Annotated in this window: 53 protein-coding genes (2 of these 53 cut by a window edge); 28 read left to right on the forward strand and 25 right to left on the reverse strand. The window is 46.9% G+C overall.

Features of this window, described 5'->3' with window-relative positions:
* The 3 genes in view from C8D85_RS13430 to C8D85_RS13440 are tightly spaced (at most 34 nt apart) and all read right to left on the reverse strand, a layout consistent with a single transcriptional unit that may run on beyond the window.
* Positions 1–84, reverse strand: the 5' end (the start) of a protein-coding gene (locus C8D85_RS13430) for a tripartite tricarboxylate transporter permease (protein WP_133563555.1). It extends 1866 nt beyond the left edge of the window; only the first 84 of its 1950 coding nucleotides appear in the window; its start codon is at positions 82–84; its stop codon lies off the left edge, out of view.
* Between the two features lie 33 nt (positions 85–117).
* Entirely contained in the window at positions 118–1188 is a 1071-nt protein-coding gene (locus C8D85_RS13435) for a type 2 periplasmic-binding domain-containing protein (RefSeq protein WP_133563557.1), read from the reverse strand.
* Positions 1189–1222: 34 nt separating this feature from the next.
* Positions 1223–2278: a 4-oxalomesaconate tautomerase gene (locus tag C8D85_RS13440; RefSeq protein WP_133563559.1), complete on the reverse strand. Its 1056-nt coding sequence runs from the start codon at positions 2276–2278 to the stop codon at positions 1223–1225.
* A 120-nt stretch (positions 2279–2398) separates the two neighbouring features.
* On the opposite strand from C8D85_RS13440, the gene C8D85_RS13445 reads away from it, so the two are divergent.
* The gene (locus C8D85_RS13445; RefSeq protein WP_133563561.1) at positions 2399–3310 is read left to right on the forward strand and encodes a LysR family transcriptional regulator; all 912 of its coding nucleotides are present in this window, start codon (positions 2399–2401) and stop codon (positions 3308–3310) included.
* Here the strand turns inward: C8D85_RS13445 and C8D85_RS13450 are convergent.
* The 5 genes from C8D85_RS13450 to efp all read right to left on the reverse strand — a co-directional run bounded on the left by C8D85_RS13450 (position 3285) and on the right by efp (position 9454).
* Complete coding sequence (locus C8D85_RS13450; RefSeq protein WP_133563563.1) at positions 3285–4037, reverse strand: sulfite exporter TauE/SafE family protein; 753 nt, start codon at positions 4035–4037, stop codon at positions 3285–3287. The genes C8D85_RS13445 and C8D85_RS13450 overlap by 26 nt on opposite strands.
* A gap of 97 nt (positions 4038–4134) precedes the next feature.
* Positions 4135–5493 carry a sigma-54-dependent transcriptional regulator gene (locus C8D85_RS13455; RefSeq protein ID WP_133563565.1) on the reverse strand — a complete coding sequence of 453 codons (1359 nt, stop codon included), beginning with the start codon at positions 5491–5493 and terminating at the stop codon, positions 4135–4137.
* 18 nt (positions 5494–5511) lie between these two features.
* The gene (locus tag C8D85_RS13460; RefSeq protein WP_133563567.1) at positions 5512–7785 is read right to left on the reverse strand and encodes an ATP-binding protein; all 2274 of its coding nucleotides are present in this window, start codon (positions 7783–7785) and stop codon (positions 5512–5514) included.
* Positions 7786–7817: 32 nt separating this feature from the next.
* A complete protein-coding gene (epmA, locus tag C8D85_RS13465) occupies positions 7818–8792 on the reverse strand; it encodes an EF-P lysine aminoacylase EpmA (RefSeq protein ID WP_133563569.1) in 975 nt (324 codons plus the stop codon).
* An 86-nt stretch (positions 8793–8878) separates the two neighbouring features.
* On the reverse strand, positions 8879–9454 hold the full coding sequence (gene efp, locus C8D85_RS13470) for an elongation factor P (protein ID WP_133563571.1): 576 nt from the start codon (positions 9452–9454) through the stop codon (positions 8879–8881).
* A 165-nt stretch (positions 9455–9619) separates the two neighbouring features.
* Here efp and epmB point away from each other — a divergent pair, with 165 nt between their 5' ends.
* Positions 9620–10642 (forward strand): EF-P beta-lysylation protein EpmB, encoded by a 1023-nt coding sequence (epmB, locus tag C8D85_RS13475; protein WP_244937018.1) that lies wholly within the window; start codon positions 9620–9622, stop codon positions 10640–10642.
* A 56-nt stretch (positions 10643–10698) separates the two neighbouring features.
* Here the strand turns inward: epmB and C8D85_RS13480 are convergent, their stop codons facing one another.
* Entirely contained in the window at positions 10699–10893 is a 195-nt protein-coding gene (locus tag C8D85_RS13480; RefSeq protein WP_133563575.1) for a hypothetical protein, read from the reverse strand.
* 263 nt (positions 10894–11156) lie between these two features.
* Between C8D85_RS13480 and C8D85_RS13485 the strand changes: the two genes are divergently transcribed.
* From C8D85_RS13485 to C8D85_RS13500, 4 genes are read left to right on the forward strand one after another with little or no spacing between them, the layout of a single operon-like run.
* Positions 11157–12089, forward strand: coding sequence for an ABC transporter substrate-binding protein (locus C8D85_RS13485; RefSeq protein WP_133563577.1), 933 nt, complete (start codon positions 11157–11159; stop codon positions 12087–12089).
* Between the two features lie 2 nt (positions 12090–12091).
* Positions 12092–13123 (forward strand): FecCD family ABC transporter permease, encoded by a 1032-nt coding sequence (locus C8D85_RS13490; protein WP_133563579.1) that lies wholly within the window; start codon positions 12092–12094, stop codon positions 13121–13123.
* A 10-nt stretch (positions 13124–13133) separates the two neighbouring features.
* Positions 13134–14204, forward strand: a complete 1071-nt coding sequence (locus tag C8D85_RS13495) for a FecCD family ABC transporter permease (protein WP_244937019.1) — start codon at positions 13134–13136, stop codon at positions 14202–14204.
* Positions 14201–15058 (forward strand): ABC transporter ATP-binding protein, encoded by an 858-nt coding sequence (locus C8D85_RS13500; RefSeq protein ID WP_133563581.1) that lies wholly within the window; start codon positions 14201–14203, stop codon positions 15056–15058. Before C8D85_RS13495 ends, C8D85_RS13500 begins: the two co-directional genes overlap by 4 nt.
* A gap of 34 nt (positions 15059–15092) precedes the next feature.
* On the opposite strand, the gene C8D85_RS13505 is transcribed toward C8D85_RS13500, so the two are convergent.
* On the reverse strand, positions 15093–15992 hold the full coding sequence (locus C8D85_RS13505; RefSeq protein WP_133563583.1) for a LysR family transcriptional regulator: 900 nt from the start codon (positions 15990–15992) through the stop codon (positions 15093–15095).
* Positions 15993–16138: 146 nt separating this feature from the next.
* Between C8D85_RS13505 and C8D85_RS13510 the strand changes: the two genes are divergently transcribed.
* Entirely contained in the window at positions 16139–18070 is a 1932-nt protein-coding gene (locus C8D85_RS13510) for a TonB-dependent receptor domain-containing protein (RefSeq protein WP_133563585.1), read from the forward strand.
* 83 nt (positions 18071–18153) lie between these two features.
* Here the strand turns inward: C8D85_RS13510 and glnE are convergent, their stop codons facing one another.
* The gene (gene glnE, locus C8D85_RS13515) at positions 18154–21069 is read right to left on the reverse strand and encodes a bifunctional [glutamate--ammonia ligase]-adenylyl-L-tyrosine phosphorylase/[glutamate--ammonia-ligase] adenylyltransferase (RefSeq protein ID WP_133563587.1); all 2916 of its coding nucleotides are present in this window, start codon (positions 21067–21069) and stop codon (positions 18154–18156) included.
* Positions 21070–21100: 31 nt separating this feature from the next.
* Positions 21101–22072 (reverse strand): CYTH domain-containing protein, encoded by a 972-nt coding sequence (locus tag C8D85_RS13520; protein ID WP_133563589.1) that lies wholly within the window; start codon positions 22070–22072, stop codon positions 21101–21103.
* A gap of 112 nt (positions 22073–22184) precedes the next feature.
* Between C8D85_RS13520 and argE the strand changes: the two genes are divergently transcribed.
* Positions 22185–23366, forward strand: coding sequence for an acetylornithine deacetylase (gene argE, locus C8D85_RS13525; RefSeq protein ID WP_133563591.1), 1182 nt, complete (start codon positions 22185–22187; stop codon positions 23364–23366).
* The gene (gene argA / locus C8D85_RS13530) at positions 23347–24669 is read left to right on the forward strand and encodes an amino-acid N-acetyltransferase (RefSeq protein ID WP_133563593.1); all 1323 of its coding nucleotides are present in this window, start codon (positions 23347–23349) and stop codon (positions 24667–24669) included. Before argE ends, argA begins: the two co-directional genes overlap by 20 nt.
* A gap of 40 nt (positions 24670–24709) precedes the next feature.
* Here argA and C8D85_RS13535 read toward each other — a convergent pair whose 3' ends face one another.
* The 6 genes from C8D85_RS13535 to rpoE all read right to left on the reverse strand — a co-directional run bounded on the left by C8D85_RS13535 (position 24710) and on the right by rpoE (position 29367).
* Positions 24710–25132, reverse strand: coding sequence for a chemotaxis protein CheW (locus tag C8D85_RS13535; protein WP_133563595.1), 423 nt, complete (start codon positions 25130–25132; stop codon positions 24710–24712).
* 131 nt (positions 25133–25263) lie between these two features.
* Entirely contained in the window at positions 25264–26664 is a 1401-nt protein-coding gene (locus C8D85_RS13540; protein ID WP_133563597.1) for a DegQ family serine endoprotease, read from the reverse strand.
* Positions 26665–26725: 61 nt separating this feature from the next.
* Positions 26726–27193, reverse strand: coding sequence for a SoxR reducing system RseC family protein (locus tag C8D85_RS13545; RefSeq protein ID WP_133563598.1), 468 nt, complete (start codon positions 27191–27193; stop codon positions 26726–26728).
* The gene (locus C8D85_RS13550) at positions 27186–28130 is read right to left on the reverse strand and encodes a MucB/RseB C-terminal domain-containing protein (RefSeq protein WP_133563600.1); all 945 of its coding nucleotides are present in this window, start codon (positions 28128–28130) and stop codon (positions 27186–27188) included. The genes C8D85_RS13545 and C8D85_RS13550 overlap by 8 nt, the downstream gene beginning before the upstream one ends.
* Positions 28127–28777 (reverse strand): hypothetical protein, encoded by a 651-nt coding sequence (locus tag C8D85_RS13555; RefSeq protein ID WP_133563602.1) that lies wholly within the window; start codon positions 28775–28777, stop codon positions 28127–28129. Before C8D85_RS13555 ends, C8D85_RS13550 begins: the two co-directional genes overlap by 4 nt.
* 2 nt (positions 28778–28779) lie before the next feature.
* A complete protein-coding gene (gene rpoE / locus C8D85_RS13560) occupies positions 28780–29367 on the reverse strand; it encodes an RNA polymerase sigma factor RpoE (RefSeq protein ID WP_228191681.1) in 588 nt (195 codons plus the stop codon).
* Positions 29368–29589: 222 nt separating this feature from the next.
* Between rpoE and nadB the strand changes: the two genes are divergently transcribed.
* Positions 29590–31224, forward strand: coding sequence for an L-aspartate oxidase (gene nadB, locus C8D85_RS13565; RefSeq protein WP_133563606.1), 1635 nt, complete (start codon positions 29590–29592; stop codon positions 31222–31224).
* Here nadB and C8D85_RS13570 read toward each other — a convergent pair.
* Together C8D85_RS13570 and C8D85_RS13575 are read right to left on the reverse strand one after the other, a co-directional pair.
* Positions 31157–31615: a hypothetical protein gene (locus C8D85_RS13570; protein WP_133563608.1), complete on the reverse strand. Its 459-nt coding sequence runs from the start codon at positions 31613–31615 to the stop codon at positions 31157–31159. The two genes, nadB and C8D85_RS13570, sit on opposite strands and share 68 nt — an antisense overlap.
* A complete protein-coding gene (locus C8D85_RS13575) occupies positions 31587–31871 on the reverse strand; it encodes an FAD assembly factor SdhE (protein ID WP_133563610.1) in 285 nt (94 codons plus the stop codon). Before C8D85_RS13575 ends, C8D85_RS13570 begins: the two co-directional genes overlap by 29 nt.
* Before the next feature lie 44 nt (positions 31872–31915).
* Here C8D85_RS13575 and C8D85_RS18215 point away from each other — a divergent pair, with 44 nt between their 5' ends.
* The 8 genes from C8D85_RS18215 to C8D85_RS13610 all read left to right on the forward strand — a co-directional run bounded on the left by C8D85_RS18215 (position 31916) and on the right by C8D85_RS13610 (position 39575).
* Positions 31916–32041, forward strand: a complete 126-nt coding sequence (locus C8D85_RS18215) for a hypothetical protein (protein WP_280524924.1) — start codon at positions 31916–31918, stop codon at positions 32039–32041.
* A 69-nt stretch (positions 32042–32110) separates the two neighbouring features.
* Positions 32111–32545, forward strand: a complete 435-nt coding sequence (locus tag C8D85_RS13580) for a pseudoazurin (protein ID WP_133563612.1) — start codon at positions 32111–32113, stop codon at positions 32543–32545.
* A 307-nt stretch (positions 32546–32852) separates the two neighbouring features.
* On the forward strand, positions 32853–34160 hold the full coding sequence (locus C8D85_RS13585; protein ID WP_133563614.1) for an ABC transporter substrate-binding protein: 1308 nt from the start codon (positions 32853–32855) through the stop codon (positions 34158–34160).
* A 105-nt stretch (positions 34161–34265) separates the two neighbouring features.
* Positions 34266–35126, forward strand: coding sequence for a carbohydrate ABC transporter permease (locus C8D85_RS13590; protein ID WP_133563616.1), 861 nt, complete (start codon positions 34266–34268; stop codon positions 35124–35126).
* Between the two features lie 10 nt (positions 35127–35136).
* Positions 35137–35967 (forward strand): carbohydrate ABC transporter permease, encoded by an 831-nt coding sequence (locus C8D85_RS13595; protein WP_133563618.1) that lies wholly within the window; start codon positions 35137–35139, stop codon positions 35965–35967.
* Between the two features lie 18 nt (positions 35968–35985).
* Entirely contained in the window at positions 35986–37089 is a 1104-nt protein-coding gene (locus C8D85_RS13600; protein WP_133563620.1) for an ABC transporter ATP-binding protein, read from the forward strand.
* Positions 37082–38512: a mannitol dehydrogenase family protein gene (locus tag C8D85_RS13605; protein WP_133563622.1), complete on the forward strand. Its 1431-nt coding sequence runs from the start codon at positions 37082–37084 to the stop codon at positions 38510–38512. The genes C8D85_RS13600 and C8D85_RS13605 overlap by 8 nt, the downstream gene beginning before the upstream one ends.
* 94 nt (positions 38513–38606) lie before the next feature.
* Positions 38607–39575, forward strand: coding sequence for a helix-turn-helix domain-containing protein (locus C8D85_RS13610; RefSeq protein ID WP_342353331.1), 969 nt, complete (start codon positions 38607–38609; stop codon positions 39573–39575).
* An 87-nt stretch (positions 39576–39662) separates the two neighbouring features.
* Here C8D85_RS13610 and xylB read toward each other — a convergent pair whose 3' ends face one another.
* Positions 39663–41162, reverse strand: a complete 1500-nt coding sequence (gene xylB, locus C8D85_RS13615) for a xylulokinase (protein WP_133563624.1) — start codon at positions 41160–41162, stop codon at positions 39663–39665.
* Between the two features lie 247 nt (positions 41163–41409).
* Between xylB and ygfZ the strand changes: the two genes are divergently transcribed.
* Positions 41410–42321 (forward strand): CAF17-like 4Fe-4S cluster assembly/insertion protein YgfZ, encoded by a 912-nt coding sequence (gene ygfZ, locus C8D85_RS13620; RefSeq protein WP_133563626.1) that lies wholly within the window; start codon positions 41410–41412, stop codon positions 42319–42321.
* Between the two features lie 66 nt (positions 42322–42387).
* On the opposite strand, the gene ung is transcribed toward ygfZ, so the two are convergent.
* Together ung and C8D85_RS13630 are read right to left on the reverse strand one after the other, a co-directional pair.
* On the reverse strand, positions 42388–43071 hold the full coding sequence (gene ung / locus C8D85_RS13625; RefSeq protein ID WP_133563628.1) for a uracil-DNA glycosylase: 684 nt from the start codon (positions 43069–43071) through the stop codon (positions 42388–42390).
* Positions 43072–43073: 2 nt separating this feature from the next.
* On the reverse strand, positions 43074–43955 hold the full coding sequence (locus C8D85_RS13630; protein ID WP_133563630.1) for a phosphotransferase: 882 nt from the start codon (positions 43953–43955) through the stop codon (positions 43074–43076).
* 89 nt (positions 43956–44044) lie between these two features.
* Between C8D85_RS13630 and hexR the strand changes: the two genes are divergently transcribed.
* Complete coding sequence (gene hexR, locus C8D85_RS13635) at positions 44045–44908, forward strand: transcriptional regulator HexR (protein WP_133563632.1); 864 nt, start codon at positions 44045–44047, stop codon at positions 44906–44908.
* A gap of 351 nt (positions 44909–45259) precedes the next feature.
* Positions 45260–46753, forward strand: coding sequence for a sodium/proline symporter PutP (putP, locus tag C8D85_RS13640; protein ID WP_133563634.1), 1494 nt, complete (start codon positions 45260–45262; stop codon positions 46751–46753).
* A 192-nt stretch (positions 46754–46945) separates the two neighbouring features.
* On the opposite strand, the gene edd is transcribed toward putP, so the two are convergent.
* On the reverse strand, positions 46946–48760 hold the full coding sequence (edd, locus tag C8D85_RS13645) for a phosphogluconate dehydratase (RefSeq protein WP_133563700.1): 1815 nt from the start codon (positions 48758–48760) through the stop codon (positions 46946–46948).
* 376 nt (positions 48761–49136) lie between these two features.
* Between edd and gap the strand changes: the two genes are divergently transcribed.
* The 6 genes from gap to C8D85_RS13675 all read left to right on the forward strand — a co-directional run bounded on the left by gap (position 49137) and on the right by C8D85_RS13675 (position 54560).
* The gene (gene gap, locus C8D85_RS13650; RefSeq protein ID WP_133563636.1) at positions 49137–50150 is read left to right on the forward strand and encodes a type I glyceraldehyde-3-phosphate dehydrogenase; all 1014 of its coding nucleotides are present in this window, start codon (positions 49137–49139) and stop codon (positions 50148–50150) included.
* A gap of 81 nt (positions 50151–50231) precedes the next feature.
* Positions 50232–51677: a pyruvate kinase gene (gene pyk / locus C8D85_RS13655; RefSeq protein ID WP_133563638.1), complete on the forward strand. Its 1446-nt coding sequence runs from the start codon at positions 50232–50234 to the stop codon at positions 51675–51677.
* Complete coding sequence (locus C8D85_RS13660) at positions 51677–52132, forward strand: methylglyoxal synthase (RefSeq protein ID WP_133563640.1); 456 nt, start codon at positions 51677–51679, stop codon at positions 52130–52132. The genes pyk and C8D85_RS13660 overlap by 1 nt, the downstream gene beginning before the upstream one ends.
* 204 nt (positions 52133–52336) lie before the next feature.
* Positions 52337–52828, forward strand: a complete 492-nt coding sequence (purE, locus tag C8D85_RS13665) for a 5-(carboxyamino)imidazole ribonucleotide mutase (RefSeq protein ID WP_133563642.1) — start codon at positions 52337–52339, stop codon at positions 52826–52828.
* Positions 52829–52831: 3 nt separating this feature from the next.
* On the forward strand, positions 52832–53902 hold the full coding sequence (gene purK / locus C8D85_RS13670; protein WP_133563644.1) for a 5-(carboxyamino)imidazole ribonucleotide synthase: 1071 nt from the start codon (positions 52832–52834) through the stop codon (positions 53900–53902).
* Between the two features lie 184 nt (positions 53903–54086).
* Positions 54087–54560, forward strand: a complete 474-nt coding sequence (locus C8D85_RS13675; protein ID WP_133563646.1) for an Lrp/AsnC family transcriptional regulator — start codon at positions 54087–54089, stop codon at positions 54558–54560.
* 4 nt (positions 54561–54564) lie between these two features.
* Here the strand turns inward: C8D85_RS13675 and C8D85_RS13680 are convergent, their stop codons facing one another.
* Positions 54565–55869, reverse strand: coding sequence for an MFS transporter (locus tag C8D85_RS13680; protein WP_133563648.1), 1305 nt, complete (start codon positions 55867–55869; stop codon positions 54565–54567).
* Positions 55870–56072: 203 nt separating this feature from the next.
* Between C8D85_RS13680 and C8D85_RS13685 the strand changes: the two genes are divergently transcribed.
* On the forward strand, positions 56073–57671 hold the 5' portion of the coding sequence (locus C8D85_RS13685; RefSeq protein WP_133563651.1) for a protein adenylyltransferase SelO. Its footprint extends 105 nt past the window's final position; only the first 1599 of its 1704 coding nucleotides appear in the window; the start codon lies at positions 56073–56075; the stop codon falls past the right edge of the window.

Below are 57671 nucleotides of genomic sequence, written 5' to 3' on the forward strand. Positions count from 1 at the left end.
CAAGCCAATGACAACGCCAAGCATCAGATAAGAGAGATGCATAACAGACATCACCTGATCTAGGGCACTGAGTAATACAGACATAATAACTCCAACAAATACTAACGACTGGCCAAATTACAGCTTATAGTTGAATTCCGACTTCAACCAATCTTTGATCCAAGTGTACATTTCTGGAGAAATATTCACGGCATCACTTAGGTATTGAGCGATATCTAAACCAACAGCGTTTTGGTATGGTCCAATCTGAACTGCCGCTTCTTTCTGGAAGTTTCCATCGGCAATCATTTTTCGAACAGCGTCGTTGTATGAAGCAATGACATCACTTGGCGCATCTGAAGGTACAAAAATCACCTTTTGGAAAGCAAAGCCTGCTGCTAAGAATTTACGATACACATCGTATTGCATACCACTTGGCTTTTTACCATGAACCGTTTCATACGCTTCTTCGAAAGTTGGGACATCTGGAAATGCAGGGTCTCGAACAATATTTCCAGCGCCGTTCATCACCCCGACACTGAACATGGGAATAGCTTTGCCTGCATCCACTAAGCTTTGCACCGAACTCATATAAGCCGATGAGGTTTGAAAGTCGATGGTCGCTTCGCCACGCTCAAACGCTAGGCGTCCAGCGCCACGGCTTTTCATACCAAAAACAGGTTTAACATCCGCACCAAGGAGATCCAGAGCAATGAGAATTGGCAACTCAAGTTGAGTAGGTCCCTGTGAAGCAAATTTTAGCTCTTGATCCAACAACTCTGAAACTTCTGCACTACTCTCAATTCCTAGGTCAGGCTGAACATAGACCACACCGCCGGTTGGGCTCGCTAGAATAGGCGTCCACTCATCTAGTTTAAAGCGAACACGCTTGTCCCCTAACATGTAAGGGAACAATGTGGACGCTGACGTTCCGATGATATTAGAGCCGTCATCTTTGGCACGCTTATAAAACAAGTTTGTGCCTGTGATTGAACCACCACCTGGTTGGTTTTTGATGACGATCGTTGGATTACCATCAATATGAGCAGTCAAGTTCGGTGCCATAAAACGGCCCCAAACATCGGTACCACCACCAACTCCAAATGGAATAGTAAAATCAACGGTGTCCGGTACAACATTATCCGCAACCGCTGTTGTAACAGTAAGCGCAGCAATAGCACTTAGTGCAAAGTGTTTTAGCTTTTTCATAATTGAATACCTTTTATTTTTATATTGAATTAGCCTAATTGATATACACTAGACCGGAAAATATTGGCTTCGCTGTGCGAACCAATGAAACAGATTGAACTTGCCCATCCAGCCAGTTCGCCGTTAAATCTATGTACCCTGTAGGATGCTCTAACTTAAATTCGCTGGTTCCTAATGCACAATTGACCACTTCTTGAGCTACAGTTCCCTGGATACACAAAGCATTAACGATTGCGATACTGCCCGTCACGGCTAAAGCTTTATGGCAGCGATCAGGAACAAAGTAGCGGGCACAAATAATGCCTTCTTCTTTAGGAACGGATACTAATATGGGTTTTGGGATGACCATATTAGATACATCTCCCATTCCCATTAACAAACCTGCTTTTCGACGTAGTTCCTCTAGACGCTGCATAAAAATTTCATCAGCGTCTAGTTCACTTGGTGTTTCATGGCCTGTTTTACCAAGGCTATCCCCATGAATAATCATTACGGGGGTTGCCGCATCAATACACGTTACGGAGACGCCATCGATCACATCTTTTACATTACCCGTAGGAAAGAGTTTACCGGTCTTTGCCCCAGCCACATCTAGGAAGGTTAGCTCAATTGGAGAACCAGCTGAGTTCGTGCCGCTGATGGTGACATCACCTTGGTACTGAACTCGCTTACCCGGCGTATGTACTGTTGAGTGGATAACTTTATTCGTATTTAGGTTTTTAATTCTGACTGTTGTTTTACCATCTTGGGCATAGACAAGCCCCGACTCAATGGCAAAAGGAGCTACACCTGCCAACATGTTGCCGCAATTAGGTGAGAAATCGACGCTCTTTTTAGTAGTACCAACCTGGGCAAACAGGTATTCAACATCTGCGTCTTGGCTTCGGGAAGGGCCAACCAATGCAACTTTACTTGTTAAACTGTTACCACCACCTAAACCATCAATTTGAAGCTCATGGCCAGCGCCCATAATTTTCATCAACAATTCAGCCAATTGATCACGGTCATCAGGCATATCTGTCAAACGAAGATATGGACCTTTTGAGGTGCCGCCTCGCATCAACATACAGGGGATTGTTTGTTCAGCCATCACAGAAATTCCAGCAATTATTCTTGTGACGCTAAGAATTACACGTCGCATAAGATGCATCAAATGCAAATATAGAGCATAATCAATGCAAGAAACGCATTAATAAGAGTCTACCTTCTCATGCATCAAATTGAATTTAAAGACCTAGTTATCTTCGTCAAAGTCGCTGAAACAGGGAATTTTCATGAAGCGGCAGAAGCCACCTTTTTGTCTCAACCTGCACTCAGTAGACGCATGCAAAAGCTAGAGCTCGCCTTAGGTGCAAACCTTTTTGAGAGAACTACGAGAAAGACAAAATTGACCAGTGTCGGTCGAGAATTCCTGCCTAAAGCTCGACGTATGTTAGAAGAGTTTGAATTGTCCGTTTTGGGTATCAAAGACATGGCGAGCCAACAGAAAGGCTCCATTACGATTGCCTGCATACCTACTGCCGCCTTTTACTTTTTGCCCTCGGTCATAAAAGCCTTCAACGATAAGTACCCAGGTATTCGGATTAGGATTCTAGATGAAAGCGCAAATCAGGGACTGGAATCAGTCATTCAGGGGGACGCTGATTTTGGCATAAATATGGCAATCGCACAGCACTCAGAAGTAAGCTTTACTCCCCTAATCGACGATCCTTTTGTCGTATGTATGCGTCAAGATCACCCTTTAGCTGCATTAGCAGAAATCACTTGGAAAGACTTAGAAAAGTATAAATTAATCAGCGTAAGTCGAACCAGTGGTAACCGCTTGTTACTGGATAAATCTATCGCTAGAGATCAAGTAAATCTAAATAGTTTTTACGAAGTTCAGCACTTATCGACTTCATTAGGGCTGGTTGAGACAGGACTTGGACTATCAATCGTCCCACGCCTATCCATGCCTCTGGGCACCAACAGTGCGTTAACATATCGACCTCTGGCTGGCGAGCAAATAGATCGTTCCATTGGCTTAATCCGCCGTACCTCTACTCCAGTTTCGCCTTCAGCAGACTTATTTATCCAAATTTTATTGGATCAATGGTCTACCAAGACTGAAAAGCTTGAATAATCAAACGTACAGCTAAAATCGTCAAAATAACATTAAAAATACGACTAAAGTGCTTATCCGACACTCGTTTGAGTACTTTTAAGCCAAACCATGTACCAATCGCACCACTGACCACCATGCACAGTAGCAATGGCATCCATGAACCAATAGGAAAGCCCGCTTGTTCAAACACAGTGATTTTTAATACATGCTGAAGCGACATGGCCGTCGCAAAGGTAGCAACGGTGCGGAAGCGGTCGACGAACACTTGTTTGATAAACGCGGCTACCAAGGGACCTGTAGCACCAACAAACAGCGTCAGAAAGGTAGTAATCGCACCCGCCATTAGCGTTCCGAACTTACCTAAGACCAGCTTGGGGAGCTTAGGCCCCCAGCATAAGAACAGGATAAACAACGCAATGGATAAGTACATGACAGAGGGATCTAATGCTTCTAGTACTAACTGCCCAAGCAAAGCGCCCACTATAGCACCGGGTAAAAATAAACCAATCAAGCGCCAATCAATGTGTCGCCAACTCATCGCGGCACGACCCGCATTAGAACCGAGTTGTGCCACCCCATGAAGCGGGATAATCAGTTGAGGCGGGAGCACTTGCGCCATCACTCCCAGCAACATCACGCCACCACCCGCACCAAAACTTGCGGTAAACAATGACGTAAAACCAGCCGTCAGTACCAACAACCAAAAGACAAAAGGCGATAGCCCATTTAGAAATAACTCGGTCACTCAAACATCTCCCATCACGAAGCGTGAGATGCTATCACGTCCACAGAATAACAGAGCGCCAAGAAAGCGATTTGAATGGTATTACGCAAAAAATCAATTACGACTTATAAAGATCCTTATCCAAATCGTACTTGCGCATTTTGTCGTACAGGGTTTTACGCGGCAGCCCAAGAGCATCCATGGTGTCTTTGATCGAGCCCTTTTGACGCTTTAACTCTTGCTCTAACAAGGTCTTCTCAAAGCGCTCCATTTGTTCTGGCAAGGTCATAAACCCAGGGTTGGTTTCATTGGTAATGATCTGATCGAACTCAAAGGAACCCGCCTCACCCATTAGTACATAGCGCTCTGCAAGGTTTCGTAGCTCTCGTACATTACCCGGCCAATCATAGCTCATTAAGCTGTGCATACGCTCCGCCGAAAGCTCCTCAGACTCACGTTTGTACTGGGCAGTCGCCACCAGACAAAAGTGCTGCCATAACAGAGGGATATCATCTTTACGCTCTCGTAAAGGCGGGATATCTACACGCACAACATTAAGGCGGTAATACAAATCTTCTCGGAATGTACCCGTTTCGCTGAGCTCTTTCAGATCAACTTTAGTCGCCGCTAAAATACGTAAATCAAGATCAACGCCTTTATTTGAGCCTAAGCGCTCAACCTTGCGCTCTTCCAATACTCGCAACAGTCGAATCTGCATCGACATGGGCATACTTTCTATTTCATCCAGAAACAATGTGCCACCATTGGAGTGCTCAATCTTACCGATACGTTGGGTTTTCGCATCAGTAAACGCGCCCTTTTCATGGCCAAATAGCTCGGATTCCATAATAGAATCCGGCACCGCACCACAGTTGATGGCCACAAATGGCTTGCCACGTCGCGAGCTGTGCTCATGAATAAAACGCGCCACCATTTCTTTACCAGTACCGGTTTCCCCTTGCACTAGGATATCCGCACCCGTATCCGCTACATGTAGAAGCGCTTGGCGCAATCGATGAATCCCTGGCGTGTTACCAATAATTCGCGGTCCTGGTGCATTTTGCGCAGCAAGTTCTAAACGCAGATTACGGTTTTCTAGGGTCAAACGACGCTTCTCACTGGCACGTCGCACCACTTCAATGAAATCATCGTTTGAGAAGGGTTTCTCAATAAAGTCATAAGCACCATCGCGAATGGCAGTCACAGCCATACTGATGTCCCCATGACCAGTTATGAGAATAAAGGGGATTTCAGGGTCGATTTTCTTGACCTGTTCGAATAGCTCCAAACCACTCATGCCAGGCAAATTGATATCACTCACAATCACACCAGGCCAGTCAATCGCTATTTTATCCGCAACACCTTGTGCACTCGCAAACTCCATCACATCGAAATCTTCTAGTTCAAGCGTTTGTGAAATCGCCATACGAACCGATTGCTCATCGTCGATGAGAATCACGCGATCTAACTCTGACATTGCGGTTATTCCTTAGCACTAATCGGGTTGGAAGGTGTTAAGAGTAACACAAAACTCAGCCCCTCCTTCAGGGTGATTTTGCGCTGATAAACTACCATTCATAGAGTCCATGATACGTTGGGAAATAGACAGCCCTAGGCCTAATCCTAAGCCACTCGCTTTCGATGTATAGAATGGTTCGAATAAGCGATTTAAAGACTCTTCGGATAACCCTGTACCAGAATCCCTAACATAAATGCGCACCAGATCCTGCTCACAGTTCACTTCAATGGACACCAGTTTCTCTCGCCCAGAAGCTTCTAAAATGGCATCCACCGCATTGGCCAATAAATTCACCAAGACTTGCTCTAAAAAAACCATATCCGCCAACACAGCCACTTGAACATTGCTCGGCACATGACTTTCAATACCCGCTTCTTTGAAGCGAGGCTGCATAATCTTCAAGGCACCATTGATGGCGGTCTGCACATCAATTGGCGTATGCATCACATTACCTTTGCGCGCAAACACTTTAAAACGAGCAATGATATCTCCCATATGGTGTCCCAATTGACTGATCTGCTGCAGGTTGCCTTTTGCCTGTTCGTAGCGTTCCCGTTCAAGAAACTTCAAGCCATTATCAGCAAACGAGCGAATCGCGGTTAGCGGCTGATTAAGTTCGTGATTCAGTCCGGCGCTCATCTGGCCAAGCACCGCCAGCTTGGCGGTTTGGATAAGCTCTTGCTGTGTGGCTTTGTGCTCGCCGATTTCATGTCGCAACAATTGGTTAGCTTGCTCTAACTCAGATGTCCGCTCTTTGACTCGTAACTCCAAGGCATGTCGAGCACTGGTAATTTCTTGCTCATAACGTTTACGTTCTGTCATATCGTGGAACGTCACCAGGTGACTGCGTCTCTGGGGGAGTTGTAACTCACAGATCGTCGCCTCCACCGCAATACCTGGGGACTCGCCTTTTACTGAGAGCGTACCTTGTACCGTGGTTAAGCTGTCTTTGGCATTATCAAAATCCGATTGCAAGGCTTTGGTCCAGCGTAACAGGTCGTTCCCGGCCACTTGAAATAACGCAGATAATGGTTGGCCAATCAAATCCGACAAAGGCGTCGCTACGAGCTTTTCTACCGCAGGGTTTAACGCTTCGATTCGAAACGCGCCATCCAATGTCACCAGACCCGCTTGGGTATGCTGAATGACTTCTCGGATATAAGCTTGATTGTGACGTGCCATTTCGATGGCATCGGATCGCTCTTGCAACATGCGAGATCGTAGATGAGCTAAACCGAACACCAGCATGGTGATGGTAATACCACCCGCAAATATAGCGCGCCATAAAGCAATTTGCTCTTCAATCGCTGTTAATGGCACAAATACCGCCACTTGAAAGTTAAGCAGTTTGATCGGACGGCTCATAGCCAAATAACGATGTCGCTCAACGAGTTCATTGCCCAAGTTGTCTTGGACTTCATCCAGCATTTCGATCACATCGCCACCACCCTCAAACGCCTTCTTGCTAACAACCGGCAGGGTTTCAATGGCTTGATCAAAGTAACGCTGAGACTCGGCAATACGTGTCAATTCCTCATGGGATAACTGCCCCATGACTTTGTATAGCCATTCGGATCGTGAAGAGCTGAACACTACACCATCAGGGTCTAACATCAAAAAGTCATAAGCCTGATTGCTAAAGCGCTTTTCAAACTGGGTTAAATCGACTTTAACAACGGCAACCCCAATGATGCTATCCCCTTCAAAAACAGGGTAAGAAAAGTAGTAACCACGACGATTAGAGGTTGTACCTAAAGCGTAGTAACGTCCAGGTTTGCCCTTGATGGCATCTTTAAAATACGGTCGAAACGAGAAGTTGCCCCCGACAAATGAAGTACTTAAACGATAGTTGGAAGCCGCAATGGTGCTCCCGTTGACGTCGATAATGTAACTGTCAGACGCTTCTGTAATTCGGTTGATTTGCTCCAGTTCGCGGTTTAGCTGATTGATATCGGATGGTAGGCCATCACGCAATGCCTTGCGTACTCGATCATTAGACGCCAACAATGTTGGCATATGTTGATACTTGGCAATGGCACTTTCTATGACGCTGGTGAGTTGGACCAGTTGCTCTGTTGTGTCCACCGAGAGATCTTGGATCTGTTGCTGTTTTAAGGCGTCACCACCTCGCCACAGTGTCAGCAGACAAATAACAAAGACCGCCACATACAACCAAGCAAAGCGCTTTGGGTTCTCCAAATATTGCTTTGGCCAAATCAGATCACGAAATTTTGCAGACAAACTTACCATAGCCATCTCTTAAAGATAGGGGATGAGTCCCGTTACGCGTGCGCCCCAGCAAACGGCATCACTTCATTAATATGCGCTTTGTTTTGCAATAACATTAGCAGACGATCGACACCGAGCGCCACGCCAGCACACTCTGGTAAGCCTTGCTCTAACGCACTGATCAAACGCTCATCCGCTTGTCGCCATGCCTGGCCTTGCTCAGCACGCTCTGCCATTTCAGAGCGCATTCGCTGCTGCTGCTCAACCGCATCCGTGAGCTCATAATAGCCGTTCGCCAGTTCCATACCGCGCCAATACCACTCAAAACGCGCCGCCGTAGCATTGCCCTGTGCATCAGGCTGTTGCTTAGCTAAAGCTGCTTGAGACGCTGGATAAGCATGAATAAAACACGGTACGTCTTGGCCAATCTTGGGCTCAACTAACATGGCAAAAAGAAGCTCAAGCAGCGTATCTCGATCCGTTTCATCCAAACCGTATTCCGTATGCTGATGACAGGTTTGTTGTAGCGCTTCAAGACTTGCCGTAAAAGGATTCAAGCTGACATGGCGCTCAAAAGCTTCGGCATAGCTTAAACGCTCAGAGGTGATGGTTTGTCCCATTAGAGTCGATAACAAATCATCCATCTCCGCCATGAGCTGCCAATGATCAAAGCCTAAGCGGTACCATTCCAGCATGCTGAACTCGATACCATGACGACGGCCGATTTCCTCAGCACGAAAGACTTTGCCTAATTGATAAATGCTCGGCGCACCTGCGGCTAGTAAGCGCTTCATTGCGTATTCAGGAGACGTTTGCAGGTAGTAAGTCACCTCCTGCCCCAACGTTCGGGTTTGACTGTTCAGCACTTCGATATGCGGATCGCTGATGCTGCCAAGCGATAAACACGGAGTATCCACTTCCAACACATCACGCTCATAGAAAAAGCCGCGGATTTGATGAAACACCTCAGCGCGAAATTTCAACGCTGCCAGATCTGCCGTGGGTTGCCAAACGTCTTTTGAATACATAATGATCTTCTTTAACTTTTAAGCGTAATTCTCAAACACAAAAAAGCCCCCACACCTTGCGGCTGGGGGCTTTTTTAAAAAGGTAATTATTTGCCTGTTGCGCGTGATACGTACTCACCTGTACGAGTATCAATACGTAGCACTTCACCGATGTTGATGAACAGTGGTACGCGCACTACCGCGCCAGTAGAAAGTGTTGCAGGCTTAGAACCACCGTTTGCAGTATCGCCTTTCACACCTGGATCTGTTTCAGTTACTTCAAGCTCAATGAAGTTTGGTGGTGTAACCGCTAGTGGTGCACCGTTGTAAAGCGTGATGACGTAAGATTCTTGCTCTTTCAACCATTTAACTGTGTCACCAACCGCATTCGCATCAGCACCGTGCTGCTCGAAAGAACCGTCAGTTGCCATGAAGTGGTAGAATTCGCCGTCAGTGTATAGGTACTCCATATCCGTATCCATTACATCTGCTGCGTCTAGAGATTCACCAGATTTGAAGGTACGTTCCCAAACACGACCTGATTTTAAGTTACGCAGCTTGATACGGTTGAACGCTTGACCTTTACCAGGTTTCACGTGCTCGTTGTCTAGAACGGCACAAGGATCACCATCAACCATTACTTTGTTACCGCTGCGCAAATCGCTGGTAGAATAACTCGCCATAAATCCTCACAATATCATGATGTAGATAAAAAGCTCTGAACGAACGGGATGTTCATTGGAGTCCATCGCGGAATAATTAAGCGAGACTCACAAGAGCGAAGGCCAATCGGCCAAAGATTGGCCGCCATAATAACCCAATTTAACTTAATTTTGCAGATATTTGACGTGATCCCAATTCAAAATGCCACAGAGACCCATTGGTCCACTGAGCTAGCACAAGCAATAAAATCTCCCGCAGAGCTAATGCCATTGTTGGGGCTATCCAGCACAAGCCTTCCGCAAGCAGAGCAAGCGATGGCCTCTTTTCGGATGTTGGTACCACGGCCATTTTTGGCACGAATGGAATACGGCAACCCAAATGACCCACTGTTAAAGCAAGTGTTAGCCGATGACATTGAAATGCTTCCAGTCTCTGGATACAGCAAGGATCCCCTTGACGAAGGCGAGCATAATCCCCAAAAAGCCATCGTACATAAATATGAGCGCCGAGTGCTGGTCATTACTACCGGCTCTTGCGCGGTGAATTGCCGCTACTGTTTCCGCCGGCATTTTCCTTACGGGGACAACCAACTAGCGCAGAAGGAATGGGACTCGATCATCGAATACATTCAACAGCACCCTCAGGTGAACGAAGTGATCTTAAGTGGTGGCGACCCATTGATGCTCAAAGACAGTCAACTGAGCAAGCATATTCTTCGCCTAAATGAGCTGCCACAATTAAAACGACTGCGTATTCACTCTCGCTTGCCGATCGTGATTCCAAGCCGCATTAATGAAGAGTTTTTAAGCTGGGTGAAAGCCAGTCGCTTAGACATTGTATTGGTGCTGCACAGTAATCATGCGAACGAAATCGACGCGGCCATTGCTGAAAAAGTCACCCAACTAAAAGCTCACGGAGTAACTGTCCTAAATCAAGGCGTATTGTTACGAAACGTAAATGACAGCGTCACAGCTCAAGTTGAGCTCAGCGAAAAACTGTTTGATGCAGGAATTTTACCCTATTACATGTTTACCTTTGACCCTATCGAAGGCGGTGCTCATTTCGACATTCCCATTGCTGAAGCACAAAGCTTAATGGGCCAAGTAGCCAAGTACTTACCTGGTTACCTAATGCCTCGTTTAGCAAAAGAAATCCCAGGGGAACCAGCCAAAACCGTATTAGCCCCCACGTTTGCACCAGACGCGTAAAACGCAAAAAGCCGCTGGCACGAATGTGCTAGCGGCTTTGTCACATCTAAATACCGTTATACTTTGATATTGATGTTTTGACCAAGGTTGCCTGAAGCAGGCGCGCTCGACTGGATCTGTTGAGTAGACGATGCCGCACTCTCAAGCAGTTGCAACGACTGACGTCCTTGCTCTTCCTGCTGAGTCTTTGCCATCGCAACACCCATCATTTCCATTGCATACGCCGTACTGACATTCGTAACACTGTTCATAGTCAGACCTCTTAGTTCAGTATCCCTACTTTAGTACAGTCATTCAGAAAGCGGCAACGCCGCCTTACAATCCATTACAAACCTTTTCGGCCAGATACTCGCATACTTGAATCATGGTTTCAAAATCACCAATTAGTTCGTTGCATTTTATGCAACACCTTATCACATAAAACACTGAGTAAATTCTGTGCACCAGCATATGAAAGAAAAATAAGAAACATTATCATTAGTATCAAAGATAAAGGTTAGCTTAAGGAGAGCTCATGTCACTTACTCGCAACATTTTGTTCAGCACCACTTCCGCTATGCTTGTTATGTCAAATGTCGCACTGGCTGACGTCACGCTAGACACCAAGTACGGCAAAGTAACCGTAAAAGACGATGTGAAGAATGTGGTCACCCTTCACGAAGGTGCTTTGGATGTCATGTCTGCCATCAACTTCAAAGTGGCAGGTTCGGTTGCGACTCGTGGCAGCGATACGGTATCGCGCTACCTTGCTGAACGTCAGCCTAATATCGATATTGTTGGTACGGCACGTGAGACCAACCTAGAAGCTGTAATCAACGAACGTCCTGATGTGATTCTGGCTTCACCTTCTTTGTCTCAAGAGCAATACAATATGCTTTCCAAAATCGCGCCAACCATTGTGCCGATTGGTAGCGACTACTCAACACCGTTTAATTGGAAAGCCGAAGCTCGCCTATTCGGCAAAGCGGTAAGCCGTGAAGCCGATGTGGAAAAAGCTATCACCGCTGTTGAAGAGCGTGCCGCTTCGATCAAACAGAAAGTAGAGCAAACGATCCCAGCAGATCAGCGCACAGCATACGTGGCTCGCTGGATGCCACAAGGCCCAATGGCTATGTCTAAAAACTTGTTTGCTGGCACATTATTAGCTGCAACAGGATTCACAGCTGAGGATGGCGGCTTGATCAAAGCAGGTCGCCCACACTCAAGCATTCTAAGCCTTGAAAACATCAGTGCTATTGACCACGACTGGTTGTTCCTTGCGACATTGAATGAAGACGGTAAAGCCGCTCTTGATGCTGCCAAAGATTCACCTGCCTTCTCACGACTTAATGTGGTTCAAAAAGACCACGTAGCAACTGTAGACGGTCAAGTATGGAGCAGTACTTCTGGCCCATTGGCGGCACACGTTGTGTTGGATGACATCGAACGTCTGGTGGACAATCAGTAGTCATGCACTTCGCTACATCGTTTTGGCAAAGGGCGCCCTCGCAGCGCCCTTTAGTCGTTTGTTTTTGCCTCGTTAGCGTTCTCACCATCGGCTGCGCCCTGTTATCCTTACTGATCGGAGCCGGAGCTGTTGATATAACAGAATCGTGGTCCACCCTTTGGGGACAAGGTAATGAGGAAGCGCACTTTGTCATCATGGAACTGCGTTTACCCAGAACCTTAGTTGGTTTAGTGGTTGGCATTGCCTTAGGCATTTCCGGCGCTCTGATGCAGGCGGTTGCTCGTAACCCTTTGGCAGAGCCAGGCTTGCTAGGAGTCAGTGCTGGGGCATCGTTTGCCGTGGCCGCAGCATTGATTCTCGGCGCTAGTGCAGCGACATTAGCCATGGGCGTTGCGCAATTGGGCGCTCTTGCTGGGTGCTTCTTCGTGATGATTGCAGCACGTCTTCAGGGACAATTTAAAGACCCTGTACGACTCGTCTTAGCAGGTGCCGCACTCACCTCTTTGTTGACCGCACTGACTTCCATCTTGTTAATGTACGATCAACGTGCAGCTGATGAGATACGTTTTTGGGTCACAGGTAGCGTGGCTGGCCGTCATTTAAGCAACCTAGTCACTGTATTACCTTATTTTGCCATCGCAGCCGCTATTACTTTGTATGTATCAAAGCCTCTGGCCTCCATGGCGTTAGGTGAAAAAGTCGCATTAGGTCTTGGCCATAACCCGCGTACCATTCGTTATTTAGTGATGCTTGCAGTGGCTCTGTTTGCGGGTTCAGCAACGGCGATTGCGGGTCCGATTATGTTCGTTGGCCTCGTGGTGCCCTTCGCAGCCCGAGCATTGGTTGGTCCAGACATTCGCCGTACTATGATTATGTGCTTACCCATTGGACCACTGATGATTATCGGCGCGGATATTCTTACACGCATGATCGCTCAACCTGCGGAAATGCCTTTGGGCGTGTTAACTGCCATGGTCGGTGCCCCAGTGTTAATGCTGATCGTTCGTGCGAAGCGTTTGCCGACGTTAGCTTAGGAGTTGTATTGTGTCCTTATCTCACTCTTCATCTGCTCAACTAACGCCTCCGTCAGGTTATTGGCTACTTCGTTCAAAGCACATGAGCCTTCTGCTAGACCGTCAGGCGATTCGACGAAATATACTGTTAAGCGTGGCGTTACTCTTGATCGGCATTCTCAGTTTGGGCGTTGGCACCTTAAGCTTATCGCCTAAAGAAGTGGTGCTAGCACTGATTGGGCAAGGCGATAGCATGACGCAATTCGTGGTCAATGAATTACGCCTTAATCGATTATTAGCCGGTATTTACACGGGGGCTGCGTTTAGTATTGCGGGTTGCTTGATGCAAACGGTGGCACGTAACCGATTGGCCACACCTGGGATCATCGGCATCGATAACGCGGCCATGGCGTTTGCTGTCGCATCAGTGGTTGGTGTCGGTATTGGCCTTGCTCCATCGGCTATGGCTCTGACAGGGGCGGCATCAGCTACCGCGCTGGCATTTATTATTGGTGGTGGCAGTGGCACCCGAGGCTATCGCTTTATTGTTGCAGGCTTAGCTATTGGTTCTGTGTCCGCAGCGGTGTCGCAGCTATTGCTCTCACAAGTTCATATTGATACGGCAAACGAGGCTTATCCATGGACGGTGGGGAGTTTGTCCGCACGTCCTGAAGAACAGATTCCTTGGATGGGTTGGATCACTTTAGTGGGAATGGTCGTGAGCATTTTCTTATGTCAGCGTTTCCAATTAATGGCCTTTTCCGATTCTGTGATGACTGCTCTTGGTCGCACGCCCAACCGCCTGCGTTTTTCTGCCGTCGCGATTTCCGTGGTACTAACGGGTTTTGCCGTCGCCCTAGCGGGCCCTGTTGGGCTAGTCGCTTTAGTTGGCCCCGAAATGGCAAGAACCTTTGCTAAGCATCGCGGCTTGCCGTTGGTGTCTAGCGCCCTTTGTGGGGCGATCGTCATGGTGTTGGCGGATTTCGCGGGACGGACCCTTTTGAGCCCCATCGAAATTCCTGTCGGTGTGGTCACCGCAGTGGTTGGCGGGCCTTACTTACTTTGGATATTAATTCGTAAACCTAAACGGAGCACTCTATGAGTTCATCCACTCAAGCGCCTTTAGGCACTCAATCGATCACCCTCAAACATGATGACCATGTCATCATTGATGGGCTTGATGTCACATTTCCAGCGGGAAAAGTCACCGCCATCGTCGGCCCTAATGGCTGCGGTAAATCAACGCTGCTAAACGGCTTATCACGTGTGCACCTGCCGTCCTCAGGGCACATTCTGCTAAATGGAAAGGACATTCATTCCATGCCAGCCAAGCAAGTGGCGAAGAAGTTAGCACTGTTACCGCAAGAGACGTCAGCACCGGATGGCATTACTGTACGAGAGCTGATTCGTTTTGGTCGTCACCCCCATCAGTCACTGTTCAAACAATGGGGTATGGATGATCGCACCGCCATCGAATTTGCCTTGCAAGCCGCAAACTTGGAGTCTTTAGGGGATCGTTTGCTGGACACGCTTTCTGGTGGACAGCGCCAACGTGCTTGGATCGCTATGTCCATTGCTCAAGAAACGCCTCTTTTGCTACTCGATGAACCCACTTCCGCATTAGATTTAGGGCATCAAATAGAAGTTTTCGATCTTATTAGGGAGCTTGCAGCAGCAGGCAAAACCATCATCATGGTCGTACATGATCTGGCGATGGCCGCTCGTTATGCCGATCATTTGATCGCCATGAAAGGGGGAGAAATTGTCGCCCAAGGCTCACCTAAGCAGGTCATCACGCCAGAGATTTTGGAAAGTTTGTACGGAGTTCATTGTGACCTGTTGGCAGACCCGCATACAGGCGCACCAATTCTGGTGAATGTCCGTCGAGCACATGACTCAGGAGCCAGCAAAGCTGCCGCTCCAAGTGACAAAAAACAGGCTGAGCTAGCCCTCTAATCAACCAAGCAACCACGTCACGATAAATGCGTACTCACTTTGAGTTAGAGTACGCATTTTTCAAACGTGTCAGCAAGACTTGGTTCCGCTTCGGCAAATGCCCAAAAGCGTATAGAAGATACAGAGGAAGTTTTGGAGCCTGCCACTCAGGAAGGACTCGGATCAATTCACCAGGATGGAACTCTTCTCTCCTAGCAACCATATCTTCTGGCAAAATCCCGATCCCTCTGCCATGCACAATACAATCTAAGTGAAAGCCCATTAAGTCTGTCGTCAGGCGCGAGCGAGGCATACGTATCTCTTTATAGCCATGCTCAGGGTGAAATAGAGCAGACATTTGATCATTGCCAAAGAAGTTATGTAAATTGACCCAATCATGCTCTTCAAGTGCTTCAATCGTATCAATCGGCCCATGTTGATCAAGGTAGCGCTTATGAGCATAAACACCGCAATCTAGCTCCCCTAGCAGCTCCGATTTGAAGGTTCCTCCGCGTAACTCACCCATATACAACACCACATCCGTTTGTTCGCGGATATCTTGAAAATCAGTCACCGTGTAGACATCAATTTGCGCTTCAGGAAAGTCATCTAGAAACCGAAACAACTCCCGCGTCGCCCAAGATCGACTCAAACCAGAGAACAAACCGACTGTCAGCCGCCCTGTTACTGTCTCTTTCAATTCATCTACTGTCCGATGAGCCCGTAAAACAGTATCAAGAATGGACTTGGCATAAGGTAAAAAAGCCTTCCCCGCATCGTTGGCAAACATCTTATTGGCTTGACGGCGCATGAGAGGTTGGCGCATGACTTCTTCAAGGTGAGAAATACGCCGACTGAGAGTCGACTTGGAAACCCCTAGGTGTTTGGCACTGGAACTTAAGTTGCCCGTCTCCACTACGGAAACAAAGCTTTTTAAATCATTGAGATCGTACACAAGAGTCCTCTTTATGGTGATTCAGCCGTTGTAAAATACGCAACGCTCCATCGCAGGACAATTTTACACAAATAATACAGAATACAAATGATAAAGATTACCATTAAATTTTGCATTTTTCGTACTTATTTTAAGGATTAAAGTTCATGCGTAGTTTCTCGATTTCTTTGGTGGCTCTTAGTGTGGCCATGGCTCATTCCGCCCATGCCGACACGGTTAACCTTGATGAGTTAGTCGTCAGTGCTTCTGGCTATGAGCAAAATACACAGGATGCTGCGGCCTCCATTACTGTCATCAGCGCAGAAGAGATTGAGAAAAAAGCCTACCGCGACGTAACTGATGCTCTAGCAGCGGTTCCAGGTGTATACGTTTCTGGTGGTGGCTCAACCTCTGACATCACCATGCGTGGTCTTGGTGGTAAATACACCATGATTCTAGTGGATGGTAAACGTCAAACGAGCCGTGAAACACGCCCTAACTCTGACGGCCCTGGTATTGAGCAAGGTTGGATACCACCGCTATCAGCGATTGAGCGTATTGAGGTCATTCGTGGCCCTATGTCTTCTTTGTATGGCTCAGATGCTCTAGGCGGTGTGATCAACATCATCACTAAAGATGTGCAGCCTGAGTGGCACGGACAATTGAGCCTTGGCACCGTTATTCAAGAAGACAATGCATCTGGCAATAGCATGCAAACAGATTTCTACGCATCAGGCCCTCTGGTTGGCGATACGCTTGGATTAGAAGTGTTTGGTCAAATTAATGAGCGCGAAGAAGACAGCATCACTAATGGTTATGCTGAACAAAGCATGCAAAACCTAACAAGCAAATTGTCTTGGAAGGTCAATGACGAGCAAACCTTAAAGTTCGAAGCAGGTACAGAATCACAGAACCGAGATCGCACGGCCGGTTTAAGTGCAACCTCAGATAGCGAAGCTGAGTACCAACGCGATCACTTCTCTATCAGTAGCGATTTAAACAAAGAAAACAGCCAACACAATAGCTACATCAGCTATGAAAATAACGACAACAAAGCCCGTGATATGCAATACGAGTCACTGGTTTTGAACCATCAGAGCCACTTATTCTTTGACCAACATACATTGACCGTAGGTGGACAATTTGAGAACCAAACACTAAGTGATGACAGCAACAACGCTGACAACGGCTTAAACGAGCTTGAGCGTTGGCAAGCAGCAGTCTTTGCTGAAGACGAATTCTACTTAACAGATACTTTCTCTCTAACAGCAGGCCTACGTTACAACGAAGACGAAAACTACGGCAGTGCAGTGACGCCACGTGTTTACGGTGTTTGGCAAACAACTGATAATATCACCCTAAAAGGTGGTATCAGCGCAGGCTACCGCTCACCTGATCTTCGTCAAGCAACAGACGGCTGGGCACAAACAACAGGTCGTGGTAGCGCCATTATTTTAGGCAACTCTGACTTGGAAGCAGAGAAAAGCATTAACCATGAAGTAGGTATTGCTTGGACTAACCATCAGGGTACTAAAGCGGAATTGACCGCTTTCTACACGGAATTCAAAGATAAGATCACAGAAAGCCGTGACTGTGATACCAGCGCAGGTGATGCTAGCTGTACCTATGATGGTGAAAGCTACTCGTTTATCAGCTCTCGTTACAACGTAGATAAAGTTGTTACCCAAGGTGTAGAAGCCTCTTTTGCAATGCCTCTAACCGCTACATTGGATTGGGATGTTGGTTACACTTTCACTGACTCAGAGCAGAAGTCGGGCGACTTCGCTGGACAGCCGCTGAATCGTATTCCAAAGCACCGTATTCACACCAACCTTTCATGGGATGCGACCGAGGCCCTGAATGTTTGGGGTGAAGTGAATTATGTTGGTGAGACCACTGAAGGTTTATCTCGCACCAGTATGGCGGAAGCCTACCCAGAATATACTCTGGTTGATACAGGCTTCACTTACAAAGCTACGAAAGATGTTACTTTCTACGCAGGCATTTACAACTTGCTTGATAAGGAAATTGACTACGATACCTACGGTAAAATCCTAGACGGCCGTCGCTACCAAGCGAAAGTCAAAGTCGCTTTCTAAGCCTTATTCAAGAGGCCCCTTAACCTCGCGATTTTTAGGTTTATCCATATCCCCTCTGAGCCTTTCAGAGGGGATTTTTTTTGCTAACAAGCTTGCTCGGCAAACGCTTTCCAATATTGAGCAATCACCGCTTGGTTTTCTTCCAAAGTGTCCACTGGCACCAATCGACCTTGTTTTTGTAATGTCTGACGATGAGCGGCTGCTCGATAAAAGGTATACGCTTCTTTCATCTTCGCAACGTTTTCAGTCGACAGTAAATCGTGCGCCTCGGCAGCCTCTAGTTGACGAATGTTGTCCGAGTAGGTCATTAGATCTGGGTAGCGGTGTGACCATGCTAACACCATGTATTGCACCATAAACTCAATGTCTATAATGCCGCCAGCTCCTTGTTTCAGATCGAAGCCTTTTTCTATACCACTGGTGTCCAAGTGCGCACGCATTTTTTCACGCATGTTAAGCACTTCTTGTTTCAAGCTATTCCGATCGCGCTCGCGACCGATGATGTCTGCTCGAGTCTGCTCAAACTGCGCCATCAGTTGCGCTTCCCCCGCTAAGGCTCGCGCTCTGCATAACGCCTGATGTTCCCATACCCACGCTTCCTTCTCTTGATAGTCTTTGAAGGATTCAAAGCTAGTCACCAGCAAGCCCGAGTTACCTGAAGGGCGCAAGCGCATGTCCACTTCATAGAGTCGACCTGCCGCCGTAAAGCTCGTCAGAAGGTGGATGATGCGCTGACCTAAGCGTGTATAAAACACCAAGTTATCAATGCTGCGTTCACCGTTGGTGGCACGATTAAGTTGAGCGTTATGGATAAAGACCAGATCCAAATCTGAATCATAGCCCAGCTCTATCCCGCCAGATTTGCCATAGCCTACTATGACCATCTCTGGGCGAGTGACATCACTGTCATCTCTTGTAGGGAAACCATGGCGCTGGGTGAGATAATGCCATGACTGCTGTAGCACTTGTTCTAACAGAACCTCAGCCAACCAAGTTAAGTGATCACTCACTTTCATTAGAGGCAAGATACCAGTTATATCGCAAGCCGCGACACGCATGATAATTGAGCGTTTAAAGCGACGCATGGCATCCATATGAGCCTCTTCATCGTCTTCTGGTAAACGCATCAGGGTTTGCCTTAGCTCAAGCTGCATGGCTTCTTTCGAAGGTGGCGAAAAGAGCGTATTGGCGTCTAGCAGCTCATCTAGCAATGCAGGCGAGTTAGAGATCATTTCAGAGAACCAAACGCTCGCCCGACACAAACCAATCAAGTGCACAATGGCGCTCTGGTTTTCAGACAAAAGCACTAGGTAAGACGTGCGTCGCGTCACCGCTTCCATGATGGGAATGATACGTTGCAAGACCGTATCAGGATGTGGTTCGTCTTCTAGGCAGGTCATCAAGGCTGCTAGGAACACCGCCAAACGCTCTTGTCCAATGGGTTGCATATAAGCAACCGCACGCGAGTTTAGGAATTGCCCCAGTTGTTGGGCCGACGCTGCGTGATCTTGCCACTGTATACTTTCCATAGCCTCTTCGATCAAACTGTGCTTTTGAGGCTGTTTTAAAATCACTCGCCAAGCTTCTTGCGCCTGCTGATCACAAGAGTTTTCTTCACCATCATCAATCAATGCTTGGAAGTATTGATGCACCGCCTTGCGATGTTGCCATAGGGTTTCTAGGAGCACGTCCCAACTCTCTTCGCCCACATGATACGCTAACCTCGCTCGCTCTGTTTCGTCCTCAGGCAATAACTGGGTTTGCTCATCCGCGGCTCCTTGCAAGGCATGTTCAACACGTCGCAGGTAACGGTAGGCAGCAAGCAAATCATCCACTTGCTTAGCGTCTAGATAATCGTCTTTCCCTAATGCTGGTAAGACATGAAACAAAGCAGGATTTTGTAGGCGCTGGTCACGGCCACCGTGAAGGATTTGTAAGGCTTGAACAATAAACTCAACTTCACGAATGCCTCCTTCGCCTAACTTGATATTGTGCTCAATCCCCTTTCTTCTCACTTCTTTGGCGATCATGGATTTGAGGTCGCGCAGCGCACCAATGGCACCAAAATCCAAATATTTCCGATACACAAATGGACGGCGAAGCGCTTCAAACTCCTCCACATCAATGGGGTCTCCCGCCATGACCCGAGCCTTGATCATGGCGTAACGCTCCCAGTCACGTCCTTGGTCTTGGTAGTAGTTTTCCAGAGAATCCATACTCATGACCAAAGCACCAGACTGACCAAACGGTCTTAAGCGCATATCGACACGAAATACGAAACCTTCCGCATTCACTTGATCTAAATGCTGAATCAGCTTTTGCCCGATCTTTGTGAAATACTCTTGATGAGACAGTGACTTTTTGCCCCCTTGTGTCTCGCCATGCTCACGAAACGCAAACACCAGATCAATGTCTGATGAGAGGTTTAACTCAAAACCTCCTAGCTTACCCATACCAATCACGATCAGCTTTTGAACTTGGCCTTGCTGATCGAGAGCTTGGCCATACAATGTCTGATAATTCTGCATGGACCATTGTTGGCTGGCGTTGACGGCAACATCCGCCAAGCGGCTTAGGTGGGAAGTTAGGGTTTCAAGGGAAATGGTTTGCTCGATATCCGCCGCAATTAAGCGTGTCATCCACCAATGGCGATAACGACGCAGTTGCTGCATCAGGGTAATCTCATCCCAGTCCGGTTGCGCAACCGTTTCTGAGACATGTTTACCCCAATGCTTCTCGCCAGAGTAAAACTGGGCAATGGATGGCTCCACCACTGATTCCATTGATTCAAACAACGTTTCTAGCCAATTGGGGAAACGCGTTAGTTGTTTATGAACGTACTCACTCAATAGCCAGATGCGTTCTGCACGTTCTAGTGTCGGCGCATCGATCTCTAAGCCGATTCGTCTTGCGATGGCATCACTCAGAGCCTGCTGTTTTATCTCTCGTTGTTGCGCTGTGCATAACGTCTGAAGCTGCGAAAGTGGAATCAAGGTCAAGTGGATATCCTTATTGTTATTGGCCGTTACATTAGGCTGGTCGATCGAGTTGCTGATTAAGCCATTGCCCTGTCGATAGCATCATGATGCCAGTCTCTGGTTTGCTCGCCAAGCGCTCTAGCAGCCCCTCTCTATCTACTTTGAATAGGCTGTCATAGCATTGGTCTAGAGCTTCTAATCGCTTGGACAGTTCCGTAGGAACACACTGCTTCAATTGGTATATTGCACTGCGAATCGGCTGCAGTAATGCTTCATCCCTCAGATAAAACATGGCCTCCCAATACACCAGCCAAGTTTCGTACCAGTACTCGGCAAAGCTCAATAATGAGTCCTGTGGGTTAGGTTTGGATGGAAACTCTATACGACGATGTTTAAGACGCGAGCCTTTTTGCGCTTTTGACACAACACTTACCTGTACTGGTACTTGCTGCGCAATTAGGTGTGCAAACTCGTATAACGCACCTTCATCACCGGACTTTAACTCAAGTTCTAACTCACAAATATTATCGCGGCCATAAGCAGAGGACACTTCCCCTTCATCACAAACAACCTCTAATACTGAGGATTTATAATGAATCAGCCACACATGACGCTGGAAATCCGTGCGGAAAACTTCAATGAGATCACGGGACCATTGCATATCCTGTAATGGTTTAGGTAATGGCACCTCAGATAATAACGTCAGGTCTAAACCATCGCTGTCAACGTGCCACTCCCACTCTCCTCGGGCATGCATTCCAACACGACTGCTACCACGAGTTTTCACAGTTTGTATGAATTCTCGATTTACCGCACGGATACGTAGGGCAATGCCGTTTTCTAACAAAAGAGCGTTGGCGGTATCGTAATACCCATTCATAAGATCGAGTGTCGCTTGGCGGGAACTCTTGGAGGATGTATCTTGAGCAGAACTGTTTTTTTCACAAAATGTATCGAGAAAAGCGCATGCCGACTTGAGATACTCGGGTTGAACCATTAACTTTAGTTCAAGCTCGGTAGCCATATTTTATAACCTCTAAACTTCCGGTACACCGGAGACAACTGCGTTAAAGAAGCAAGTTTACCAGAAGCGCTTAACACCGCATTATTTTTGGCGTCACGCCTAGGAGCATCCCATGTCTTCACTTCCCTCACTTTTGAGCATGATGACACAATTGATCGCCACACCCTCAATCAGTTGTAGTCAAAAAAGCTGGGATCAGTCAAATAAAGGTGTCATTTTCTTATTGGAAAGTTGGCTATCAGGCCAAGGGTTTCAGTGTGAAATCATGCCATTACCCGATCAGCCCAACAAAATGAACCTCATCGCCACCATCGGCCATGGCGCTGGCGGTCTAGTATTATCCGGGCACACTGATACTGTTCCTTATGATGATGACCGTTGGCAAAGCGACCCTTTCAAACTCGAAGAGCGCGATAATAAGCTCTACGGTTTAGGGACCTGTGATATGAAAGGGTTCTTCGCCATTGTGCTCGATACCATCCGCGATATGGACCTGAGTAAGATACAACAGCCTTTAATCATTCTTGCCACAGCAGATGAAGAAAGCTCCATGGACGGCGCCCGTGCGTTAGTCGATGCGGGTCGTCCTAAAGCGCGTTACGCACTGATCGGCGAGCCTACCTCTTTGACGCCAATTCATGCCCACAAAGGCATTATGATGGAGAAAATCCGCATCACCGGAAAAGCAGGCCACTCTTCCAACCCTAGCCTTGGCAATAATGCTCTGGATGCCATGCATGCAGTCATGTCTGAACTCATGGTTTATCGCCAAGGGCTCAAACAGAAATATCGTGATGCGAATTTTGTCATTGATTACCCTACGATGAACTTTGGCTGTATCCATGGCGGGGACAATCCGAACCGTATTTGCGGCCGCTGTGAGTTAGAGTTTGATATTCGTGCACTTCCCGGTATGAACAATGCGGCTCTCTTTCAAGAGATCAGCGCCATTTTGCCCCAAATCGAACAGCAAACCCGTACCAAAATCGAATTAAATCATTTATTTCCGGATGTCCCATCGTTTTTCACAGAAAAAGAATCCGATATCATTAAGGCATGTGAACGTCTCACCCAAAAGGAAGCGACTTCCGTTGCATTTGCCACCGAAGGACCTTTCCTAAATCAGTTGGGCATGGAAACCCTTGTATTGGGTCCAGGATCGATTGACCAAGCCCACCAGCCCAACGAGTTTATGGCGCTCGATCAAATAGCGCCCATGCAACACGTGATTAAGGGATTAGTGGAACGTTATTGTTTAACCCCGAGTACCGAAAATGAGGCAACGCGTGTCTGACGAACTCAATTATGTAGACTGGTTTCGCCACTCTTCGCCCTACATTAACGCTCACCGCGGCAAGACACTTGTTATCTTGATCCCCGGTGAAGCGTTTGAGAGCCCTAACTTCTCAAATATTATTCATGACCTTGCCCTATTGGATTCTTTAGGTATTCGTCTGGTATTAGTGCAAGGGGCTCGCCCGCAAATCAACCGGGCCCTAACTGAACGCGAATTACCCTCTCGTATTGAAGATGGTTATCGAGTCACGCCACAAGAACATTTGATTGATATTATTCAAGCTTCGGCTGCAGTACGCGTGCAGTTAGAAGCTCAGCTATCGATGGGCTTGTCCAACACACCAATGGCCAATGCTGGCCTGAAAGTTTGTAGTGGTAACTATGTGGTCGCTAAACCGCTGGGCGTGGTAGACGGCATTGATTATGGTCATTCAGGTGAAGTACGTCGTATCGACAGTGAGGCCATCTTTCGCCTGCTTGAAGACGATAACATGGTCCTGCTACCGCATCTTGGTTTCTCTCCAACAGGCGAAGTATTCAATCTCAAAGCGGAAGATGTGGCCACACAGGCTGCGATCCAGCTTAAAGCAGACAAGCTCATTATCTTCACCGAAGACGAAGGCATTTTTGACGAGAAAGACGAACTGTATTCAGAGCTGCTGGCTCATCATGCGGATACGATTCTTGCCAACGGTGGCCTAACACCAATCACTCGAGACGCTCTTGAAGCGTGTTTGATGGCGGTACGTGCGGCTGTGCCCCGTGCTCATATTATTTCGTTTAATGAAAACGGCGGACTATTAAGCGAGCTTTTCACTCGTGAAGGCTCCGGCACCATGATCGATGAAGACAGTTATGAGAAGCTGCGCTTAGCAACCATCGATGACGTGGGCGGTATGATGCACTTACTCGCACCACTTGAAGCAAAAGGTATTTTGGTACGCCGCTCGCGTGAGCTACTGGAAAATGAAATCGAGCGATTCCTTGTAATTGAACGCGATGGTGCAATCGTTGCCTGTGCGGCACTGTATCCGTTTGAGCAAGAGCGTTCTGGCGAACTTGCATGTGTGGCCGTATCACCAGAATATCGTGGTTCTAATCGGGGCGAGCGCTTACTTAAAGGGATTGAGTACGAAGCTAAGCGCCAAGGTTTGGATACGCTATTCCTGCTCACAACTCGAACTGCCCATTGGTTTATCGAACGGGGTTTCCGTGAAACAACGTTATCGACCTTACCTGCTAAAAAGCAAGCATTGTACAACTATCAACGTAACTCAAAGATCTTTGCTAAGCAGCTCTAACCACATATTAGGTGCGCCGGATATTGGCGCACCTAATTGATCAAGATAGGGTTTTACAATAGTCGCTAAAATCCACCAGAATATACAGCTCATCATCACGTTGCATAGTGCCTTGTACAAATTCACTTTCTTTGTATTCTAGGGTTTGGGTGGTTTGGCTATCAGGCAAATCCATTACCTTTTCAACACCTTCGACTCGAATACCAAAATAGCCAGAAGGTAAATCCAAGACAATAATGTGCCCTTCTTCTTTGCATTCTTCAGGGTCTAAGTCTAATAGGTAAGAGCCGTATAGCACCGTAACCATGTTCCCTCGAACTTCAATCATCCCTTCCACTCCGGCTCCCGAACCGGGCACAGGGGCTGACTCTTGATAGCTTAAAACCTCTTTTACCGTAGATAAAGGATGCAAATACTGCTCACTCCCCAAGCGAAAACAGATACCTTTCGACAATGATTCCATTATACAACCCCCATCATTTCTCACTTAAGACATCATAAAAAATAGTTACATGTCTAATCATTTATTTCAAACATTAAAAAACCCATTACTGATTCAGCAATGGGTTTTTAGTTAAAAGGGAGAGTTAAACTCTACTCAACAATCTTAAATGGAATAAACATTGGATATCCATCACGAATCACTCGCATTGGAACCGAGCGATTAGACGGCAAGGTTTGTGCAATTCGGTTAAAAGCATCAACGCCTTCTATAACTTGGCCATTTAGCATGGTAATCACATCACCTTGCTGCAACCCATTACGTGCTGCCGCACCGCCCATTATTTGCTCAACAATCACACCACCTTCAATACCAAGACGATCTGCTTGCTGTTCTGATACCGGTGCAACCGTCATACCTAAGCGGTTTTCATCCGCCTTCTGCTGCGCCACTTCGGCATCATCAGGGCGCTTCGCCAGTGCAATCGTCATGGTACGCTCTTTGCCATCGCGGAACACCTGTGCTTTAGCATCCGTACCGACTTTTAATTGACCTACAAGGTAAGGCAGCTCAGAAGAGTGTTCAATGGTTTTACCGTTAAACGCCATGATGATATCGCCAGCTTTTAGACCTGCTTTTTCCGCAGGAGAATCCGGCATAACACGGCTAACCAGTGCACCATGTGGTCGGTCAAGATCAAACGATTCCGCTAGATCACGATTAACATCTTGGATCAACACCCCAAGCCATGCACGAGACACCTTACCGTCAGCTTTCAGCTGTTCCACAACTGACATAGCTACGTTTGAAGGGATCGCAAAAGACACTCCCATGAAGCCACCAGAGCGAGTGTAAATTTGCGAGTTAATACCAACGACTTCACCATCTAGGTTAAACAATGGTCCGCCAGAGTTACCAGGGTTAATCGCGACATCTGACTGAATGAATGGTACATAGTTATCACTTGGCAAGTTACGACCAATGGCACTGACGATCCCAGCAGTCACGGTGTAGTCAAAGCCAAATGGTGAACCGATAGCCAAAACCCACTGACCAGCTTTCAAATCATCTGAATCAGCCATGGTTACAATCGGCAAATCTTCCGCTTCGATCTTCAGTAGCGCCAAATCCGTGCGCGCATCGGTACCGACCAATGTTGCTTCATACTCACGACGATCGTTCAATCGAACATGAATCACATCCGCACCATCAATCACGTGATTGTTAGTCAGCACATAGCCATCATGGGAAATAATAAAGCCTGAGCCTAGCGAACTTCTTTGGCGCTGTTGCTGGCGCGGCTGTTGTTGCTGTTGGCCAAAAGGCTGTTGCCCAAAGAAATGACGAAAGAACTCATTCAGTTCTTGCGCATCAGGGCTAAGCTGACGATTACTCGAGGTCGTCGTCTGCTCGGTACTGATGTTGACTACCGCTGGGGATGTTTCTTCCACCAGCTCGGTGAAGTCTGGCAAATTCGCGGCGTTCACCAAGGTTGAAAACAACATCAACAAAGTGATGCCAGCCCAGTTCACACGTTTTAGCAATCTGCTCATGTATTGGTCTCCTCAAACGTACCAAAGTTATATGATGCTACAGTGTCAGGTGAAGAGGATTTCAGGCGTCGTGAACCACGGGAATGGTTTGCACCTGTGTTTTATTGATTCTCAAAACTCGTGGATAAAAATCAGGATTGCTGGCTTCTTGTGCTGACTTCCGTTTAGCCACCCAAAGCCCACCTGCAAACCCACTTATCGCTCCGACAATCGAAAAAAGCGTTTGTTCCGTAAAAACTGACGGCAATGCTGCCCCCAATACCAAGCCGACTAGCGGCACGGCATACATATATAAAGAAGCCTGCAATAACGTATCTTCCGGAATGCCTACCACCACGTTTTGGCCCACTTCAAGGCCTTCTGGGGCGATGGCTTTCATTAGCATTCGATTACTGTTCGAGACTTTAGCGATCGCTCGATGGCCACACCCGTGACGAGCTCGACAGCTGTCGCAGCTACTGGTACGGATGGTTTCGACCTCGGCAATCTGGTCATGAATCGACAGTACGGTACCTTGCTCTTCAATCATTACTTGATCCTGGCATGATCACAGCCATTAAGCGTTGTAAAGTTTGTGCAGGCACTTCACCCACCATCGTTAACAGGTAAAGCTTGTCATCCACTTGAATACTTTTCTCACCCGCTATGGTCGCGCCTAAATTCATAAAGGTTTCTGGACGCTTCTTATCCGTCTGCTCAACAAACACGGATACCGTGCTCATTCCATCGGATAATAACAGCATATTTGTGTTGTCATTCAAGCGACGCGCGTCTTGCCAAACCAAACTGAAGCCAGCTGGCAACCAATCAAAATGCCAATGGCGTTCAACGACAGTCGGCTCGACTTCGGTAAAGTGCTGCGTATAGGACTCATCATTGGGGGTGAAGTCGGACGCTTTCAAGTCTGGCGTAAACGTGACTGAAGTAAACTGAATACGCTCTAACAATGCATCAGAAGGCCCCAACACATCATGTTTTAAGAGAAAGCCATTTTCCTTATCAACCCAAAAACGGTGCGCATAACGAAACTCATCTTTTGGCGTTAAGGTCACTTTTACCGCATCGCGAGAAGCAATACGCTGCTCTTTATCAACCACACTGATGTCGTAGGCTTGCTCCAAGCGTTCCTTATCTAATTGTTGGAAACGCTTAAAAGGCTCATTTGGAACAAAACCAGCGACGTAGTCTTCTTTATCTGGAAAGACACAAATAACACTGTCATCCGCACGGATCACCGCAATACGTCGACCGTCTAAATCTTCCAGACTCTCGTATTCGACGCCACCAATCAGCCCTCTACGGACTCGCATTGAGTTCATCGCGCCCGCTTCTTGATGTACAAACACGCCATCATACGCCAGCGAATCAAACGACTCCGTCATCCGCAGTAGCCACTCCACTCCAGAGTGGGCCGATACCGCTCCACTTAGACTCAGCAGAGTCGTCAGGAATAGAGCACGTATCATTGACCAGACCCTTGTGGGTAGCCAACCACTTTGGCCATAGGGATCATACCTTGACCAACCGTCATTGAGGCTTGTTGCGCATGTTGTCGTAAATAGTTTTGCAGACGTTCATTGTTTTCCAACGCTTCTTCCGCACTCAATGCCGTTAACGGCTGTGCCGGTTTAATCGTGCTGGTTTGAGCCGTCACAATGTTGTTGCTTGAGAAACTTTGGTCGTCACTCAACCAAGCATTGCCCCCCAACACCACGACAAAAGCCACACTGGCCGCCACGGCCAAACCAGAGAAAAACGCACGCTTCGTATGCGGTGCATTGTTTTCTAAGTTTGGCAGATGAACTTGCTCAAGTTTTTCCGGCTTCGTTGCTAATGCACCTTGATTCGGAAACACCACAACATTGCTCTCTTGCGTGGTTTGCTCCATTTTACGGTGCATTTGCGCGAGAAAATCTCCAGAGTCCGAGATCAACACCTCTGCATCAGGCTGCAACGCTTGATGGATATCTTGATAGCGATCGACTTTCTGTGCCAGATGCATAGGATCGCTGGCCAGCAGCTGTTCTATATCAGCTAGGGTCGCTTCGTTGTCTAGAAATGCGGATAGACTGTCGTCACTGCTAGAGCCGTGCTTGTCATAGAATTTTGACATGACTACTCTCCTCCCCCAAAAATAGGGCGAATTCGTTTTTCCACTGCTTCACGGGCGCGAAAAATACGCGACCTAACCGTACCAACAGGGCAATCCATGACCTGGGCAATATCCTCGTAACTCAGGCCGTCAAACTCTCTTAAAGTCAGTGCGCCTCGCAGCTCTTCGGGTAAATCTTGAATCGCGTTTTGAATTTCAACTTCTAAGCGATCTCTGTTTAAGTTGGCATCAGGGGTTCCGGCGTCAGACAATTCGCTGTAAACCGCATGAACGTCCTCATTATCCAGTTCTACATCACTGGCGGGGGGGCGTCTTGATCGACTGACGAGATAGTTCTTCGCCGTATTGACTGCAATACGATACAACCAAGTATAGAACGCGCTCTCGCCTCGGAAACTGTCGATTGCCCGATATGCCTTAATAAAGCTTTCTTGAGCCACATCCAGCACTTCTTGCTTGTCCTGAATATAACGGGAGACTAATGCGGCAACCTTGTGCTGATATTTCAGCACTAACAGGTCAAACGCACGCTTATCACCCGTCTGAACTCGCTTAACTAACGCCTCATCACTGGACGCTTCGTGCTGCATAGGCACCTCATAATTCATTAACATACTGTGCCCACTTTATTGATGAATATATGGACAGCGTTACTACGATAGAGTTCCACGAAGAAACCGCTCGCTGAACTTAATTCGCTATTGTATTCGATTTCATGAAATCTCGGTAAGCCCTTGTGTCGTATCAAGGTATTCATTGGTGTGCCAAAGAAGTGTAATATTGAGTCGTTTATCACTAGTCAGAACAACAACATGAGCCAACATATTCATCACGATATCGTTATTATCGGCGCCGGTGCAGCGGGCCTAACTCTTGCTTTAGAGCTTGCGAACAAACACAACGTCGCCATTTTAACAAAAGGTGATATCGCTGAAGGCTCGACCCTTTATGCTCAGGGCGGTGTTGCCGCTGTGTTGTCAGAAAAAGACACGGTTGACTCCCATGTACAAGATACCATTGTAGCGGGAGCCGAATTAGGCGACCAAGAGGCCATCCGCTTCACTGTCGAACATTCCAAAGAGAGTATCGACTGGTTGATCGACCAAGGGGTTCCCTTTACTCGCTATGGCGACGATGACAGCTACCATTTAACTAAAGAAGGCGGCCACAGCCATCGACGCATCATTCACGCAGCAGACGCAACTGGGTTAGCGATCTCAGAAACTTTGGTCAAAAATGCCTTGGCTCATGAGAATATCCATTTTTACCCCGATCGCGTTGCGGTTGACCTCATCACCACTCAAAAGCTTGGCTTAGCGGGTGAGAATCGCGTCATTGGCCTATATGCCCTGAACCAAAAGTCAGAGCAGGTTGAAGTGTTCCACGCGCGACGTGTTGCGTTAGCAACAGGCGGCAGCAGTAAAGTGTATTTGTACACCAGTAATCCAGACACCGCCTCCGGTGATGGTATTGCCATGGCATGGCGCGCTGGCTGTCGAGTGGGTAATATGGAGTTCAACCAATTCCACCCCACGTGTCTTTACGATGCGAAAGCAAAAACATTCCTGATCTCAGAAGCGGTACGAGGTGAAGGCGGACGTCTATTGCTGCCTGATGGTACACGTTTCATGTTCAACTTTGATGAGCGCGGAGAACTTGCACCTCGAGATATTGTTGCTCGTGCAATCGACCATGAGATGAAGCGTTTAGGGGTGAAACACGTCTTACTGGACATTTCTCATAAAGATCCAGAATTCATCAAAGAACACTTCCCTACCATTTATAAGCGCTGCCTCAGCTACGGTCATGACATGACCAAAGGTCCTATCCCCGTAGTACCAGCGGCACATTATACTTGTGGTGGTGTGGTCGTAGATCAGTTTGGTGCGACAGATGTCAAAGACCTGTATGCCATTGGTGAAACCTCTTACACAGGGCTTCATGGGGCGAACCGCCTGGCCAGTAACTCCTTATTAGAGTGTATTGTTTACGCACGCTCAGCGGCGCAGCAGATTTTGTCGGACAACGCGCTAAGGGCTACTTATAAGATCCCAGACTGGGATGCTTCCAAGGTGACTGACTCAGATGAAGACGTAGTCATCACCCACAACTGGCATGAGCTCAGACGTTTTATGTGGGATTACGTGGGTATTGTGAGAACAAACAAACGTCTGCTTCGTGCAAAGCACAGAGTAGATTTGCTACTGTCTGAAATTGACGAATTCTATTCCAATTATCGTGTTACGGCGGATTTACTTGAACTGCGTAACTTGGCAGTGGTTGCGGATTTGATTATCCAGTCTGCTATGGCTCGTAAAGAAAGTCGCGGATTGCACTTCACTTTAGATTACCCTGATAAGCTAGAGCAAACTGGCCCAACTATTTTGAAGCCTCGGATTCGCTCTTCTGAGCTGGCAAACCAAGCAGCTTCTGCACACAAAGCCTAGAACGCAGTTCGCGGTATTCAGACTCAATAAATTGGTCCCGATAGACTACTTGGTACTTAACGCAATAAATGACCAAACGCTGCCATAGTGTGGCGTTTGGGCTGGCATGCATCACGAGCAACATCCAATACTCGTTTAAATACAGCAACGTGACATCAGCCTGCCAACGGGGACTTTGCCAGCGGACAGTTTCTTCCAATACTTCAAGCGTCGGCAGTGCTGCAAATCGTGTATAAACTAAAAAGGCCAACACAGCCAGAAAACCAACACTTTGCCACACTACGGACCACTGCAGCAGGACGATCAAAAGCCCTACTGCGAGCGAACCGACGAGGCTTGATAACAAGCCCAACCGAGAACGTTTAAGCGCGATAGTTCTCAGGCTGTACACGAGTAACAATCAAGTGAACGATGCGAGCTAAATCAGGATCTTCAGGCACTTCCTTCTGCATAAACCAAGGAAAGATCTCTTGGTCCTCACATTCGATAAGCTTATAAAAACGCTGTTTGTCCTCGTCATCCAGTGTTAGAAACACTTCATCCAAAAACGGTTCAAACAACACATCTAACTCCAGCATGCCGCGGCGACATTGCCATTTCAATCGCTTAAAGCCCGCAGAATCTTTTGATTCGATTTTATCTGTCATGATTGGTACTCCCCAATAAGTACGCGCCATTATAGCGGTTCACTGTGCGTCGGCAACTCACCATCATGGCAAAATACCGCAATGTTGACCTTTATCTGTCACGATTGCAGGAAAGTTCCGTCCAAGATAACGTTACCCTAGATAATTTGATCGACTTAACGATTTCTTAAGTACAAAAAAAAGTCCCTAGCAAGACTCGATACACCAACTTGACGACACAACTACAGGTAAGGAATGTCATGTTAAAACAACTGATCACCATGATGCTGCTCACATTGACAATAGCGACCACCCACGCCGCAGAGCATACGGTCAAAATGCTCAATCAAAGTGAATGGGGCTACATGTCCTTTGAGCCAAGTTTTCTGAAAGTTGAAGTAGGTGACACCGTCACATTTGAACCCACCACACCAGGACATAATGCCGTCACCATCAATTACATGATCCCAACCGGCGCAAATCGCTATCGCGGTGAAATTGGCCAACCCATTACCATGACCATCAATAAAGAAGGCTTCTACGGCATAGAATGCGCTCCGCATTTAACCATGGGAATGGTCATGATCATTCAAGCTGGAGAAGACGATATCACGCAGTTTAAGATCCCCAAAACGCTCCCTAAACAGGCCAAACGCCGTTTTAATGACATCAAAGAGTACGCTATTGATCGCTAGCTCTCGTTCCTGATTGATCCCACCTTTTGATCTGGGGGTTCCTTGGGTGCCCCCTGTTTCGATACTTTATTGTACCGCCCGCCAAACACTGCTCATAAAACAATCAAATACAGCAAAGTCAAAAGAGTATTATTTTGACTGCATTTTTAGTCAAATTTCACATATCCAAACAAAAAAGTACCAATAGTGGCTATTTGTGTACTAGTGAGTCAATTGAGACTTGTTCTATATTTACTGGGCTTGATTTAAAAGTGTTCAAGCCACTAGGTGCGACAATAAAAAGAAACTTACCCAAATGGGAGAACCTATGAAAAGTCTTACCAAAACAGCCATCGCATGTGCTGTCTCTCTAGCTGCCTTCAATGCATTCGCAGAAACTGAAATTACGATCGCTACCGTTAACAACGGTCACATGATCGAAATGCAAAAACTTACTCCAGAGTTCGAGAAACAATACCCTGACATCAAATTGAAGTGGGTCACACTTGAAGAAGGTGTTTTGCGTCAAAACGTTACCCAAGATATTGCTAACGGCAGTGGCTTGTACGATGTGATGACCATCGGTATGTATGAGGCTCCGATTTGGGGTGAGCGCGGTTGGTTAGAGCCGATTGACACAAGTGGCGACTATGATGTTGAAGATATTCTTCCGTCTATTCGTGGGGGCCTATCTTACAACGACACTATGTATGCAGCGCCATTCTATGGTGAAAGCTCTATGGTTATGTACCGCAAGGACTTAGCTGATAAAGCTGGCGTAACCATCGGCGACCGTGATAGCTGGGAACACATTCGTGATGCTGCGGCAGCTATGAATGATCCAGATAACGGCGTTTATGGTATCTGTCTTCGCGGTAAAGCCGGCTGGGGTGACAATATGGCCTTCCTATCGGCAATGGCGAACTCTTTCGGAGCTCGTTGGTTTGATATGGACTGGAAACCACAGTTGACCAGTGATGAGTGGAAAAACGCGGTTAACTTCTACGTTGACCTGCTAAATAAATACGGACCTCCAGGTGCCAGCGGTAACAGCTTCAACGAAAACTTGGCGCTGTTCAACGAAGGCAAGTGTGGTATGTGGATTGACGCCACGATCGCAGCATCTTTCGTAACAGATCCTAAGCAATCAAAAGTCGCTGACAAAGTCGCTTTTGCTCAGTCTCCGTATGCGGTAACTGAAAAAGGTGCAAACTGGCTATGGTCTTGGGCATTGGGCATCCCTGCAGCAACAAAACATGCTGAAGCAGCACAAACGTTCGTTCGCTGGGCAACGTCTAAGGAATACATCAAGTTAGTGGCTGAGCACAATGGTTGGGGCGCTGTTCCAACTGGTACTCGTACATCGACTTATGAAAATCCTGAGTTCACAAAAGCCGCGGTGTTTGCAGATGCTGAGCTAAAAGCTATCAACTCTGCTAACCCTAATGACAGCACACTAAAACCATCGCCATATGTTGGTGTGCAGTTTGCTGCGATTCCTGAGTTCCAAGCAATTGGTACAACCACTGGCCAAATGGTGTCTGGTGCCTTGTCCGGCAGCTTGTCTGTTGATAAAGCGCTAGAGTCTGCAAACCGTTCGGCGGATCGCCAAATGCGTCAGGCTGGTTACTACTAAATAACGTTTTTACGTTATCGCTTGAGAGTAGGGCCTAGCCCTGCTCTCTTGCCTCTTATAAATCGTCGCGAGACGCGCTAAAAGCTAATCACGAGAGAAAATCCCATGAAGCGTTCCATCACTCGCTTGTTAATGGCGCCTTCAGTCATTCTGCTGTTGGTCTGGATGATAGTGCCATTATCAATGACTATCTATTTCTCAACCATCAATTACAACCTGCTCTACCCTGGTCGTAACAATTTTGTTGGTTGGATGAACTTTGAATTCTTTGTAACCGATCCAGGGTTCTGGATAGCCGTTTCTAACACATTGATTTTGTTAGGGTCGGTGTTGGTCATCACAGTGGTGCTGGGTGTTGCGCTGTCTGCGTTGATTGATAAACCATTCTTCGGGCGAAACATCGTCCGCGTGTTACTGATCTCACCATTTTTCATCATGCCAACGGTTAACGCCTTGATCTGGAAAAACATGATGATGAACCCGGTGTACGGTATTTTCGCTTGGATTTCGAACTCTTTAGGGCTTGAGCCGATTGATTGGCTGTCCAATTATCCGCTGATGTCCATCATCATTATGGTGAGCTGGCAATGGCTACCCTTCGCTATTCTAGTATTTGTCACAGCATTGCAATCACAAGATACAGAGCAAAAAGAAGCGGCTCAGATGGACGGCGCGAATGGCTGGCATATTTTCCGCTACCTAACGGTCCCTCATCTGGCACGTCCTATCGCTGTCGTTGTCATGATCGAGACCATTTTCCTACTGGCAGTATTTGCTGAAATTTACGTATCGACAGGTGGTGGTCCAGGTTACGACAGTACCAACCTTGCTTACCTGATTTACAACCAAGCCTTGCTTCAATATGACGTCGGTGTTGCTTCAGCTGGTGGGTTATTCGCTGTACTACTCGCCAACATTGTAGCGTTCTTCTTAATCCGCGCTGTCGGCAAAAATCTAACGGTGTAAGGGGACGATCATGACTTTAACGCAACAACGAAAATTAAAAACCATCTTAGTAGGGCTGGCCTCATGGGCAGTTGCTCTGCTGCTGTTCTTCCCGATTTTTTGGATGTTTATCACGTCGTTCAAAACTGAGCTGCAAGCGATCTCTGTACCGCCACAGCTGTTCTTTGAACCAACCTTTGAGAACTTCTCAATTGTTCAGGAGCGTAGTGATTACCTTAAGCATGCTTGGAACTCCGTGGTAACGTCATTTGGTGCCACCATTTTGGCTCTGATCATTGCGATTCCAGCAGCGTACTCCATGGCCTTTTTCCCGGGTAAGAAAACCAAAGACATTCTGCTATGGATGCTGTCCACAAAAATGCTTCCAGCAGTAGGTGTACTGGTCCCTATCTACATCCTATCTCGCGACTACGGTCTGCTGGATTCGAAACTGGGTCTGGTGATTATCTTTACCCTGATGAATCTGCCGATCATTGTCTGGATGCTGTTCTCGTACTTCAAAGATTTACCAAAAGAAATCTTGGAAGCAGCACGTATGGACGGTGCAACACCTTGGGATGAAATGATTAAGGTTGTGTTGCCTCTTTCTGTTGGCGGTATTGCGTCAACTGGTTTGCTATCCATCGTATTGTGCTGGAATGAAGCATTCTGGTCATTGAACTTAACCGCATCAGAGGCAGCGCCTCTAACAGCAATGATCGCTTCTTACTCAAGCCCTGAAGGCTTGTTCTGGGCGAAATTATCTGCCGCATCCACACTTGCTTGTGCCCCAATCGTGATTTTTGGCTGGTTCTGTCAGAAACAATTGGTACAAGGCCTAACATTCGGCGCAGTGAAATAGTTTATAGGAATAATAAGAATGGCTTACTTAAACATAACTGAATTACAAAAACACTATGATAACTACCACGCACTGCGCGGCATTAACTTAGCCATCGAAGAAGGCGAATTCATTGTCTTCGTTGGTCCGTCTGGTTGTGGTAAATCGACACTACTTCGTACCATTGCAGGCCTAGAATCCAGCACTGGTGGCACCATCGAATTAGATGGCCGCGACATCACCGAGTTGTCGTCTTCTAAGCGCGACTTGGCCATGGTGTTCCAATCTTATGCCTTGTACCCACACATGACAGTGGCTGACAACCTAAGCTTTGCCCTGCGCCTAGCGAAAGAAGAACAAAGCGTAATTGACGAAAAAGTGAAATCGGTTTCAGCATCACTACAGCTTGATAAGTTGCTAGAACGTAAACCGAAAGAACTGTCCGGCGGTCAGCGCCAACGTGTGGCCATCGGTCGCGCGATTGTGCGCCAACCAAAGGTTTTCCTATTTGACGAGCCTCTGTCCAACCTAGACGCGGCATTACGTGTACAAATGCGTTTAGAGCTAGCACGTCTACACAAAAAACTTGGCACGACTATGATCTACGTGACCCACGACCAAGTAGAAGCCATGACCTTGGCCGATCGCGTGGTGATCCTGAACGCTGGTCAAATTGAGCAAGTGGGTACTCCACTTGAGTTGTACCGCTCACCAAACAGCCGCTTCGTTGCAGAGTTTATCGGTACACCTAAGATGAACCTGATTGAACTGGACAATGTGGTGCGCGAAGCCGATACACTGCACCTCAAATTACTGAACGCTAGCATCGACTTCCCTGTCGCTAGAACACATGGTCCATTGCCAGACAATGCAATCATGGGGATTCGCCCAGAGCACATGCACATCGTTGAAAGTGACGGCGATGTCATGGGTAAAGTTGAGCTGATTGAGCACCTTGGCTCTGAAGCATATACCCACATTCGTTTAGCCAATGATCAAACCATCATCGTGAAAACGTCTGCCCGAACCAACATCAAGGATGGCGAAGAAGTTCAAATTCGCGTAGATCGCGAAGAAATCATTCTATTCAATGAGAACGACCGCGTGTTTTCTGTTGTTGCTGAGGAAGCTGGCCATGAGTAATCAATTACATGCTACGCGCAATGCGGATAAGTTATTGGTGCGCAATTATGATCGCTCAGACATTCAGGCAGGTGTCATGCACCTTGGTGTCGGTGCTTTCCACCGAGCACACCAAGCTGTGTACTTTGATCGATTGCTGGAAACACCAGAAGGCAAAAACTGGGGCATCATTGGGGTGAATTTACGCCCCCATGATTCACAAGCATTTAGTCGTTTTGTTGCGCAAAAAGGCGAATACGTTCTAAAGACAATGGATCCTGAAGGCCATACTGAATACGAACACATTCGTGCCATCATCGGACAAATTGACGGGGCTCAGACTCCTGAACTGGTCGATGAAACCATGGCCAGCGAAAACATTAAGCTGATTACTTCGACGGTCACGGAAGGCGGTTACTATTTAGATGAAAACCGCCAACTCATGCTAGATCATGAAGCAATCGAAGCCGACATTGCGGGTGGGCGTAATACTATCTATGCCTTCCTTTACGCAGGACTAAAACGCCGTAGCCAAACTTCGAAAGCGAAGATCACCTTGTTATGTTGCGATAATTTGCGTCATAACGGTGAAGTGATGGAAGCAGGTCTGATGCAGTTCCTAGCGGCAAAAGGCGATGCTGAACTTGCGGCTTGGGTAGAAGAAAATGTGACTTTCCCTTGCTCCATGGTCGATCGTATTACACCGAAGCCTAGCCCTGTGCATGTGCAAGATGTACAAGAAACGTTTGGCATTGACGATCAAATGACGGTGATGGGTGAAGACTACCTACAGTGGGTCATTCAAGATCACTTTGCGACAGACAAGCCTGCCCTAGACTTAGTCAATGCACAGTTTGTTGACGATGTCGTAGCATATGAAGAAGCAAAAATTCGCATTCTTAATGCTGGCCATACCAATGTGGTGTACCAAGCGGCATTGAAGGGCATGCAGTTCTTTGATGAGGCCATGCGTGACGAAGAGCTAAGAGATTACTTTGACCGCTTTATCACTGAGGATTCCATCCCCGCGATTGGTGACTCCATCGTTGATTTGCCGGCCTACCATAAAATCATCGCACGTCGTTTTAGTAACGCCAACATTGGTGATACGGTAGAGCGAATCTGTACCGATGGCTACGCGAAGTTCCCGATCTTTGTGTACCCTTCTTTAGTAGGCTGTTACAAAATTGGACGCACACCAGCGAAAACCCTTCAAGGGATTGCAGCATGGTTTGTCTATGTACAAAAGTCGCGAGCAGGCACGGTGGCAACACCGTATCATGAACCGAACTTAGAAGCGCTTGAGCCATTTACGAATGACCCTCAAGGGATTGCAGCGTTTGTCTCTGATAGTTTTCTTTGGGGAGAAATTCCGACAGAATACCCTACATTCAAAGACGATCTCACAGCAGCGATCAACGCAATGCAATCGCAATACGCTTAGCGACATAGGAAGCGCTGGTAGGCTGTAACGCTCATCAGCGCTTCTGAATGTTCTAAGCTGTAAGATACAAGCTAGACGACCATGGATTTACGTCTTGCGATACGCCGGAGCAACCGCTGCAGAGACATTAACCCGTTTGCTATCCGGCAAAATCGAAGTTGGTATAAATATGGCTACTACTACAATAACAAAAAGGGTCACCCCCGAATATGAACTCGTAGACGATGGCATTGAAACCATTCGCTATTTGGAACACGGCTTCCCTAGTGAATTAATTCGCTGGCATGCCCACGACGACTATGAACTGCACTTTATTGTGGCTTCGCAAGGTAAAGTGTTTGTCGGCGATTACATCGGCAACTACAAGCCAGGGCAGCTGATTTTAACTGGGCCACGCCTGCCTCATAACTGGATCTGCCAAGATGGTGATACCAGTGTGCCTCTGCGCGATATGGTGATTCGCTTTGATCACGAGTCGTTTGAATACGGTGCGAAAATATTCCCTGAGTTAGCCGAAGTTATGCCGATGTTGTTGCGTGCAAAATCAGGCATTGAGTTTTTCGATTTAGATTACGACTTCCTCAAAAGTGTATTTGAGAAGGTCCGTGACTCGTCCGGTTTACAGCGTGTGATCAACGCCCTACCACTGCTACACAAACTTTCCCAGAGCCGTAACTACCGCTTGCTGTCGACGGTTCAGATTGACTTAAAGTCCAGTGAAACACTGCAACGCAAGATCAACACTGTCGTTGACTATGTGTCTAAGAACTATGCCAATGACATTACACTGGCGGATGTGGCCAGTTTAATTGGCATGTCTGACAGCCACTTTTCTCGTTTTTTCAAGAAGGCCACCGGTAACCGTTTCACCGAATTTGTGAATCGCATGCGTATCAGCCGAGCCTGCAACTTACTCACCGAAACCGATCAACAAATTGCCAACATTTGTTTCCAAGTTGGGTTCAATAACGTAGCGAACTTTAACCGTCGTTTTCATGAGTTAAAAGGCGTCACACCTAGAGATTTCCGCACTCAATACTACAAACGTATTGAAGGTCAGTAGCTCTCTCATTGTGTTTCCCCAGCAGTTATAGCCCTGCTGAAGGAAAGTTTAGCCGCCACAACCGTGGCGGCTTTTTTATCGCTTACTTTACTGTGCCACCGCACGTAATTGATCCAACGATGCATTGAGTACTTTGGTTTGTTGATATAGCTGACGATAAATCTCGTACTTGGCTTGATAATAGGGTTGAACCGAGTGGTTCGGAGTATGCGTTGCGATAACCTCCGGCAAAGGACAATACGCTTTAATCAGCGACTCCACCTCATGACCTTGCTGCGCCTTTAAACCAATCAGAGCAAGACGCGCCGCACCAAGCCCTGGGCCCACTTCTCCACCATCACGGTAAGTTAGCGCTTTTGCCAACACGTTCGCGATGATTTGACGCCAAAGCTCACTGCGCGCGCCACCACCAATCAATGACAGCTCATCAACAACAGTGCCTGCACTTTCTAGAGCGTTTTGACAGTCCAAAATAGAGAACGCAATGCCCTCTAGTACCGCCAAGGTCATTTCCTCACGACGAGTGCTATTGACCAAACCATAGAACTGCCCACTGGCAAGAGGGTCATTGATGGGCGTTCGTTCGCCGTTTAAATAAGGCAGAAACACAACGGATGTTTGGGTAATCGAGCTATGTTCGAGCTCTTCGAGTAAGTCCGGTACCAGCTTAGACACAAGATTGGCAAACCAAGCCAAAGAGTTTGCCGCACTCAGGGTCACTCCCATTTGATGCCAGCGATTAGGTAATGCATGACAGAACGCGTGTACAGTATTTTCAGGCTTGGCGTTGTGCGCTTCTGACACAGCAAAATAGACTCCAGAAGTACCAAGCGAAACAAAGCCTTGTCCCGGTTCAGTCACCCCCATTCCTACAGCGCCCGCCGCATTGTCTCCGGCTCCCGCTACAACAGGAATGGTATTCAAACCAAGCTGCTTGGCCACCTCATCGCTTAAGCAACCAATCACTTGCTGGCCTTCATAAACCGTCGGCATGTTCGCCCTTGTTAGGCCTGTCATGGCAAGTAATTGATCGTCCCATTGACGTGTTTCAGGATTAAGCCATAACGTTCCGGCAGCATCGGAACAATCACTGGTGAATAATCCCGTTAGGCGATATACAAGGTAATCTTTGGGCAGTAAAACCTTATCGATGGCTTGATAAATGTCTGGCTCATGCTCTTTCAACCAAAGTACTTTTGGCAACGTAAAGCCTGGCATCGCTAAGTTGCCCGAAATCGCGAGTAACTCAGGGTAAGCTTGCATCACTGCATCGCACTGCGCTTTACTGCGACCATCGTTCCACAAAATACAGGGACGCAGAACTTGCCCTTGGCTATCTAATAACGTCGCCCCGTGCATCTGACCGGATAAACCAAGGGCCTCAATACGCGTAAGATTCACTCTCTGAGACAGTTGCTCACATACTTGCCCAACCGCCTCCCACCAATCACTCGGAGCCTGCTCTGACCAAGTTGGATGAGGAGCGCTCACATTCAGTGCTTGGCTGGCTTGTGCAACAACCTGCCCCTCATCATTAATGACCACACCTTTTAACCCAGACGTACCTAAATCTAACCCTAAGAACATATTTCTTACCTGCTAAACATGATTGCAGTGAATCGTTATTGTTGTGTATTTATCGAGTGTCAGAAGTTGTGACTATTTAGTCAATGGCTGATTAGTAATCTGCTTTTTACGTATCAGTCCAAGACAAAATGCATCAATTTGACGCACTTTTTGCATAGAGGGTGGATTTGCGCTCTGGATGCATTGATTTCACTCAATCTTGCCCCACATAATTAAAACAATTCATTTATCGGTTTTTGAGGTCTTTATGCAGCTCCAGCAGCTTCTCAGTGAAACACTTCCTGCTACCAGCTACGGTCATAGCCAAGACCTAGGTGTGATTTCTGTCCAAGGTCCTGACAGCGTTAAATTGCTACAAGGTCAGACCACAGCTGACCTGAAGCTGGTTAACGAACAAACCAGTGTATTCGGCGCTGTGTGTACACCGAAGGGGCGCATCATTGCCAATTTCTATATTTTGCAGAACGCCGCAGACTCTTTTTTAGTGGTGGTGAAGCGGGATGTGCTCGAGACACTGTTAGCCCATTTGAAAAAGTACGCCGTATTTTTCAAAACGGAGCTAGCCGATGTCAGTACTCAGTACCATGTCAGCTCATTGTTTGCGCTAACAGATACACTTGAGCCACAAACGCAGTATGAATTGGCAATCCCAACCAGCCACCAAGATGGCTGCAGCCAATTGGTACTGAACAACACCTATTACCAAGAAACACTAACCGTTGCCCCTGCATCAGAAGAGCTTCCCAATGCAGAAGACCCAGCCGCTCACAAGGTGATGGCTCTTTTGGCTGCACGACCACTGCTAGGCAAAGAGCACCTTGAAGAGATCCTACCGCAATGGATCAATATGCAACGCAACGGCGGCATCAGCTTTACCAAAGGCTGTTATACCGGACAGGAAATCGTTGCCCGTATGAAATACCGTGGCAAGTCGAAAAAGCACTTAGCGCTTGCCACCTGTTCAGGTCCAATGAAGATGGGTGCGGATGTGATGAACGAAGAAGGCAAAGCGATTGGATCAGTCTTTGATGTTGCACCTTTGGCTGACGTACAAGTCGCTCAATTGATCCTAAACGTTGATCAAAACGACGTTGGCAACGCCACAGTAGAGGGCTACGACATTAATCTACTGCCTCTCCCCTATGAACTGGGCAACTAATTTTTCGAAGTTCAAAAGAGAAGCGCGCTTAGGATATCCAAGCGCGCTTTTTTATCTCTCAGGCGACTACTCTGCCGACTGTAAATGAGCACTCCAATCGATCGGCGCTTTACCGATACTTTCAAGGTATTGATTCGCTTTTGAGAAATGCCCACAGCCAAAGAAGCCACGGTAAGCAGACAATGGTGATGGATGCACGCTCTCTAAAACACAGTGCTTAGAGCGATCAATATGGCGACCTTTTTTCTGAGCGTAAGAACCCCACAGCATAAATACCACCCCTTGGTGGTGCTCGTTGATTAATTGAATCACTTGATCTGTGAAAGTTTCCCAGCCCTTATTTTGGTGTGAGCCAGCTTTTGAAGCTTCAACGGTCAATACACTGTTGAGTAGAAGCACACCCTGTCGCGCCCAGTTGATCAGGTAACCATGATTGGCAATCGGTATATTTAAGTCAGCTTCTAGTTCTTTATAGATATTGACCAAAGATGGCGGTGTTTTGATACCAGGTTTCACTGAGAATGACAGACCATGGGCTTGATTTGGACCGTGGTAAGGGTCTTGCCCAAGAATAACCACTTTCACTTGCTCAAAAGGCGTCTCGTTTAGAGCATTGAAGCAATCATTTGAGTGAGGAAAAATCACTTTTCGAGCTTCTTTTTCCTGCACTAAAAATTCACGCAAACGCTGCATGTAGTCTTTGTTAAATTCATCGGCTAAATGTGCCTGCCAGTCGGATGCAAGATTCATAATTACTCAGTTTTAAAATAAGGGTTAAACACAGGGTCATTTAATAGCGCATGATACCACTGCACACCATCCAATTCATGAGCGCCACCCATTACCTGCCTCAGTAACAGCCAAACCAACTCACGTAAGACATAGGCCTGACGATAGCATTCAATGCGGTAGCAGTGCTCTTTATCTAACGCACCGCCAATGATGATTGAATAAGCCTGCTGGAGTTGTTCGTAATTCAAGTGATGCGCATGAGCCAAAATCCCTAAGTCAAACAAGGGATCGTTCATCGCAGCGCATTCCCAATCAATAAGCCAAGCTCTATTGGCCTTGAGAATAACGTTTTTAGGGTTCAAGTCGTTGTGACATAGCACCAATGTATCAGGCCGTGGTGCCTTCGGTAACATGCTATAGAAACGTTGTACTTGCTCTATGGGCGTCAGCATATCCGAATCGCAATGATTCTCTGACAAGGCTTGTAGCCAGCGCTCTAATAACGCATACACACAGTATTCTTGAGAAACGCTTGGTTGTTGATGTAAACGCTGCACCACCTCACAGACGGGCTTTAAGGTTGCGTCTTGATGAGCAACAGCCCAAGAAAAGGTATGGCCCGTTAAGAATTGGCTAACCACACACGATTGCCGTTGCCAAACGATGTTCGCGGTTAACCCTTGTTGCGCTGTTTGTCGCCAGATATGAGATTCGAGCTCACGGTTTACACCAAATAGATCATCACTTTCTTGCGTTAAACGCAGCACCAGCTGAGGCTGATTACACCAACGGATGCAGAAAGTTTGATTGGAAAACCCTTCCTCCAGAGGCACTAATTCGTACACGCCATCTTTCGGTAAAATGGAGTTCATTTGCTTCAAATACTCAGAAAGTGCATACATTTTCAATCACTTATTGCCAGAGGGGGAAACCGCTGTCAGAATGTCCCTGATACCCATTTGAGTCAATATTTTACTGTTGAAGCACATAAATGAATAAGCACGAAGACATTATTCGCAGAATCCAAGAAAAACTGAGTACGCTGAGTAAATCTGAGCGTAAGGTTGCTGAAGCCATTTTAGCCGACCCTAAAACGACTATTCACTCCAGCATTGCGAAGCTTGCCGCGCGTGCCGAGGTCAGTGAGCCAACGGTGAACCGTTTTTGTCGCAGCTTAATTGGCAGCGGCTTTCCAGACTTCAAAGTCGCATTAGCACAAAGCCTAGCGAAAGGGACACCTTATGTGAACCTTAATGTTGAGCCAGATGATGCGCCAGGCGCCATTACTCATAAGATTTTTGAGGCAGCGAAAAACAACCTTACTCGCGCACAGGAACTACTTCCTGAAACATTAATTAGTCGTGTAGTGGATGTTTTAGCACAAGCACGCCGTATCGAATTTTATGGACTGGGTGCATCTGGCCCTGTCGCGAAAGATGCGCACCATAAGTTCTTCCGCTTAAATATGCCAGTTGTCGCTTACACCGACATTTTGGTGCAACGTATGGCGGCGGCGGGGACTCACCCAGGCGATGCGGTGGTGCTGATTTCATTATCTGGTCGTACTTTGCCATTGATCGAAACCGCCCGTGTCGCACGTGAAGCCGGAGCAACGGTCGTCGGCATTACCAACCCAGGCTCACCGTTGACGGAACATTGTTCCATTGTGCTTCCCATTGAAGAAACTGAAGATACGGACATCTACACACCAATGAGTTCACGTATTGTGTATCTCACACTGATCGATGCATTGGCAACAGGTGTACTGCTGAAACGCGGCCCTGAATTCAACGAGCATCTGCGCAAGTTGAAACTGAGTGTACAAGATACGCGCCTTCCTAAGCAGGATAACTAAAGTATTCAAAGGCGCTGCAAAGCGCCTTTCTTTTTTACGATATATCAACGCAAAATAACTACTAAACTATTTTCACAAGAGAATATCGATATTTTGTCAGAGGATTTTGAAAGATAATTCCTCGCTCTCTTCTTAGAATCGCCGGTCAGGTTGTGAAATGGTAATTTTTTGTCAAAAAACTGACTGTTTCAATAAGGAACACCAACTTGATAATTTCAGGCAATCTAACACCCGAAGATGACATGCTCCCAAAGCCTCGCTAGATGCTAGGTTTTGGTCTACGTTTGATCCAACTTATCAGAACGCGGCACAGTAGACTTCGTTATAAAAAATCGAATCATGGGGACTATAATGATTGAAAACAGCTTAGCGATAAGCTTTACCTTCCTAGCCTATTTAGTGGTTATGCTAGGGATCGGTTTATACGCATACAAACGCACATCCAGCTCAGAAGACTACTTCCTAGGTGGTCGCTCTCTAGGCCCTTGGCCTACAGCCCTATCAGCTGGTGCATCGGACATGAGTGGCTGGTTATTGCTAGGACTTCCAGGTTACGCTTTCGCAGCCGGTATGGAGTCACTTTGGCTAGCTGGTGGTCTACTTGTTGGCACATGGTTAAACTGGCTGATCTGTGCGAAACGTCTTCGCACTTACAGCATCGAAGCCAACTCTCTAACCTTACCTGAATACCTGTCTACTCGCTTCCAAGATAAATCAAAACTGATTCAAACCATTTCTGCATTCTTTATCTTGCTATTCTTTTTGTTCTACACGAGTTCTGGCTTAGTGGCAGGCGGTAAGCTTTTCGAAACAGTATTCGGCCTAGACTACCGTTGGGCAGTTGTAATCGGCACGGTATGTGTTGTGTCTTACACACTATTTGGTGGTTTCTTAGCTGTATCTTGGACAGACCTAGTGCAAGGTCTGTTGATGTGTGCGGCATTGGTCATCGTACCCATCGCAATTATGGAAGGCGACTGGTCTCAGCTTCCAGCGACACTAGAGGCGAAAAACCCAGAATTATTATCTTTGTGGCGCGATGTTAACGGCGAACCACTGAGTATCATTGGCATCATCTCGTTGGTTGCTTGGGGCCTAGGTTACTTCGGCCAGCCACATATCTTAGCTCGCTTTAAAGCTTCTCGTTCTAACAAAGACATCACTACAGCACGTCGCATTGCAGTTGTTTGGACAGCACTTTCAATGGTCGGTGCACTATTGATTGGTGTGGTTGGTATTGTCTACGTAGACAACCACATGGGTGGCTCGCTGGAAGACGGCGAAAAGATCTTTATGATCTTGGTAAATGCAGTATTTAACCCTGTGGTAGCGGGTATTCTACTAGCAGCTATTCTTGCTGCGATCATGAGTACTGCTGACTCTCAGTTGTTGGTGTCTTCATCTGCGTTAGCGGAAGACTTCTACAAAGCTTGGATCAACCCAAATGCTACACAAAAGCAAATCGTAAACATCGGTCGTTTTGGTGTTGTTGCTCTATCGATTATCGCTCTTATTCTGGCCTTTAACCCAGAGAGCTCGGTACTTGGCTTAGTGTCCTACGCTTGGGCTGGTTTTGGTGCAGCCTTTGGCCCTGCCATCATTTTGAGCCTGTTCTGGCGTAACATGAACCGCAATGGCGCCCTAGCAGGTATCCTAGTGGGTGGTATTACGATCGTTGTTTGGAAACAAATTTCTGGCGGTATCTTTGATGTCTATGAAATCGTTCCAGGCTTCATCTTATCAACCATTGCCATTGTTGTAGTGAGCCTTATGTCTGGTGCTCCAGAGAAGAAAGTACTGGATTCTTTTGAATCATACGAAGGTAAGTTGAACACGCTAGACTAATACTCTAGAGTCTTCATCTCTTCAAAGCCGAGCCTAAGCGCTCGGCTTTTTTGTGGCTATCTGACAGCTTCTCTTTACCGACTATTCATTCATACTCTAGTAACTAAAACCTCTTTCTAGAGACCAAAAAAAGGCCTCCAAAAGGAGGCCTAAACACCATTACTAACAAACGTTAGTAGTCAGAGAAATCTGTTACTCGGGGAAGAGTGAACAAGCGCCCTGCTCAGCGCCATTAACTAGCATGCGATATCCAGCAAACATCTCACGCCCCATTCCTTGATGGGAAGCCGTCAGATCACAGCTAGCTTGCTCACGTTTAGCCAGTTCAGCATCGCTTACTAATACTGATAACGTGCCTTTGTTCGCATCTAAGCGAACCAAGTCACCATCCTGGATTTTGCCAATAAGACCGCCAGCTAATGCCTCAGGAGTTAAGTGAATAGCTGCAGGAACCTTACCAGAGGCACCAGACATACGCCCATCGGTAACAAGTGCTACTTTGTAGCCTTGGTCCTGCAAGTTGCCAAGGAAAGGCGTCAACTTGTGTAGTTCTGGCATACCAATGGCTTTCGGGCCTTGGTAACGTACTACTGCAACACAGTCACGCTTCAATTCACCAGTACGAATCGCTTCAGCCAAATCATTTTGATCGTGGAAAACAGCAGCAGGCGCTTCGATCACGCGGTTCTCTTCTTTTACTGCTGAAACCTTAATCACCGCACGGCCGAGGTTGCCTTCTAACAAAGACAAACCACCCTCTTTGCTAAATGGGTTATCAATGGATCGAACGACTTCATCGTCTAAACTGGCTTCCACACCATCACGCCATACTAGCTGGTCACCTTCCATGAAAGGCTCTTTGGTGTAATGCGTTAGGCCATGACCCACAATGGTATTAACGTCTTCGTGTACTAAGCCACCTTTCAATAGCTGCTTAGTTAGGAAAGCCATACCGCCTGCGGCTTGGAAATGGTTAATGTCTGCTTGCCCATTCGGGTAGATACGTGTCAACAATGGCACAACCTTTGACAGCTCTGAGAAATCTTGCCAGTTGATCACGATGCCCGCCGCACGAGCAAACGCAACAATGTGCATGGTGTGATTTGTTGAACCACCTGTTGCCAACAAACCGACCATGGCATTCACAATGGAACGCTCATCAATCACTTTATAGATTGGTCGGTAATCTTTGCCGAGTGCCGTTGTTTTGGTGGCCAATTGTGCTGTGTAGCGCGTTAACGCATCTCGCATTGGGCTATCAGGATTGACAAAAGAAGACCCTGGTAGTTGCAGCCCCATCATTTCAACCAATAATTGGTTAGAGTTAGCTGTACCGTAGAAAGTACAAGTACCAGCACTGTGGTATGAAGCTGATTCTGCCTCAAGTAGCTCATCACGGCTGGCTTCGCCTTTCGCAAAACGCTGGCGAACCGCGGCTTTTTGCGCGTTGGTAATACCTGATGGCATCGGACCAGCAGGGACAAATAAACAAGGTAAATGACCGAAACGTAATGCGGCGATCAATAATCCTGGAACGATTTTGTCGCAGATACCTAAGAAAAGCGCTGCATCAAACATATTGTGGGACAGAGCAATGGCCGCACCTTGAGCAATGTTGTCACGGCTAAAAAGCGATAACTCCATGCCTTCTTGGCCTTGTGTCACACCATCACACATAGCTGGCACAGCCCCAGCCACTTGTGCCACAGAGCCCATTTCAGCAACAGCACTACGAATGATATCTGGGTAGGTTTCGTAAGGTTTGTGAGCGGACAACATATCGTTGTAGGAAGTAACGATACCGATGTTGGCTTCATCCATCAGCTTAAGCTTTTGCTTTTCCTGAGGCTGACATGCTGCAAAGCCGTGGGCCAAGTTGCCACATGACAACGAACCACGGTGTGGACCTTTTAACTCAGCCTGCTGCATATCCGCTAAATATTGAGAACGTAGTGGTTTACTACGTTCAATAATGGCTTGGGTCACTTTTTCCACAATAGGGTTCATCATCTCTCTCCGCTTGGACTCTGGCTAACTATCAGTTCGCCTAAGGAACCAGAGCCGTTTTATGTAATTTTACTACATTTTAAGAATTTAAAACCAACAAACAAGACTAAAATTCGCCATAAAGCACATTTATGTAATAAATTTACCAAAAAATATTACCAATACGCTTTTTTTTCTTTAGAATAGAGCCCTATAACAGGCTAAATGACAGAACATTACAAAATGCCGTATGTTTTTTGCACATACAGCACTCTCTTGGTAGATTCAGTCATTGAGGATTTTTATTTTTGTAGTGTTTTTACAATAACATTGAAAGAATTCTGTCCTACACTAATTCCTTAGGACAGACTTTATCTTCGAATATTAGGAGTGAGATATGACGATTAAGGTAGCTATTAACGGTTATGGACGTATCGGACGCAACGTACTTCGAGCACTTTACGAGTCAGGAAAACGTGACCAGATCCAAGTTGTAGCCATTAACGACCTTGGTGATTCTAAAATCAACTCTCACTTAACTAAATATGACACAGTTCACGGACGTTTCAATGCGGATGTGAATTTTGACGCCGAAGCGCTATACATCAACGAAGATAAAATCCTAACGTTCTCTGAGCGCGACCCAGCAAAACTGCCTTGGGCGGATCTAGGCGTTGATGTGGTTTACGAGTGTACTGGCTTCTTCACTACCAAAGAAACAGCAGGTGCTCACATTACTGCTGGCGCAAAGAAAGTCATTATCTCTGCACCTGGTAAAGAAGTAGATGCAACAGTTGTTTACGGTGTTAACCAAGATGTTCTAACGTCAGACATGACAGTGATCTCAAACGCTTCTTGTACCACGAACTGTCTTGCTCCAATCGCGAAGCCGCTTAACGATAAGCTTGGCATCGAAAGTGGTTTGATGACGACCATTCATGCTTACACTAACGATCAGCGTCTATCAGATGTTTACCACTCTGATTTGTACCGTGCTCGCGCTGCGGCAATGAACATGATCCCAACTAAAACGGGCGCGGCAGCGGCTGTAGGCCTAGTGGTTCCTGAACTTGCTGGCAAGTTTGATGGCATGGCCGTGCGCGTACCAACGATTAACGTGTCTTTAGTAGATTTAACATTCCAAGCACCGCGTGAAACAACGGCTGAAGAAGTTAACCAAATCATCGAAGACGCCATTGCGGCAGATCCAGTGTTGGCACAAGTATTGTGTGTTAACAATGAGCCACTAGTGTCTTCTGACTTTAACCACAGTACTTACACTTCTAACTTTGATGCGACACAAACTCGCGTACAAGGAAAGCTTGTTAAAGTCATGGCTTGGTATGATAACGAGTGGGGCTTCTCAAACCGAATGCTGGATAACACCATCGCTTTGATGAACGCCAAGTAAGACTAAATCCAAAAGGCTGCTGACGCAGCCTTTTTCATCTCTTATACTTCCCTGACGCATTATCACTTTTTTGGAATAGATATGACCCGCAGAACAAAGATCGTTGCCACATTAGGACCATCCTCTAGCTCACCAGAGATGATTGAGAAACTTATTTTGGCTGGAGCAAACGTTTTTCGTTTGAACTTCTCACACGGCCAACCTGAAGATCACATCAATCGCGCTAATGTCGTGCGTGAAATGGCGGCAAAAAATAAGCGTCATGTTGCTATTCTTGGAGACCTTCAAGGTCCAAAAATTCGTATCGCTCGTTTTAAGGATACAAAAGTAACGCTACAAGAAGGCGCGAAGTTTATCCTAGACGTGGGCTTCGACAAGAACGCAGGCGATGAAACGCGTGTCGGTATCGACTACCCTCAACTTGCAGAAGACTCTTCTCCGGGCAACGTACTGCTTCTTGATGATGGCCGTGTTGTGCTGGAAGTCACTGAAGTGATCGGTATGGAAGTTCACACTAAAGTCATCGTTGGTGGCGCGCTGTCCAATAACAAAGGCATCAACCGTCAAGGTGGCGGCCTGTCTGCAGCGGCGTTGACCGACAAGGACAAAGAAGACATCAAAACGGCAGCAGCCTTAAAAGCAGATTACCTAGCGGTTTCTTTCCCGCGTAGTGCAGCAGATCTTGAAGAAGCTCGTGAGCTGGCTAAAGCAGCAGGTCTTGAAACAGGTATCGTAGCTAAAGTTGAGCGTGCTGAAGCGGTGGCTGACAACGAAACACTAGATGCCATTATCCTAGCTTCTGACGCGGTCATGGTGGCTCGTGGCGACCTAGGCGTTGAGATCGGTGACGCTGAGTTGATCGGTGTACAAAAACACATGATCAAGCGCTGTCGTCAACTTAACCGTCCTGTGATCACTGCAACTCAGATGATGGAAACCATGATCACACAAGCAATGCCAACTCGTGCAGAAGTGTTCGACGTTGCCAACGCTGTTCTAGATGGCACTGATGCCGTTATGCTATCGGCAGAAACCGCTGCTGGTTCTTTCCCTGAAGAAGTGGTTAAAAAGATGGACAGTGTCTGTCTTGGCGCAGAGAAACATCCTTCAGTGATGCGTTCAAAGCACCGTCTTGATGTGACATTCACGTCAATCTCTGAAACGATTGCTATGTCAGCAATGTACGCAGCTAACCACCTTGAAGGCGTAAAAGCGATCATTAGTTTAACCGCTTCAGGTACAACACCACTGTTGTTATCACGTATTTCATCTGGTTTGCCAATCTACGCATTGTCACCAAACCAAGAAACATTGAACAAAACAGCACTATACCGTGGTGTGACACCCGTTGCGTTCTCTTCTCAAGAGCACAACATTGACACCATCATTTCAGGTCTAGTGAATAAAGTGAAATCATTAGGCTTCGTTAAAGACGGCGACCTAGTAATCGTGACCAAAGGTGACCACCTTGTTTCACACGGCACGACTAACATGATCAAAGTGGTTGAAGTCGGCGCGGTTGCGTAATGGATAAGAAGACGGTTACAACGGCAGCGCGCAAACGCGTTGCCCTTGTTGCACATGACAACATGAAGCCTGAGTTGACCACTTGGGCTGTGCAGCATAAAGATAAGCTGATCAAGCATGAACTCATGGCAACAGGCACTACCGGTAACCTTTTGCAAAAGCAATTAGGCGTCCCTGTAAACGCTTTAATCAGCGGCCCATTAGGTGGTGATCAACAACTTGGCGGTATGATTGCAGAAGGCAAGATCGATATCTTAATCTTCTTCTGGGATCCATTTGAGCCAATGCCCCATGATCCGGACATTAAAGCGCTCTTACGCGTAGCCGCTGTGTGGAACATTCCCATTGCTTGTAGTGTATCGTCGGCAAACTTCTTAATCAGCTCACCACTGTTTGATGAGCCATTTGAGAAACAAATTCCAGATTACGATAGTTATTTAAAGGCGAGACTTTAAGTCTCGCCTTTTTCATTTCAGACACGGCACTTTTCTAAAATAAAAAAGTCGCCTCTAGGCACTCCCTCAACTCGCGGTTTCGACGAAAATCGGCTATATTATCGCCCCTATTTGCAGGAGTTGAATACAGCTCCCTTGAAGACTTGAAATCAAACTCCGACATATCCCCTCATACCCGTTGGAGAACAGCGCAGGAGAACAATTTTGCAAGCGAAAGTAGCCCTTATTATGGGATCTAAAAGTGACTGGGCAACCATGGAAGCAGCCGCTGAAATCATGGATAAACTAGGCGTTGCGTACCATGTTGAAGTGGTATCAGCACACCGTACACCGGTTAAGCTAGCAGAGTTTTCTGAAAGCGCAGTTGAACGTGGTTTTAAGGTGATCATTGGCGGTGCTGGCGGCGCAGCTCACCTACCAGGTATGGTTGCGGCACACACTCGCCTTCCTGTGTTAGGTGTTCCAGTTCAAAGTAAAGCATTAAACGGCATGGATAGCTTGCTATCGATTGCTCAAATGCCAAAAGGTGTAGCGGTAGGCACGCTAGCCATTGGTACAGCGGGTGCTTTCAACGCCGGCCTATTAGCTTGTCAAATCCTTGCAAATGAAGATGCAGAGCTTGCAGAGCGTATTGAAGCGTTCCGCAACGAGCAGACAGATACGGTTCTTTCTAACCCAGATCCACGCGAGGCTTAATCCATGTCATCTATTTGGGTACTCGGCGCAGGTCAACTTGGCGCCATGCTTAAACAGGCAGCCAACCCACTTGGCTTAGACGTTAAACCTGTTGATATTGAAACCGATGAAACGCTTCCACTGCAAGCAGATGACATCGTCACAGCAGAGCGTGAAGACTGGCCTGAAACGGCTGCAACGAAGCAGCTTGCAGCCCATCCGAACTTCGTCAACTTGAAAACGTTCCCACAGTTAGCCGATCGTCTGACACAAAAGCAGTGGATCGATAAACTGGGCCTAGCCACAGCACCTTGGTTCCCTGTTGAAGATGACTCAACGGCTGAGAAGGCTTATCAAACCTTAGGTGAGCGCGTATTGATGAAGCGCCGCCGTGGTGGCTACGATGGCAAAGGTCAATACTGGCTAAAGCAATCTGAAGGCACTGAAATCCCAGACGACTGGAAAGGCCTAGCGATTGCTGAGCAAGCCATCAACTTTGATGAAGAAGTATCAGTTGTGGGTGTACGTGGTAAAAACGGTGAAAAATACTTTTACCCACTTACCCTAAACCTACACATTAACGGCATTCTGTACGCATCCATTTCACCTCTGCAGCGCCTTGAGCACCTTCAAGAGCAAGCTGAAGGCATGCTTGGTAAGCTAATGGACGCGCTTGATTACGTCGGTGTGATGGCAATGGAATGTTTCCGTTGCGGCGACAAACTATTGATCAACGAATTGGCTCCACGTGTTCACAACAGTGGTCACTGGACTCAAGCTGGTGCAAGTGTTGACCAGTTCGAAAACCATATCCGTGCCGTAGCGGGTTTACCTTTAGCTCCTGCTGAAGTAAAAAACCAGAGCATGATGGTGAACTTAATCGGTGTTGACGTTGACTACAACTGGCTTTCCATCAAGGGTCTAGAGCTTTACTGGTACCGTAAAGAGGTACGCCCAGGCCGTAAAGTGGGCCACCTGAATGCTTGTTCAGGAGATCTCGAACAGCTGCAGTCGATTCTCAAGTCATTGAGCTCCATGCCAGAGCCTTATGACCAAGCACTGGCTTGGTTGAGCGAAAGCCTACCTACAGGTTAATTGCGAAAAAGGCTGCTATATGCAGCCTTTTTATATGGCATTGCACTTTTCTGCTTTTATTCCCCTAAAAAAGCAAGCAATGTGCTTGTTTATTCATGAGAATACCATAGGATATAACATACAGACTTGGCTCGATAACTAACTTAAAACTAAATATGCCAAGCGGTATTCTAAGGAACCTTGAATGAACCACTTAGAACTCGACTCCTATGACTGGAAGCTACTTAAAGCGCTCCAGACTAATGCTCGCCTATCCAATGTTGCCTTATCCGAACAGGTCAACCTATCGCCATCGCAGTGCTCTAGACGTTTACAACGCTTAGAACAAAGCCACTTGATTGAAGCATATAGCACTCGCTTAAACAGCACAGAACTAGGCTATCAAGTCACAGCATTCGTTTCGATCACCTTAGACAAAGGCAACAGCCTGGCTCGAAAGAACTTCCAAGAACGGGTCGCAACAATGGAAACAGTACAAGAGTGCTATTCTGTGACGGGGCATTGTGACTATTGGCTTAGAGTCATTGCACAGGACCTAACAGCCTTATCAGACTTTCTAAGTGATGAGCTTTCAAACATGGAAGGTGTACGAGATGTCAGCTCAACTCTTGCATTAAACAAAATCAAGTACTGCACGTCTGTCCCCCTACCAAACTAAGCGCTCATGAGCGCTTAGATACCTCTGGTAAACGCATTGCCATTAATACTCCAACGATCGTGATTAGAGCATAAATAAAAATCAGCATATCCAGAGTCACCACTTCACTTAGCAAGCCAATCAAACTGAATACTAACAGCATCATCCCTATTGCCGTATTTCCTACCGCTACGAAGCTAGTACGCTTATTTCCCTCAGCCATATCAACTAGATAGGTTTTACGACCAACACGAATACCTTGGTGGAAAACTGTCAGCAAAAAATACAAGCCTGGTAATAACCAAAAGCTCGCAAGCGCTTCCGGTAGCCACTGGGCGATAGCAAAAAGAGCAATACTTGTCAGCGCCCCTAAACTCGATGCTAAGATCAGAACTTTACGGCTTGAGACATCAGAAAAGCGCCCCCAAAAAGGCCCTGAGACGAGGCCTGCTAAGCCACTGATTACCATAAACATGGCTAACACCCAAATCGAGTCACCAATTCTCTCCTCAGCTAACAGAACGTAATAAGGTGCCGCTAAAGCGGTTCCTAAGAAACACGCTCGTGTTATAACGAAATGGCGAAACTCCTTATCAGATATTAGCAGTGATAACTGAGACAAGGAGCGCATCACACTGAAGTCCGTGTCGTCCGCCTCCCCTTTAGGCTCATCAACCCTAGAAAAGATAAGTGCAGATAACAACCAAAGTACTGCACCGGCAATCAACCCCCAAATAAAGTAAGACGATGTCTGCCAATCGTAGGCATAGCTAAGAGCCATCATGAAGCCAATCCCGATCGTTACTAGACCTGCTGCACTAGCAGACAGCCCTGTCACTTGGCCTCGCTCTGACTTAGGGATGGTTTTACCTAAGATATCTTTTGTCGCAACAGAATTAAGTCCACGAGCTAAGCTAAAGCACGCCAGCAACAATATGATACTAATGCCTGCAATATAGCCCTCAAGTGAACTGGCAACGAGAGCCATCAACAACAAAGACAAAGCCTGAATAACACTTCCTACTACCCACACCCACTTACGTATGGTTAAGCGGCGCATAGCACTGGCAATGAATAACTGAGGTAATAGCGAACCTGATTCTCGAATTGGCACCAGCCAAGCCACTAAGAATGTTGGTGCCCCAACCGACTGCAACAGCCAAGGAAGAGTCACCTTAGGGTTAACGATTGCATCACCCGTATTAGTCAAAAACTGAGCCGTAATTAAGCGAATAAAATTCCTTGCTACAGAAGGCTTGTCTTCATCCTTTTTTTCGTCTGACTTCACCACCCAGTTATACAGACTCACTACCCATGATTGACGACTCATTCACCGAAATCCTTATTTTCACGACTTTATAACGTACGTACTATTTTATAGAAACAGTTTAATTAATTGCGCAGCTAATCTTAAAGTAATGAGGTTCAGGGTAAGAAAGTTTAAGTAGGACTATCCATCAAGTCTTAGCATAAATACAATTTATTGAAAGTCAGTCGAATCCGCTTATCACTAATTCAAGAGAAGATCCCAACATGGCACATGACAACAGCAGCGACCTCAATCCTAAAGTCACGACGATGAAAGGCTTTGCTAAGCTAGCTGACTATTCTCTAGTGGATTCACTTAACGCTGACCCAGAAAGCGATTCAGATGGCAACGAGCATCATCCGAGACAAGTCTTCTCAGGGCACTATGTACCAGTAAAACCTACGCCTTTGCCAGGCTTCGAGTACGTTGCTCACAGCAATACACTCTTTGAAGAGCTCGGTTTAGATGATGCCTTAGCACTCACAGAAACATTTCAAGAAGTCTTTTCTGGGGACCTGTTAAACGCTCCAGCACCGATGTTGAAATCAGGTTGGGCAACAGGTTACGCATTATCTATTTACGGCACAGAGTACACTCAGCAGTGCCCTTTCAGAACGGGAAACGGGTATGGTGATGGGCGTGCCATGTCCATATTTGAAGGGGTATTTAAAGGTAAACGTTGGGAAATGCAGTTAAAAGGCGGCGGGCGTACACCTTACTGCCGTGGTGGTGATGGTCGCGCTGTTCTTCGTTCAAGCGTACGAGAATTTCTTGCGCAAGAAGCCATGCATGCCTTGGGTATTCCAACATCCCGCTCTCTTAGCCTATTTGTTTCGAAAACTGAACAGGTACATCGCCCTTGGTATCACGAAGGCTCACAGTCTACTGACCCAGAAATTATGGTGTCTAATCCTGTAGCGATTTCAACGCGAGTAGCACCGTCGTTTATACGTGTTGGTCAGCTCGAACTATTTGCACGTAGAGCACGAACTAACGAGCATCCCAATGCGTTAAAAGAGCTTGAAATGATAGTACAACACCTGATCGATAGAGAGTATAAAGGTGAAATCGATCTAGCGTTGTCTTTTTCTAAACAACTGATCCAGCTTGCAGAATTATTCCGCGAGCGCCTAAGCTCATTGGTCGCCAACTGGATTCGAGTAGGGTACTGCCAAGGCAACTTTAATGGTGATAACTGCCCAGCTGGCGGCTACACACTAGATTATGGCCCATTTGGCTTCTGCGAAATGTTTGATCCCACATTCCAACCTTGGACAGGTGGTGGACGCCACTTCTCTTTTTTAAACCAGCCCTTGGCTGCACAGCAAAACTTCAGCATGTTTTGCAAGTCTCTGGAACCATTGTTGCAGGACGAGCCAAAAGCCCATGAGGAATTGTTGCAAATCCGCAATGGATTTATTCATATGATGGAGCTGAAAGTTGAGAGCATGTGGGCTCTTAAACTAGGCCTTGCACAATACGACTCAGAGCTTGTACTACAATTATTGAAATTAATGGTCAGTACACGTGCTGATTTCAATATGTTCTTCCGTGAGTTATCGCATGTGCCAAAAGACGCCTCAGCTTTATGCAGTACCTTCTATATAGAGCCAACCGAAGAGCAATTAACCCAATGGCAGCATTGGTTGAATCAATGGCGCATCGCCATAAATGCTGACGAACAGCAAGACAGCGTCAGCAAAGCGATGAAGCAAGTAAACCCTAAATACACTTGGCGCGAATGGCTTATCGTTCCTGCTTATCAACAAGCAGAACAAGGTAACTATGCCCTGATTAAAGAGTTACAAAAAGTCCTTAACAAC

Source organism: Marinomonas communis, assembly GCF_004363305.1.
In the GTDB taxonomy this organism is placed as follows: Bacteria; Pseudomonadota; Gammaproteobacteria; order Pseudomonadales; family Marinomonadaceae; genus Marinomonas; species Marinomonas communis.

What these genes read in the sequence shown, in the direction of transcription:
- C8D85_RS13510 (WP_133563585.1), top strand. Translation starts at nt 16,139, where the DNA reads ATGCGTAGTTTCTCGATTTCTTTGGTGGCTCTTAGTGTGGCCATGGCT.
- rpoE (WP_228191681.1), bottom strand. Translation starts at nt 29,367, where the DNA reads ATGCAGCACGAAGCGTCCAGTGATGAGGCGTTAGTTAAGCGAGTTCAG.
- purK (WP_133563644.1), top strand. Translation starts at nt 52,832, where the DNA reads ATGTCATCTATTTGGGTACTCGGCGCAGGTCAACTTGGCGCCATGCTT.
- ung (WP_133563628.1), bottom strand. Translation starts at nt 43,071, where the DNA reads ATGAATCTTGCATCCGACTGGCAGGCACATTTAGCCGATGAATTTAAC.
- C8D85_RS13590 (WP_133563616.1), top strand. Translation starts at nt 34,266, where the DNA reads ATGAAGCGTTCCATCACTCGCTTGTTAATGGCGCCTTCAGTCATTCTG.
- C8D85_RS13535 (WP_133563595.1), bottom strand. Translation starts at nt 25,132, where the DNA reads ATGGAATCATTGTCGAAAGGTATCTGTTTTCGCTTGGGGAGTGAGCAG.
- putP (WP_133563634.1), top strand. Translation starts at nt 45,260, where the DNA reads ATGATTGAAAACAGCTTAGCGATAAGCTTTACCTTCCTAGCCTATTTA.
- nadB (WP_133563606.1), top strand. Translation starts at nt 29,590, where the DNA reads ATGAGCCAACATATTCATCACGATATCGTTATTATCGGCGCCGGTGCA.
- argE (WP_133563591.1), top strand. Translation starts at nt 22,185, where the DNA reads ATGTCTTCACTTCCCTCACTTTTGAGCATGATGACACAATTGATCGCC.
- C8D85_RS13630 (WP_133563630.1), bottom strand. Translation starts at nt 43,955, where the DNA reads ATGTATGCACTTTCTGAGTATTTGAAGCAAATGAACTCCATTTTACCG.
- C8D85_RS13435 (WP_133563557.1), bottom strand. Translation starts at nt 1,188, where the DNA reads ATGAAAAAGCTAAAACACTTTGCACTAAGTGCTATTGCTGCGCTTACT.
- ygfZ (WP_133563626.1), top strand. Translation starts at nt 41,410, where the DNA reads ATGCAGCTCCAGCAGCTTCTCAGTGAAACACTTCCTGCTACCAGCTAC.
- C8D85_RS13545 (WP_133563598.1), bottom strand. Translation starts at nt 27,193, where the DNA reads ATGATTGAAGAGCAAGGTACCGTACTGTCGATTCATGACCAGATTGCC.
- efp (WP_133563571.1), bottom strand. Translation starts at nt 9,454, where the DNA reads ATGGCGAGTTATTCTACCAGCGATTTGCGCAGCGGTAACAAAGTAATG.
- C8D85_RS13485 (WP_133563577.1), top strand. Translation starts at nt 11,157, where the DNA reads ATGTCACTTACTCGCAACATTTTGTTCAGCACCACTTCCGCTATGCTT.
- pyk (WP_133563638.1), top strand. Translation starts at nt 50,232, where the DNA reads ATGACCCGCAGAACAAAGATCGTTGCCACATTAGGACCATCCTCTAGC.
- gap (WP_133563636.1), top strand. Translation starts at nt 49,137, where the DNA reads ATGACGATTAAGGTAGCTATTAACGGTTATGGACGTATCGGACGCAAC.
- C8D85_RS13605 (WP_133563622.1), top strand. Translation starts at nt 37,082, where the DNA reads ATGAGTAATCAATTACATGCTACGCGCAATGCGGATAAGTTATTGGTG.
- C8D85_RS13680 (WP_133563648.1), bottom strand. Translation starts at nt 55,869, where the DNA reads ATGAGTCGTCAATCATGGGTAGTGAGTCTGTATAACTGGGTGGTGAAG.
- C8D85_RS13540 (WP_133563597.1), bottom strand. Translation starts at nt 26,664, where the DNA reads ATGAGCAGATTGCTAAAACGTGTGAACTGGGCTGGCATCACTTTGTTG.
- C8D85_RS13595 (WP_133563618.1), top strand. Translation starts at nt 35,137, where the DNA reads ATGACTTTAACGCAACAACGAAAATTAAAAACCATCTTAGTAGGGCTG.
- C8D85_RS13500 (WP_133563581.1), top strand. Translation starts at nt 14,201, where the DNA reads ATGAGTTCATCCACTCAAGCGCCTTTAGGCACTCAATCGATCACCCTC.
- C8D85_RS13455 (WP_133563565.1), bottom strand. Translation starts at nt 5,493, where the DNA reads ATGTCAGAGTTAGATCGCGTGATTCTCATCGACGATGAGCAATCGGTT.
- C8D85_RS13490 (WP_133563579.1), top strand. Translation starts at nt 12,092, where the DNA reads ATGCACTTCGCTACATCGTTTTGGCAAAGGGCGCCCTCGCAGCGCCCT.
- C8D85_RS13440 (WP_133563559.1), bottom strand. Translation starts at nt 2,278, where the DNA reads ATGGCTGAACAAACAATCCCCTGTATGTTGATGCGAGGCGGCACCTCA.
- C8D85_RS13675 (WP_133563646.1), top strand. Translation starts at nt 54,087, where the DNA reads ATGAACCACTTAGAACTCGACTCCTATGACTGGAAGCTACTTAAAGCG.
- hexR (WP_133563632.1), top strand. Translation starts at nt 44,045, where the DNA reads ATGAATAAGCACGAAGACATTATTCGCAGAATCCAAGAAAAACTGAGT.
- xylB (WP_133563624.1), bottom strand. Translation starts at nt 41,162, where the DNA reads ATGTTCTTAGGGTTAGATTTAGGTACGTCTGGGTTAAAAGGTGTGGTC.
- C8D85_RS13575 (WP_133563610.1), bottom strand. Translation starts at nt 31,871, where the DNA reads ATGACAGATAAAATCGAATCAAAAGATTCTGCGGGCTTTAAGCGATTG.
- edd (WP_133563700.1), bottom strand. Translation starts at nt 48,760, where the DNA reads ATGAACCCTATTGTGGAAAAAGTGACCCAAGCCATTATTGAACGTAGT.
- C8D85_RS13445 (WP_133563561.1), top strand. Translation starts at nt 2,399, where the DNA reads ATGCATCAAATTGAATTTAAAGACCTAGTTATCTTCGTCAAAGTCGCT.
- C8D85_RS13520 (WP_133563589.1), bottom strand. Translation starts at nt 22,072, where the DNA reads ATGGCTACCGAGCTTGAACTAAAGTTAATGGTTCAACCCGAGTATCTC.
- C8D85_RS13460 (WP_133563567.1), bottom strand. Translation starts at nt 7,785, where the DNA reads ATGGTAAGTTTGTCTGCAAAATTTCGTGATCTGATTTGGCCAAAGCAA.
- C8D85_RS13550 (WP_133563600.1), bottom strand. Translation starts at nt 28,130, where the DNA reads ATGATACGTGCTCTATTCCTGACGACTCTGCTGAGTCTAAGTGGAGCG.
- C8D85_RS13660 (WP_133563640.1), top strand. Translation starts at nt 51,677, where the DNA reads ATGGATAAGAAGACGGTTACAACGGCAGCGCGCAAACGCGTTGCCCTT.
- C8D85_RS13600 (WP_133563620.1), top strand. Translation starts at nt 35,986, where the DNA reads ATGGCTTACTTAAACATAACTGAATTACAAAAACACTATGATAACTAC.
- C8D85_RS13555 (WP_133563602.1), bottom strand. Translation starts at nt 28,777, where the DNA reads ATGTCAAAATTCTATGACAAGCACGGCTCTAGCAGTGACGACAGTCTA.
- epmA (WP_133563569.1), bottom strand. Translation starts at nt 8,792, where the DNA reads ATGTATTCAAAAGACGTTTGGCAACCCACGGCAGATCTGGCAGCGTTG.
- C8D85_RS13580 (WP_133563612.1), top strand. Translation starts at nt 32,111, where the DNA reads ATGTTAAAACAACTGATCACCATGATGCTGCTCACATTGACAATAGCG.
- C8D85_RS13480 (WP_133563575.1), bottom strand. Translation starts at nt 10,893, where the DNA reads ATGAACAGTGTTACGAATGTCAGTACGGCGTATGCAATGGAAATGATG.
- argA (WP_133563593.1), top strand. Translation starts at nt 23,347, where the DNA reads ATGAGGCAACGCGTGTCTGACGAACTCAATTATGTAGACTGGTTTCGC.
- C8D85_RS13585 (WP_133563614.1), top strand. Translation starts at nt 32,853, where the DNA reads ATGAAAAGTCTTACCAAAACAGCCATCGCATGTGCTGTCTCTCTAGCT.